Source organism: Holdemania filiformis, assembly GCF_003459085.1.
Taxonomy (GTDB): Bacteria; Bacillota_I; Bacilli_A; order Erysipelotrichales; family Erysipelotrichaceae; genus Holdemania; species Holdemania filiformis.
This window is the reverse complement of sequence record NZ_QRUP01000009.1, coordinates 1-57,671: the sequence shown is the minus strand read 5'-3', so window position 1 is coordinate 57,671 and position 57,671 is coordinate 1. Positions and strand designations below refer to the sequence as shown.

Annotated in this window: 54 protein-coding genes and 2 tRNA genes (1 of these 56 running past the window's edge); 29 read left to right on the top strand and 27 right to left on the bottom strand. The window is 51.4% G+C overall.

Annotated elements, in window-relative coordinates:
• The 12 genes from DWY25_RS08685 to dcd all read left to right on the top strand — a co-directional run.
• Positions 1-950, top strand: partial view of an iron-containing alcohol dehydrogenase gene (locus DWY25_RS08685; RefSeq protein WP_117894905.1) — the 3' portion only. Its footprint begins 202 nt before the window's first position; the window shows 950 of its 1,152 coding nt (coding positions 203-1,152); the start codon falls outside the window, past its left edge; its stop codon occupies positions 948-950.
• A 98-nt stretch (positions 951-1,048) separates the two neighbouring features.
• The gene (locus DWY25_RS08680; RefSeq protein ID WP_117894904.1) at positions 1,049-2,008 is read left to right on the top strand and encodes an aldo/keto reductase; all 960 of its coding nucleotides are present in this window, start codon (positions 1,049-1,051) and stop codon (positions 2,006-2,008) included.
• 419 nt (positions 2,009-2,427) lie between these two features.
• Entirely contained in the window at positions 2,428-2,775 is a 348-nt protein-coding gene (locus DWY25_RS08675) for a hypothetical protein (protein ID WP_117894903.1), read from the top strand.
• A 288-nt stretch (positions 2,776-3,063) separates the two neighbouring features.
• Entirely contained in the window at positions 3,064-4,854 is a 1,791-nt protein-coding gene (locus DWY25_RS08670; protein WP_117894902.1) for a flavocytochrome c, read from the top strand.
• A 148-nt stretch (positions 4,855-5,002) separates the two neighbouring features.
• Positions 5,003-6,463 carry an FAD-binding protein gene (locus tag DWY25_RS08665; RefSeq protein ID WP_117894901.1) on the top strand — a complete coding sequence of 487 codons (1,461 nt, stop codon included), beginning with the start codon at positions 5,003-5,005 and terminating at the stop codon, positions 6,461-6,463.
• 69 nt (positions 6,464-6,532) lie between these two features.
• Entirely contained in the window at positions 6,533-6,901 is a 369-nt protein-coding gene (locus tag DWY25_RS08660; RefSeq protein WP_117894900.1) for a VOC family protein, read from the top strand.
• A 1,208-nt stretch (positions 6,902-8,109) separates the two neighbouring features.
• Positions 8,110-9,543, top strand: a complete 1,434-nt coding sequence (locus tag DWY25_RS08650) for a tagaturonate reductase (RefSeq protein ID WP_181981761.1) — start codon at positions 8,110-8,112, stop codon at positions 9,541-9,543.
• Positions 9,540-11,015 carry a UxaA family hydrolase gene (locus DWY25_RS08645; RefSeq protein ID WP_117894897.1) on the top strand — a complete coding sequence of 492 codons (1,476 nt, stop codon included), beginning with the start codon at positions 9,540-9,542 and terminating at the stop codon, positions 11,013-11,015. Before DWY25_RS08650 ends, DWY25_RS08645 begins: the two co-directional genes overlap by 4 nt.
• Positions 11,016-11,630: a hypothetical protein gene (locus DWY25_RS08640; RefSeq protein ID WP_117894896.1), complete on the top strand. Its 615-nt coding sequence runs from the start codon at positions 11,016-11,018 to the stop codon at positions 11,628-11,630. It abuts the gene before it with no gap.
• 170 nt (positions 11,631-11,800) lie between these two features.
• Positions 11,801-11,980 (top strand): hypothetical protein, encoded by a 180-nt coding sequence (locus tag DWY25_RS08635; protein ID WP_039864190.1) that lies wholly within the window; start codon positions 11,801-11,803, stop codon positions 11,978-11,980.
• 139 nt (positions 11,981-12,119) lie between these two features.
• A complete protein-coding gene (locus DWY25_RS08630) occupies positions 12,120-13,469 on the top strand; it encodes a hemolysin family protein (protein ID WP_220412929.1) in 1,350 nt (449 codons plus the stop codon).
• A gap of 124 nt (positions 13,470-13,593) precedes the next feature.
• A complete protein-coding gene (gene dcd, locus DWY25_RS08625; RefSeq protein ID WP_338067138.1) occupies positions 13,594-14,181 on the top strand; it encodes a dCTP deaminase in 588 nt (195 codons plus the stop codon).
• 99 nt (positions 14,182-14,280) lie between these two features.
• Here dcd and DWY25_RS08620 read toward each other — a convergent pair whose 3' ends face one another.
• The gene (locus DWY25_RS08620) at positions 14,281-15,639 is read right to left on the bottom strand and encodes a four-carbon acid sugar kinase family protein (protein ID WP_117894894.1); all 1,359 of its coding nucleotides are present in this window, start codon (positions 15,637-15,639) and stop codon (positions 14,281-14,283) included.
• Complete coding sequence (locus tag DWY25_RS08615) at positions 15,636-16,298, bottom strand: aspartate/glutamate racemase family protein (protein WP_181981759.1); 663 nt, start codon at positions 16,296-16,298, stop codon at positions 15,636-15,638. The genes DWY25_RS08620 and DWY25_RS08615 overlap by 4 nt, the downstream gene beginning before the upstream one ends.
• 360 nt (positions 16,299-16,658) lie before the next feature.
• Here DWY25_RS08615 and DWY25_RS08610 point away from each other — a divergent pair, with 360 nt between their 5' ends.
• From DWY25_RS08610 to DWY25_RS08580, 6 genes are all read left to right on the top strand, one after another.
• Complete coding sequence (locus DWY25_RS08610) at positions 16,659-17,345, top strand: TM2 domain-containing protein (RefSeq protein WP_220412928.1); 687 nt, start codon at positions 16,659-16,661, stop codon at positions 17,343-17,345.
• Between the two features lie 101 nt (positions 17,346-17,446).
• Positions 17,447-17,536: transfer RNA gene (locus DWY25_RS08605), tRNA-Ser, on the top strand.
• Between the two features lie 135 nt (positions 17,537-17,671).
• Positions 17,672-18,202: a phosphatase PAP2 family protein gene (locus DWY25_RS08600; protein ID WP_244925953.1), complete on the top strand. Its 531-nt coding sequence runs from the start codon at positions 17,672-17,674 to the stop codon at positions 18,200-18,202.
• Positions 18,203-18,255: 53 nt separating this feature from the next.
• Positions 18,256-18,342, top strand: a tRNA-Leu gene (locus tag DWY25_RS08595).
• A gap of 214 nt (positions 18,343-18,556) precedes the next feature.
• The gene (locus DWY25_RS08590; protein WP_117894891.1) at positions 18,557-19,297 is read left to right on the top strand and encodes a hypothetical protein; all 741 of its coding nucleotides are present in this window, start codon (positions 18,557-18,559) and stop codon (positions 19,295-19,297) included.
• 363 nt (positions 19,298-19,660) lie between these two features.
• Positions 19,661-20,155 (top strand): CarD family transcriptional regulator, encoded by a 495-nt coding sequence (locus tag DWY25_RS08580; protein WP_117894889.1) that lies wholly within the window; start codon positions 19,661-19,663, stop codon positions 20,153-20,155.
• A 1-nt stretch (position 20,156) separates the two neighbouring features.
• Here DWY25_RS08580 and DWY25_RS08575 read toward each other — a convergent pair whose 3' ends face one another.
• From DWY25_RS08575 to DWY25_RS08520, 12 genes are all read right to left on the bottom strand, one after another.
• Complete coding sequence (locus tag DWY25_RS08575; RefSeq protein ID WP_117894888.1) at positions 20,157-20,483, bottom strand: helix-turn-helix domain-containing protein; 327 nt, start codon at positions 20,481-20,483, stop codon at positions 20,157-20,159.
• A gap of 216 nt (positions 20,484-20,699) precedes the next feature.
• Positions 20,700-21,923: a phosphopentomutase gene (locus DWY25_RS08570; RefSeq protein WP_117894887.1), complete on the bottom strand. Its 1,224-nt coding sequence runs from the start codon at positions 21,921-21,923 to the stop codon at positions 20,700-20,702.
• A gap of 17 nt (positions 21,924-21,940) precedes the next feature.
• Positions 21,941-23,041 (bottom strand): aminotransferase class V-fold PLP-dependent enzyme, encoded by a 1,101-nt coding sequence (locus DWY25_RS08565; protein WP_117894886.1) that lies wholly within the window; start codon positions 23,039-23,041, stop codon positions 21,941-21,943.
• A gap of 9 nt (positions 23,042-23,050) precedes the next feature.
• On the bottom strand, positions 23,051-24,019 hold the full coding sequence (locus DWY25_RS08560) for an amidase (RefSeq protein WP_117894885.1): 969 nt from the start codon (positions 24,017-24,019) through the stop codon (positions 23,051-23,053).
• A 6-nt stretch (positions 24,020-24,025) separates the two neighbouring features.
• Entirely contained in the window at positions 24,026-25,195 is a 1,170-nt protein-coding gene (locus DWY25_RS08555) for an alanine racemase (protein WP_117894884.1), read from the bottom strand.
• Positions 25,196-25,198: 3 nt separating this feature from the next.
• Positions 25,199-26,110: a phosphotriesterase family protein gene (locus DWY25_RS08550; RefSeq protein WP_117894883.1), complete on the bottom strand. Its 912-nt coding sequence runs from the start codon at positions 26,108-26,110 to the stop codon at positions 25,199-25,201.
• Between the two features lie 61 nt (positions 26,111-26,171).
• A complete protein-coding gene (locus DWY25_RS08545; RefSeq protein WP_006058655.1) occupies positions 26,172-26,552 on the bottom strand; it encodes a DUF2620 family protein in 381 nt (126 codons plus the stop codon).
• 24 nt (positions 26,553-26,576) lie between these two features.
• Positions 26,577-27,890 carry a YhfT family protein gene (locus tag DWY25_RS08540; RefSeq protein WP_117894882.1) on the bottom strand — a complete coding sequence of 438 codons (1,314 nt, stop codon included), beginning with the start codon at positions 27,888-27,890 and terminating at the stop codon, positions 26,577-26,579.
• Between the two features lie 35 nt (positions 27,891-27,925).
• Positions 27,926-28,300, bottom strand: coding sequence for a hypothetical protein (locus tag DWY25_RS08535; RefSeq protein WP_006058653.1), 375 nt, complete (start codon positions 28,298-28,300; stop codon positions 27,926-27,928).
• Between the two features lie 4 nt (positions 28,301-28,304).
• Complete coding sequence (locus DWY25_RS08530) at positions 28,305-28,673, bottom strand: hypothetical protein (protein ID WP_117894881.1); 369 nt, start codon at positions 28,671-28,673, stop codon at positions 28,305-28,307.
• Positions 28,674-28,950: 277 nt separating this feature from the next.
• Entirely contained in the window at positions 28,951-29,874 is a 924-nt protein-coding gene (yhfZ, locus tag DWY25_RS08525) for a GntR family transcriptional regulator YhfZ (protein ID WP_006058650.1), read from the bottom strand.
• Between the two features lie 261 nt (positions 29,875-30,135).
• Complete coding sequence (locus DWY25_RS08520) at positions 30,136-31,629, bottom strand: PucR family transcriptional regulator (protein WP_117894880.1); 1,494 nt, start codon at positions 31,627-31,629, stop codon at positions 30,136-30,138.
• Positions 31,630-31,788: 159 nt separating this feature from the next.
• On the opposite strand from DWY25_RS08520, the gene DWY25_RS08515 reads away from it, so the two are divergent.
• Positions 31,789-34,005, top strand: a complete 2,217-nt coding sequence (locus DWY25_RS08515; RefSeq protein ID WP_117894879.1) for an oxidoreductase — start codon at positions 31,789-31,791, stop codon at positions 34,003-34,005.
• A 230-nt stretch (positions 34,006-34,235) separates the two neighbouring features.
• Here DWY25_RS08515 and DWY25_RS08510 read toward each other — a convergent pair whose 3' ends face one another.
• The 4 genes from DWY25_RS08510 to DWY25_RS08495 form a co-directional block, all read right to left on the bottom strand.
• Entirely contained in the window at positions 34,236-35,339 is a 1,104-nt protein-coding gene (locus DWY25_RS08510) for a DNA alkylation repair protein (RefSeq protein WP_117894878.1), read from the bottom strand.
• A 42-nt stretch (positions 35,340-35,381) separates the two neighbouring features.
• On the bottom strand, positions 35,382-37,049 hold the full coding sequence (locus tag DWY25_RS08505; protein ID WP_117894877.1) for a M14 family metallopeptidase: 1,668 nt from the start codon (positions 37,047-37,049) through the stop codon (positions 35,382-35,384).
• A gap of 125 nt (positions 37,050-37,174) precedes the next feature.
• On the bottom strand, positions 37,175-38,101 hold the full coding sequence (locus tag DWY25_RS08500) for a CPBP family intramembrane glutamic endopeptidase (protein WP_117894876.1): 927 nt from the start codon (positions 38,099-38,101) through the stop codon (positions 37,175-37,177).
• The gene (locus tag DWY25_RS08495) at positions 38,098-38,457 is read right to left on the bottom strand and encodes a VOC family protein (RefSeq protein WP_181981758.1); all 360 of its coding nucleotides are present in this window, start codon (positions 38,455-38,457) and stop codon (positions 38,098-38,100) included. The genes DWY25_RS08500 and DWY25_RS08495 overlap by 4 nt, the downstream gene beginning before the upstream one ends.
• Before the next feature lie 315 nt (positions 38,458-38,772).
• Here DWY25_RS08495 and DWY25_RS08490 point away from each other — a divergent pair, with 315 nt between their 5' ends.
• From DWY25_RS08490 to DWY25_RS08480, 3 genes are read left to right on the top strand one after another with little or no spacing between them, the layout of a single operon-like run.
• Complete coding sequence (locus DWY25_RS08490; protein ID WP_117894874.1) at positions 38,773-40,551, top strand: MutS family DNA mismatch repair protein; 1,779 nt, start codon at positions 38,773-38,775, stop codon at positions 40,549-40,551.
• A gap of 51 nt (positions 40,552-40,602) precedes the next feature.
• Entirely contained in the window at positions 40,603-41,766 is a 1,164-nt protein-coding gene (locus tag DWY25_RS08485) for an amidohydrolase (RefSeq protein WP_117894873.1), read from the top strand.
• A complete protein-coding gene (locus DWY25_RS08480) occupies positions 41,763-42,926 on the top strand; it encodes an amidohydrolase (protein WP_117894872.1) in 1,164 nt (387 codons plus the stop codon). Before DWY25_RS08485 ends, DWY25_RS08480 begins: the two co-directional genes overlap by 4 nt.
• Before the next feature lie 268 nt (positions 42,927-43,194).
• Here DWY25_RS08480 and DWY25_RS08475 read toward each other — a convergent pair whose 3' ends face one another.
• Positions 43,195-45,336: an InlB B-repeat-containing protein gene (locus DWY25_RS08475; protein WP_117894871.1), complete on the bottom strand. Its 2,142-nt coding sequence runs from the start codon at positions 45,334-45,336 to the stop codon at positions 43,195-43,197.
• A 47-nt stretch (positions 45,337-45,383) separates the two neighbouring features.
• Positions 45,384-45,746: a hypothetical protein gene (locus DWY25_RS08470; RefSeq protein ID WP_181981757.1), complete on the bottom strand. Its 363-nt coding sequence runs from the start codon at positions 45,744-45,746 to the stop codon at positions 45,384-45,386.
• 202 nt (positions 45,747-45,948) lie between these two features.
• Here DWY25_RS08470 and DWY25_RS08465 point away from each other — a divergent pair, with 202 nt between their 5' ends.
• The gene (locus DWY25_RS08465) at positions 45,949-46,674 is read left to right on the top strand and encodes a LytR/AlgR family response regulator transcription factor (RefSeq protein ID WP_117894870.1); all 726 of its coding nucleotides are present in this window, start codon (positions 45,949-45,951) and stop codon (positions 46,672-46,674) included.
• On the top strand, positions 46,671-48,014 hold the full coding sequence (locus DWY25_RS08460) for a GHKL domain-containing protein (RefSeq protein ID WP_117894869.1): 1,344 nt from the start codon (positions 46,671-46,673) through the stop codon (positions 48,012-48,014). Before DWY25_RS08465 ends, DWY25_RS08460 begins: the two co-directional genes overlap by 4 nt.
• 221 nt (positions 48,015-48,235) lie before the next feature.
• On the opposite strand, the gene DWY25_RS08455 is transcribed toward DWY25_RS08460, so the two are convergent.
• The 5 genes from DWY25_RS08455 to DWY25_RS08435 form a co-directional block, all read right to left on the bottom strand.
• Positions 48,236-48,601, bottom strand: a complete 366-nt coding sequence (locus DWY25_RS08455) for a metal-dependent transcriptional regulator (protein ID WP_181981756.1) — start codon at positions 48,599-48,601, stop codon at positions 48,236-48,238.
• On the bottom strand, positions 48,598-49,212 hold the full coding sequence (locus DWY25_RS08450; RefSeq protein ID WP_117894867.1) for a class I SAM-dependent methyltransferase: 615 nt from the start codon (positions 49,210-49,212) through the stop codon (positions 48,598-48,600). The genes DWY25_RS08455 and DWY25_RS08450 overlap by 4 nt, the downstream gene beginning before the upstream one ends.
• Positions 49,213-49,302: 90 nt before the next feature.
• Complete coding sequence (locus DWY25_RS08445; protein WP_117894866.1) at positions 49,303-49,884, bottom strand: TetR/AcrR family transcriptional regulator; 582 nt, start codon at positions 49,882-49,884, stop codon at positions 49,303-49,305.
• Between the two features lie 132 nt (positions 49,885-50,016).
• Positions 50,017-50,841 carry an RsiV family protein gene (locus DWY25_RS08440; protein ID WP_117894865.1) on the bottom strand — a complete coding sequence of 275 codons (825 nt, stop codon included), beginning with the start codon at positions 50,839-50,841 and terminating at the stop codon, positions 50,017-50,019.
• Positions 50,834-51,316 carry an RNA polymerase sigma factor gene (locus DWY25_RS08435; RefSeq protein ID WP_181981755.1) on the bottom strand — a complete coding sequence of 161 codons (483 nt, stop codon included), beginning with the start codon at positions 51,314-51,316 and terminating at the stop codon, positions 50,834-50,836. Before DWY25_RS08435 ends, DWY25_RS08440 begins: the two co-directional genes overlap by 8 nt.
• 511 nt (positions 51,317-51,827) lie before the next feature.
• Between DWY25_RS08435 and DWY25_RS08430 the strand changes: the two genes are divergently transcribed.
• The 4 genes from DWY25_RS08430 to DWY25_RS08415 are packed head-to-tail and all read left to right on the top strand — an operon-like array spanning position 51,828 to position 53,866.
• Entirely contained in the window at positions 51,828-52,145 is a 318-nt protein-coding gene (locus tag DWY25_RS08430; RefSeq protein ID WP_117894863.1) for a PadR family transcriptional regulator, read from the top strand.
• The gene (locus tag DWY25_RS08425; protein ID WP_117894862.1) at positions 52,138-52,728 is read left to right on the top strand and encodes an HAAS signaling domain-containing protein; all 591 of its coding nucleotides are present in this window, start codon (positions 52,138-52,140) and stop codon (positions 52,726-52,728) included. The genes DWY25_RS08430 and DWY25_RS08425 overlap by 8 nt, the downstream gene beginning before the upstream one ends.
• The gene (locus DWY25_RS08420; RefSeq protein WP_006059278.1) at positions 52,722-52,940 is read left to right on the top strand and encodes a hypothetical protein; all 219 of its coding nucleotides are present in this window, start codon (positions 52,722-52,724) and stop codon (positions 52,938-52,940) included. Before DWY25_RS08425 ends, DWY25_RS08420 begins: the two co-directional genes overlap by 7 nt.
• Before the next feature lie 20 nt (positions 52,941-52,960).
• The gene (locus DWY25_RS08415) at positions 52,961-53,866 is read left to right on the top strand and encodes a CPBP family intramembrane glutamic endopeptidase (protein WP_117894861.1); all 906 of its coding nucleotides are present in this window, start codon (positions 52,961-52,963) and stop codon (positions 53,864-53,866) included.
• Between the two features lie 164 nt (positions 53,867-54,030).
• On the opposite strand, the gene DWY25_RS08410 is transcribed toward DWY25_RS08415, so the two are convergent.
• Together DWY25_RS08410 and DWY25_RS08405 are read right to left on the bottom strand one after the other, a co-directional pair.
• Positions 54,031-54,228 (bottom strand): hypothetical protein, encoded by a 198-nt coding sequence (locus tag DWY25_RS08410; RefSeq protein WP_117894860.1) that lies wholly within the window; start codon positions 54,226-54,228, stop codon positions 54,031-54,033.
• A 75-nt stretch (positions 54,229-54,303) separates the two neighbouring features.
• A complete protein-coding gene (locus tag DWY25_RS08405) occupies positions 54,304-55,548 on the bottom strand; it encodes an AraC family transcriptional regulator (protein WP_117894859.1) in 1,245 nt (414 codons plus the stop codon).
• A 130-nt stretch (positions 55,549-55,678) separates the two neighbouring features.
• Here DWY25_RS08405 and DWY25_RS17945 point away from each other — a divergent pair, with 130 nt between their 5' ends.
• A complete protein-coding gene (locus DWY25_RS17945; RefSeq protein WP_181981754.1) occupies positions 55,679-57,592 on the top strand; it encodes an FAD-dependent oxidoreductase in 1,914 nt (637 codons plus the stop codon).
• Positions 57,593-57,671 lie beyond the last annotated feature (79 nt).

Sequence of the window (57,671 nt, the reverse complement as noted above, 5' to 3'; positions counted from 1 at the left end):
GCGAGCCGTGCGATACGATGATCGTTCATGGTTTGAAACAGTATCAGGCGGAACACTGCGATTTCTTGATCGCTCTGGGCGGAGGTTCGCCGATCGATTCGATGAAGGCGATCGCGATGATGAGCGCCGACCCGGACCGGCCGTTAAATTCCTACATGGGCCAGCCGGTCGAAACACCGCTGCCGAAGAAGGTCGCGATCCCGACGACTGCCGGCACGGGTTCGGAAGCAACCCAGTTCACGATCATCACCGACACGGAAAACGACGTGAAAATGCTTTTAAAAGGCGGCAATCTGATTCCGGATCTGGCGATCATCGATCCGCAGTTCACCATGACCGCGCCGAAAGGCGTCACCAGCGCGACCGGCATCGACGCCCTGTGCCATGCGATCGAAGCTTACACCTCGCGTTTAGCCCAGCCGCTTTCCGACACCTTCGCGCTCAGCGCCGTCAAACGCATCTTCAACAACCTGACGGAAGCCTATGAGCACGGCGACAATGAGGAAGCGCGGATCCAGATGTCGCTGGCGGCGCTGGAAGCCGGGATCGCCTTCAACAATTCCTCGGTGACGATCGTCCATGGCATGAGCCGTCCGATCGGCGCGCTGTTCCACATTGCGCATGGCTTAAGCAACGCCGTGCTGCTGGAAGTATGCATGAACTACATTAAGGACGGCGCGCTTGACCGGTTCGCGGATCTGGCGCGGTATTGCGGCATGACCCAGAATGAGAATGACGAACAGGCGGCCGATCTGTTTCTTGACAACCTGTCCGCCCTGTTAGCCCGGCTGAACGTTCCGAGTCTGGCCCAGCTGAATATCGACCGCGATCAGTTCTTCAATTCGCTGGAAAAAATGGCCCGCGACGCCGCCGTTTCCGGCTCGCCGGCCAACACCCGCAAAGTTATAACGGAAGAAGCGATGATCGCGCTGTACAAGCAGCTCTGGTAACTCTCTCGTGACTATCCAGACCCGGATTTACTCCCTTTTCCGGGTCTTCTGTTACTATTCCTTATACAATTTACTGATGATGAAAGGATGATAAAACGATGCGCATGACTCATTTTAAAAACGCCAACGTCGACGTCAGTCAGCTGGCCGTCGGCACCTGGGGGCTGGACAGCCTGCGCTGGAACGGCGCGATGAGCGAAGAGGAAGCGATTGCGGCAATCCGCGCGATGATCCAGGGCGGCGTCAACCTGATCGACACTGCGCCCAACTACGGCAATCACAGTTCAGAACAGATTGTCGGCAAAGCGATCCAGGGCCTGAACCGGTCTGAGATTTACATTTCCACGAAGTTCGGCACTCACAACGATTTATTCACCGGCGGCGTATTCCGCGACGCCCGCTTCGGCACCGTCATGGAGGAAATGGCCAGCTCGCTGCGCAACCTTCAAACGGATTATGTCGATTTCTACTTCCTGCATTGGCCGGATACGCACACGCCGATTGCGGAAACGATGTGCGCCCTGAACTTCTTAAAGCAGCAGGGCAAAATCCGCTATATCGGCTTGTCCAACTGCGATCAGACGTTATTGGAGGAAGCGATGAAATACGGCCAAGTCGACGTCATCCAGCCGCCCTTCTCGATGATCGACCAGCGGTCTAAGGCGTTGATGCAATGGTGTGCCCAGCACAGCATCGACACGATGACCTATGGTTCCTTAAGCGGCGGAATTTTGACAGGCCGGTTCCGCGAGGTTCCCGACTGGCCGGCCAACGATGTCCGGCTGTCCTTCTATAAAGGCTTTAGACCGGAATTTTTCCCGCGCGTCATGGAGCTGATGACAACCCTGGATGAGATCGCTCAGACACATCAGGTTCCAGTCAGTCAGGTCGCGATCAACTGGTCGACGCAAAAGGATTTCGTTTCGACGGCTTTAGTCGGCGTGCGCAGCGTCCGTCATGTCGCGGAAAATCTGAATACCTTCACCTGGCAGCTCAGCGCAGCGGAAATGCAGAAAATCGACGCGGAAATCACACGGCTAGGTCTGGACCAGCTCTGATTTCTCCCCTTTTGATAAGTTTCTTCTCCCTTCCTCATAACATACGAAACTGACCCCCGTACCCAAAGCGCCGTGATCTTCATCCGGCGCTTTTTAAACTCAAAAGAGTTGTATATTTATCATTTCTGAGTTATACTGATTATGGAAAGCCGGGACACTCTTTCTTTTCAGAAGAACGGTTTAACGTCGACTGAAAGTTCCTATCGCTCGAGATTCTTCCAATTCTCTGCCCTTAGACAGAAGATTCTGTCCCGCGTCTTTCCACCCCTTGAAAAGACGACCCTTCCGCGAAATAAGCGCTCTGGAAAAGTGAACTATACTTCCTCAAATTTGACAAGCTGGATTCAACGTCATAAACTAAAAGAAACCTGAGCGAACCTTCATCCCGCTAAATTAAAGGCTTAAGGAAAGGGGCAGTTATGATCAAAGCTGAATTTGGCATGATTGATGAAATAGATCCCAAAAAAGATTATAGTGCTTATGAACCGCAGAATTATCATTGCATTGCGATTGACGATGATCTCTATCTCAATGACTGGTGGCCTAAGCTCCTGTTGATGCAAACCTATTTTCATTCCCTCGATCATCCTTCCCAGGCTTTAGCCCGGCACGGCGTCACACTGATCCCACCGCAGTCGCTTCCTGCATTCCAGGAAATCGTGCTCAGCGACCGGCGGATAAATCAGGGTGATCAACTGGTTGATCTGGCGCTTAAAATCCAGGCTGCGATTGACAGCCAAAAGTTTATGATCCACTATGGCGTATAAAGACCAAACACGTTCGTTTTGCGATTGTCAGGCTTCGCAGACGGATGTTTTTTTACTTTTAAAGGTATTGATATTGATCTTATGCTCCGGGAAGCAGGCAAGGAATGACCGGATTTGAGATTGCCAAGCATGAGAACAGTCGCCTTTTCTGATTTACTGAATCCGAGAATTTCATTCAAATTATCCGTTTTTGTGCACAAATGGACAATATTACAAAAAATGCAGAAGATAATCCATTCAAACCCTTCGGCCGGTTCTATAAAATAAGAACCAGGAGGAAGGAAAATTATGAAGAAAATCGTTAAACTGATGCTTTCCGTCATGATGATCGCTTCGATGGCTGCGTGCAGCTCAGCACCGAAGAATGATCAAGGCGGCGAAGGCAAATTCAAAGCAGGAACTTACACAGGGACGGCCCAGGGAAATAACGGCGACGTGACAGTCGAAGTTACCTTGAGCGCTGACAAAATTGAAAAGGTCGAGGTCACGGAACACAAGGAATCCGCCGGTATCTCCGATGCGGCAATCGCCGACATCCCGGCGTCGATCGTTGAATCCCAGTCGCTGAATGTCGACACGGTATCCGGCGCAACGCACACATCCGACGCGATTCTGGACGCTGTCAAAGCGGCGTTGACAGAAGCCGGCGCGGACGTTGAAGCGCTGATGAGCGGGGAAGGCGCTGCGAAAACCACCGTTACTTTAGAAGATAAGACCTATGACGTCGTTGTCTTAGGCGCCGGCGGAGCGGGCTTATCCGCAGCGATCGAAGCGCAGGCAGCGGGCGCGAATGTCGTTGTCATTGAAAAAATGCCGTATGTCGGCGGCAACACAATTCTGTCCTATGCCGAACTGGCCTGCCCGAACAACTGGCTGCAGGAAGAACAGGGCATTGAAGACAGCCCGGAACTGATGGCGAAGGAAATGTGGGAAGGCGGCGGAAAGGTCGCGAAGAAAGAAATGGTCGATATCGTTGCGAACAACGCGACGGCGGCCGCGGAATGGCTGCGCGATGAAATCGGCGTCAAATATCAGGATTACCTCGTCTGGGAAGGCGGCCACAGCGTAGCGCGTGCCGTTGAGCCGATTGATTTAGGTCCAGGCATGATCAATCCGTTAAAGGAATACGCTGAAGGTCACGGCGTAGAAATCATGCTGAACACGAAAGCAGAAGAACTGATTCAGGATGAAACCGGCAAGGTTGTCGGTGTTAAGGTCTCCCAGGGTGATCAGACGGCGACGATCTCCGCGAACCGCAGCGTCGTTCTGGCTACCGGCGGCTTCGGCGCGAACGTCGAAATGCGCGAACACTACAACACACGTTGGGAAACACTGGACGAATCGGTTAAAACGACAAACTCCCCGGCCATTGTCGGCGACGGCATCGTCATGGCTGAAAAGATCGGCGCTAATCTGATCAATATGGAACACATCCAGCTCTATCCGTTCAACAATCCGATCACCGGCGTCTTCTACGGCATTGAAGCGCCAAGCTGGTCGGGCGAAGGTCTGATCTATGTCAACAAAGACGGCAAGCGTTTCGTCAACGAAGTCGCGATGCGCGATGTCCGCGCCGAAGGCATTCTGGCTCAGGGCGGCTTAGTCTACGCGATCTACAACCAGGAAGTCGCTGACCGGCTGAATCTGGAAGAAAAGTTCGCCGACGAATATGCCCGGTGTCTGGAAGACGGCGTCTTCTTCAAAGCTGATACGCTGGAAGAAGTAGCGGAACACTACGGCATCAATGCTGAAAACCTTGTGGAAACGATGGATAAGTACAACGAAGGCATCGAAAACAACACCGATGAATTCGGCCGTACCACAAGCATGGTTACGATGAAGGAAGGCCCTTGGTTCATTCTGGAAGGCGTTGTTTCTGTCCACCACACGATGGGCGGCGTTGAAATCAACGAAAACGCTGAAGTTCTGGATACCGAAGGCAGCGTTATGCCAGGTCTGTTCGCCGCGGGTGAAGTCACCGGCAGCGTTCATGGCAACAACCGCGTCGGCACCTGCGCGATCGCCGATATCACCGTCTTCGGACGGATTGCCGGCCGCAACGCAGCCGCTGCGGAATAAATTAAGCTTTCCCTCCAAAGAATCCCAGTCTGACGGCTGGGGTTCTTTTTTACTCGTCCTTGAATGCCGGCGAAATCTAATACCTGGTTGAAAAAGGTTTACAAACGTAGACTCCGGTAGTAAACTGAAATCACAGAGGTGATCTTCCATGCGTTTTTCTTTCACAAAACACGGTTTTCGCTGCGCCCTGTTTTGTTTCGTCCTGCTCTTTACGGGCTGTCAGCCGACCTCCCTTCCCTGCGATTCAGAATTGAATTCACAGTATGATTGGGAAAACGACCTGGTCATTGTCGGCGATGCGATTCCCAGCCTGATCGCCGCGATTGAAGCGCATGATCAGGGGGTTGAGGATATTCTTGTCATCGTGTCTTCGCTCAAGCCGGACTACACTTCATTTCACAGCGCCGATCTGCCCCATTCCGTCGAAATTTTGACGGAGGAAACCGATCGCTATGCGGCGTTAGGCGCCGCAGCTCAGCGGGCTGACCAAAGTCAGCGGCGCTGGACGCTAACCGAAATTAAACAATTTTATACAGATTATTTTTCGGAACTCACGTTGAGTGCCGATTCTTCTCTTTTCCGAACGACCGTTGAACATTCCGGAGCGGACGTCGACTGGCTGATCGAACGCTGCGGCGTACCGTTCGCCGAACCGGTACCGGGTTTACTGCCGGATTATAAATTAATGATGACCCCGGATGATGGACAGACTGAAGGACACCCTGTCGTTCTATCCGCCTTGACCCAGATCGCTGCCGATCTGGGGATCGCCTTCATGGAAAATTCACGCCTGACTCAGATTCTACTGAACGAAGCCCAAGATGGTGTAGAAGGCGTCAAAGTTGTGCAATCCTTCAGCGATGAAGAAACAGGCCAACCTCTGAATTATTCGCCTAAAATTAAAACAAAGGCGTTAATCGTCGCGGATCAGTTTCTTTCGAAAGACGTTTTCCTTCGCGGACATTTAATCTCCGATTTCACACCGCTTCAATTAGAGGATTGGAAATCGGCGGCTTCACTGCAGGAAGACTACGATTACTTTACCCTGCCCAATATCATTTTTTTAAATTCTGACGGCCGCCGGTTCTTTAATGAAAAGGATCCGAAGATGAACTATCAGGATCAGCTGATTTGGATTGCCAAACAGGAACCCGTCTATGGAATCAGCGATCTCGATCACGTTCAAGCGGCCGGAATTTCACCGCAAACCTTTTATTTCGAAGTGGATGGGCTTAATCTCCTCGCTAACATGATCAATCCGGAATACCCCGGAATTGTAAAAAAAACGATCACGGATTACAATCAGTACGCCCGGACCGGCCTTGACTTAGAATTTCAGCGTGAGGGAACGACAATGAGTGAGCTGATACCGCCTTATGTACTCGTGGAATTTCATACTTCCCCATCCCGCCCGACTCTCAACAAATCACTTTTGCCGGTGTCCTTTAAAGGGGAAGTTCTGAGCTACGCCTCAGACACTAATAAATTCGACGGCCTGTACTCTGTTTATGGAGAAGATACGAAATGTCCGGGATGGGAATTGACATCCGGGCTGGTCTGGGCGCGAATCACCGCTCAAAGTGCTGCCGATCAGCTGCTGAAAAAATAATCGGTAAGCTTGCTTAAATAGAAGAAACCGTTTACAATGAAACCAAAAATAAGAAAGAGAGGTCATTTTATGTCTAATGAAATTCGTCTGGCCGATCTGGTCGTCGACTGTCCTGACGCTATAAAGTTGAGTCAGTTCTATCATGAACTGCTGGGCTGGAAAACTACGGAACTGTTCGGCAATCCCGCGGTTGTCAGCGAAAACGGCGTGATGCTGGTCTTCGTGCAGGAAGACGATTATGTCCCGCCGGTCTGGCCGGAGGTTGAAGGCCGGCAACAGAAACAAGTCCATTTTGATTTTCTCGTTTCCGACCTGAATACAATGATCACGAAAGCGGAAGCCTTGGGCGCGCGGAAGGCTGACACACAGTTTGGCGGTTCTCAGTTTGTAACCCTGTTTGATCCGGCAGGGCATCCATTCTGCCTCGTTCAGGCTTAAACTTTCCTATGTTAAAAAGATATCTCAGAAATACGGGATATCTTTTTTTCTCTGAACGACGTTGAACGATTCATTGACAGGTTCATCGACGCCTGAAAATAAGCGTTCTTATTTTTCCCATCGACCACAGGGATTCCCTTGACATACTCACAAACTGAGATTTTTCCACCTGCCAACTGGAATTGATAAATCTAAGTTACCACGGAAAAATAGAAAAAAATACCAATGAGCTGATTATGACGGAAATTAGATAAAGTCCTTTGCTCCTTACTCTCCTGTAAAACATAAAAAGAAAAACGATTGCCCCAATAATGTCCATCAACAACTGAAACAAAAATGTATGATGTTCCAGAAAATAAATGGAAACTGTTATTGCTTCTGCAACTAAAGCCCCTACCGGCAAGGAATATAGTACCGAATTGAAAACATGTTCTTTATTCCAATAATATAGAATAAACGCCGCTATCGCGCAAGGGATTGAAAGAACGGTGAACAGTACAAATAGCGAAAAGCGAAATTCACCAGAAAACAAGGGTATAAACATTCCTAATATTGCTTGTAAGGCATAAAAGCTAAATGTCATTCCAAACATATATAAGAACGAACTAATTCCTGCACAAATATTTGAGGTGCTTAACAGAACAATGATAGTATTCGTAATCATCCAAAATCCTAACAACGTTTGAATTGATGAAAAACTCCATAGCGTATCTGCTGGAAAATAATCCAACAACCTACAGATACACCCTACTAATATACCGATTATAAATATCGCAGTATAGGACTTGAATGTATTTCTTAATTTTATATTTGACATAATCGTGCTCTCCAATAAATTACAATTTATTTAGTTCTTTAGTCTACATATTTTAGCACCTGCCTGTTAGATTTTCAATTTAATGTTTCTCCTATGAACTACGTTACCAATTGCCCTTGACAACGGTCAAGATGAGGACTTTGCCGGCCGCCCGCAAGTGCGGCCGCCTTTGTTTGTAAGGCAGGCAAGAAAACGAAAACAACGAGCGCTTTCGCTCTCGCATATGTTGATGTTCATTCATAATGCTCCTTCAATATAAAAACAGAAAGAAAGCAAAAGAAGCTTCGTTAAAATGAAAACTTAAAAAATTACCGGAATAAACTGCCTGCTTGCCTGCCGTGGACGATCGCTAAACATGGTAAAATGTAGAAAAAGAATGGAGTAATCAATGATGAAATCCTTAAATCGTCAAAATCATCCCCGGCCGCAGCGGCCGGTGCGCATTCTTCAGTTCGGCGAAGGAAACTTCCTGCGGGCCTTTGTCGATGATTTCATTTCCCAGTTAAACGAGAAAACTGATTTCAACGGCAGCGTCTGCGTCGTTCAGCCAAGACCGCATGGGCGAGTCAAAAGTTTAATGGAACAGGACGGGTTATACACGCTGCTTTTAGAAGGAAAAAAAGAAGGACGGGCCACGCGGGAAATGCGAATCATCGACGTGATCGAACAGGGCATCGATCCCTACACCGATTACCCAGCGCTTTTACAGCGCGCGGCGGATCCGCAATGCCGTGTGATTATCTCGAATACCACCGAAGCGGGAATCGCCTACACGGACGAACTCGTGACCCTCGACGTCTGTCCGCAAAGCTTCCCCGGCAAGGTTCTGGCCGTATTAAAACATCGCTTCCAGACGTTCAACGGCACGCTGGAAAGCGGTATGGATCTCGTCTGCTGCGAGCTGATTGAACGCAACGGCGACACCCTGAAAGAAATCGTCTGCCGCAAAGCCCGCGAACAAGGCGAACCGCAGGCTTTCCTGAACTGGATCGAGAACGCCAACCGGTTCTACAATACGCTGGTCGACCGCATCGTGCCGGGCTATCCGAAAGCTCAGGCAGCCGCACTGGAAGACCAGCTTGGCTGTCACGATGCCTATCTGGTGAAAGGCGAAATCTATCACAGCTGGGTGATTCAGGGCGATCCCGCGCTGCGCTCCGTGCTGCCGCTGGATCAGTTAAATCAAAACATTATCTTTACCGACGATCTGACGCCTTACCGCGACCGCAAAGTCGCGATCCTCAACGGCACGCATACCGCGATGGTTCCCTTAGGCTTGCTTGGGGGATTGGAAACTGTAAAGGAGACCGTCGAGGATCCGCAGATTCGCCGCTTTCTCGAAGCCTTTTTAAAGGAAGAAGTCTGGCCTTCGCTCAATTTCAGTGAAAGCGAGTTAGTGACCTTTACTCACGATGTCTTTGAACGCTTTGAAAACCCGGATATCCGCCACGAGCTCATGAGCATTTCGCTGAACTCGATCGCCAAGTTCAATACCCGCGATCTGCCGGCAATGCGGCATTATTACGATACTCATAAAGCGCTGGCTCCCCGCGCCTGTTTCTCGCTTGCCGCGCTGATCGTCCTTCTGGGCCAGCGGAAATCAGACGGCACGCCGTTGATCAGCGAAAGTCCGGAAGTTTTGGCCTGTTGGCAGGATTGGGATGAAAATCAGCCGCAGGCGACGGTTGACGCGCTGATCCAGCTGCCTCTTTGGGAAGGTCAGCTGGCATCAATGGACAACCTCGCGGAACGCCTGGTTCAAATTATCCATTCAATCGCAACGCTCGGTCTTCGCGATGCGTTAAAAAAGGAGGAAAACGCATGAAAAAAACGCTGCACATCCAGCCGAACGACAATGTGATCGTCGCGCTGGAACCGTTATCCGCCGGAGAAATCATCAACGGAATCACCCTGCTGGACGACATCCCATCCGGTCATAAATTCGCCTGTGCAATGATTCCAGACGGTCAGCCGGTCATCAAATACGGCCAGCCGATCGGTCAGGCCGCCGGTGACATTGAAGCCGGACGCTGGGTCCATAGCCACAACCTGAAAACCCGGCTGTCCGGAACGCTTGATTACCAATATGATCCGGTCTGTGACCCGATTGTCAAACGTCCCCAGGGGCGTTCCGTCATGGCCTACCGCCGCGCCAACGGCAAAGTCGGAATCCGCAACGAGCTGTGGGTGATCGTGACGGTCGGCTGCATCGGCGATACCGCCCGCAACATTGTCAACGCCTTCCGCCAGCGTCATCCGTTGGATGATATCGACGGGATCTTCACGTTTAATCATCCGTTCGGCTGTTCACAGATGGGACAGGATCATCGCAACACCGTCAAAATTTTACAGGACATCGTCACCCATCCCAATGCCGGGGGCGTGCTCGTGCTTGGTTTAGGCTGTGAAAACAATCAGCTGAAACCCTTCTACGACACGCTGGAACAGATCGATCCGGAGCGCATCCGCTGTCTGAACTGCCAGGACGTTGAGAATGAGGTTCACAGCGCCGTGGAGCTGCTCGAGCAGATTTATCAGGTCATGCGCCATGATCAACGCGAAGCCTGCGATCTCAGCGAATTCTCCTTCGGTTTGAAATGCGGCGGTTCCGACGGCTATTCCGGAATCACTGCCAATCCGCTGCTGGGGCGGTTCTCCGATCTTCTGTCCAGCTACGGCGCGAATATCGTGCTCAGCGAAGTCCCGGAAATGTTCGGGGCGGAGCAGCTGTTGATGAATCGGGCCGCTGACCGGGAAACGTTTGATAAGCTCGTCGCGATGATCAACCGCTTCAAGGACTATTTCCTATCCAATCATCAGGTTGTTTATGAAAATCCATCTCCGGGCAACAAGGCCGGCGGCATCACAACGCTGGAAGAAAAGAGTCTGGGCTGCATCCAGAAAGCGGGAACCGCGCTGATCAACGATGTGCTCGACTATGGCGAGCCGATTCAGAAAAAAGGCGTCAGCCTCGTTTACGGCCCGGGCAACGATCTCGTGTCCACTACCGCACTGGGGGCCTGCGGCTGCCAGATCGTACTGTTCACGACCGGCCGGGGTACGCCGTTCGGCGGATTTATTCCTACCTACAAAGTAGCCACCAATTCAGAGCTGGCGATGAAAAAACCACATTGGATCGATTTCAACGCCGGTCTTCTGACGGAAGGCGTACCGCTCGACGAAGCGGCCAGCCGGCTGGTCGAAGATCTGATCGCTGTGCTGGAAGGAAAGAAAACACGCAACGAAATCAGCGACCTGCGCAGCATCGCAATCTTCAAACAGGGGGTTATCTGTTAAATGGACGTCATTCTTTACGGCCTGGTTACCGTTCTGTTGGCAATGGCCGTGTTCCAGGCGTTCCGCCTACACAGACATTATACCGGCACGCTGTATCCGGCGCTGTTCGCCAATTATCTCGAATACTTCTGGCGCTATCAATTCCGCCAGAATCTCTCCGTCAGCAGCTGGCTGAAACAGGAGCTGGGCTTTCACCGGCTGTTGTACAATTCCGTTGTGGATCAGGACGGACACGTCGCCCAAACATACGTCACCCTGTTGTGTACGCGCGGCGGCTTCGTTATCCGCGATTTGCGCAGTGAGGGACAGCTCAGCGGCAAACCGAACGACAAGCACTGGATCCTCCGCCGGCCGCAGGCGGAAGCGGCGAAGAGCTTCCGGATCCCCAATCCGGCGGCGGGTCTGCGGCAGCATTGCCAGTATCAGCGGCAGGCGTTAGGCGGTCTGAACTGCACCGGTCTGTGCGCGCTTCCTGACACCTCGGATCTGACACAGGCCAAAAGCGAGTTTGCGCTGCTGCACTACAAGGAGGTCGTCCCCTGGATTCAGAACCAGCCGGAATGTCTGAGTGAGCAACAGATTTTAACCGCTTTTGAGAAAGTATCGAAGAAATAAAAAATCAGACGCTTACGGGTTTCTATTTCAGACGAATCCCAGACCCGTGTTGTTCGGGGAGTTAAGCCCGCTCGGCCTTCCTGTATTCCCTTGTCAGCTTCTGTCGCGGGCTTCATTGCGCCGGCGGCTTCGCTGACAATCACCCCGAGTTTAAAAGGAGAAATTTAACGATGGCATTTATTTTATTAGGCGTCGGACTGGCGCTGGTGATCGCATCCAAAATTTTTTACAACCAGCGCTGCGCCGCCGGCCAGGGGATTCCCTATAATCAAAAAGAAAAGCTGATGCTTTACGGCGGCTATGTCTTGTTGGGGATTGCTTTTACGTTGGCTGTGTTCAATTTAGCGTAACATTTCTGAATTTTCCGGACGTCGGACTAAACGAAGCTGGCGTCCGGTTTTTTCTGTTCAATTTAGACAAACATGCCCCGCTGTATTTGCGGTTTAGCGTTAATTCTGATATACTGGCTATCAGTTTAGGAGGATGATTATGGCATCAGATCCCGGCGGTAACGCCATCGCCATGCAGCTGTTGCTGCTGGTACTTCTTACGTTAGTCAACGCTTTCTTCGCAGGAGCAGAAATGGCTATCGTTTCCGTGAACAAAAACAAAATTAAAATGCTGGCTGAGAAAGGTAACAAAAAAGCCCGGCTGATCGAAGGACTGTTCGACGACTCGACTAAATTCCTGTCGACGATCCAGGTTGCGATCACCTTTGCGGGTTTCTTCTCCAGCGCCTCGGCCGCCACCGGTATTTCGCAGGTGCTGGGCGGATGGATGGCACAGTACGGCATCCCGTACAGCTCCACGATCGCGGTCGTGCTGGTTACGATTATTCTGTCCTACTGCACGTTAGTCTTCGGCGAGCTTGTGCCCAAACGGATCGCGCTGCAGAAAGCAGAGCAGTTCAGTTTGATGTGCGTCCAGCCGATCCTGGTCATTTCGCGCGTACTCTCGCCGTTTATCAAGCTGCTTTCCTTGTCAACCAACGGCTTCTTGCGGTTGTTGGGGATGAAGACGGAGAACCTCGAGGAAGAAGTCAGTGAGGAGGAAATCCGTTCGCTCGTGCACAGCGGCCGCGCCAGCGGCGTGTTTAACGATACACAGACGGAAATGATCGACTCGGTCTTCACCTTTGATGATAAAACTGCGCGCGACGTCATGGTTCCGCGGCAGGAAGTCGTGATGCTCGATATGGACGAGCCGATTCGTCCGCAGTTAAAAGAACTGCTGGGCACCCGCCTGAGCCGGTTTCCGGTTTATCGGGATACCAGCGACAACATCATCGGCATTTTAAATATAAAAGATTTGATGATCGCGATCTCCGAGGGAGAAACTGATCAGTTAAAGCTGGAATCGCTGCTGCAGAAACCTTATTTTGTTCCTGACAGCAAGCCGACGGCCGAGCTGTTCCGGGAAATGCAGAAAACGCAGAACCGGATGGCGATCCTGATCGATGAATTCGGCGGTTTCAGCGGGATTACGACCACGGAAGATCTCGTCGAGGAAATCGTCGGCGATCTGCACGACGAATACGAACAGGAAGAACCAGAGCTGATTCAGTTAACGTCCAACGAATATCAGATCGACGGATTGATGAATCTGGATGAACTGAATGAAGAACTGGGCTTAAATCTGGAAACGGAGTATTACGATACTGTTTCAGGTTATCTGATCGAGCAGCTGGGACAGATCCCGCAGCCGGACGAGCATCCGGAAGTTCAAATCGGCATGCTGCACTTCACGGTACAGTCAATGGAAGGCAAGCGGATCGGCAAGATTCATCTGACGATCCAGAATTCCCCGGAGCCGGAAGAAACTGAATCCCATCCGCAATAAGAAGTTCGCTGGAAAACAGCGGGCTTTTTTATTATTCTCAATCCTTTTTTATTGAAAGCCTAAAACAAACTCCTTCAAAAAAATTGAGGAACTGGACTATTCCCTGTGCTATGATAAAGGCAGTCTGAAAATCAGGATTCAGATCCGACACCGTAAAGAAAGAGGGTTACACATAATTCTATCCGATAAAACATTGCAAGCAATGCTGAGCGCCGGGACGTTGACGATCACGCCGCTGATTGAAGACCAGATTCAGCCGGCCAGCGTCGATATCCGCCTGGGAAACACCTTCAGCGTTGTGGAGGATTCCCCTTCCGGGATGATCAACATGGAAAACGAAATTCGTTATAAAACGATCACCTCCGAGAGCTATATTCTGCTGCCTAATCAATTCGTCCTGGCAACGACGATGGAATATTTTGATCTGCCGGACGATCTCACCGCCTTTGTCGAAGGCCGCAGTTCATTAGGCAGAATGGGCCTGTTCATTCAAAATGCCGGCTGGGTGGATCCGGGGTTCAAGGGTGAAATCACGTTAGAACTGTATAACGCCAACCGCTGTGCGATTGAATTAAAAGCGGGCAGACGCATCGGCCAGCTTGTCTTTGCGAAGAAGGATGCACCGACGCTGCATCCGTATAATGGAAAATATCAGGGACAGAAAGGTGCAACGGGCTCCCGGGTGTTTCTGGATAACGAAAATCAACGCTAAGTCACATAAAAAAACGAGAAGCAGGACGCGGATCAAGAATCCTTCCGTCATTAATTCTCGTTTTTTATTTCATTCAAACAGCGGTGAAGAAACAATGGATCAAAGCCCCATGACGGGACACCCTTCCAGCTCTGAAACAATTTTCGCAAGCGTATTCTCATCCCCGACATTGCCGGGAAAGATGACGACGGGCAGATCTGGAAAGCGGCTGGCGGAATCACAGCGAACTACTCCGATGCCGGGCTCAATCTGGCCTAGCACCCATTCCCGCCGAACCCGAAGCCCCCGCGTCAGACAATCGCTGGACGTGATCCCGCCCTTGGTTATCATAAACCGCGGCGAGACCGTCAGCTGTTCAACGATCCGGATAAACTGATCGTTAATCGCCTGCGTCAGCCGCAGTTGATCTTCCGCGCTTCCCTGCGCCAAATCCACACGTTCCCGCCGGGTCTGCAGCACAACTGTGATCCCGGCTGCCAGCTTTTGATTGACAAGCCTGGCACAGCGCTCACTTTCCTCAGCCAGCGTTCCTTGCAGGATCTGGTGCTGGTCAAAGATAATCGTTTCCAGGCAGGAATTCCGGCGAAGCACTTCCAGCTGACGCGTCGTTTTCTGAACATGCGAACCGGCGACGATCAGCCCGCCGTTCTGATTCTTCCGCTGTACGCAAACCTGCGGATCCAGCAGCGGTTTTTCTGACTGATCCGCAAAGATCTTGCAGAAAGAGGCCGCGGTTCTAAACAGGAATGTCTTTTCTTTCAGTACGGTCTTTAACGGCGGCATCAGTCCCCGCAGATCATCATCTGTTTCCGCATTGATTATGATTTTCTGAAAGTCATGGGCCTGCCGCAGAATTCTGGTGATCGCAGCTTCATCCTGCGACCGCAAAATTTCCAGGGAAATAGACAGACAGGACGCAGCCGGATAGCGGCCTTGGGTCTTTTCCTCGACATACGCCTTCAGATCGCTGGCGTGAAATCCGAATGTTTTATCCCGGGCAAATTCACTTTCGCCAACCGGCAGCCAACGATCTTCCTGCTTCAAATAATGGAGATCATTCCGCGTAATCCGCATTCCCTGCAAATAGGGGCACAGGATCTCCCCGGCAACCTCAATTTCCTGCTCCTGCAGCACTTCGCGAACTGTTTCCGATTCCAGCGGATAATGCCCCCGCAGCGTCGAATCCGAGCGCAGCACAAGCCAGAACGGAACCCCCGTCTGTTTTGACGCCGCCATCAGATTCTGCGTGCATTCCCGCAGCAGACGGCGCGCCGCTTCCGGCTTCAATGCCCGGGTGTTGGTCAGGATGAAAACCATCGTTTCCTCTTCCCGTAAAAGATTTTCGCAGTCGGCTTCTTCCCACGAGGTATAGACCGCAACATCATGAACCATTTGAATCCCGGTCGGATCGTCGTCAAGCACAACGATCTTCGGTTCTCTGCCAGCGGAAAAACTCATGCCTGCTGCGCAAGCATCTGCTTAACGCGTTCCACCGCTCTGCGCGGACTGGTCAAAACTGGCTTGGAAATCCCCTCCAAATAAGGAAGCATCACCGTCATACTGCCCTGGGCCAGCACAATCACATCGCATTCCTGCTCAGCCTTCTTAATTTCTTTCAGCACGAGCTCATTATGTTTTTCCTGATTCTTTTCCTTCATCAGAATATCCAGTGCCCCGGCAACGAGATATTCCTTTATTTCAACCACTTTCCCCGCCTGTTCCGCCTTTGTGCGGATCAGATTGCAGCTCGGCTTCATCGTGGAACCGACTGTGGCGATCACACCGATCCGGCTTCCCAGCCGTACCGCTTCCTCCGCCATCGGTTCATCAATCTTCAGCAGCGGACAGGTTACCGTCTGTTTCACAAGATCCGCGCTTTCGCCGACAGACGAACATTGATTTAAGATCAGATCCACCCCCATCGACTGCGCCGCCTGCCCATACAGGCACATTCTTCCAATGATCCCCGGCGTGATTCCATTGTTGCGCTTAACTTCCTCCAATAAACTATCGTCGATGATGTTGATCATTTCCACCTCCGGCAAAAGCTCGGCAAACAGCGCTTTCAATTCGTTCAAGGAAACCGGACTGGTATGAATAACCGCGACTTTCTGCATAATGTTCTCCTCCTTTATGCTTTGCTTTCATTGTACAAGAAAGCCGGATATCCGGAGTAAAACAAGCGGTCAGAATAATCCTTGCATTTTTCACTTGTTTTGGACTTTGTTTTTGTTTATCGTCAAAGCTCGTTCTGATCGTCTTCTTTTTTTAGATTATCAGCTTTTCAATTCATTGATCATCATTTCGTTCTTTGACATCCTGGGTCTGCTTTTTTCTTACTCTTATGGAATATCTTTGAGTTCCTGCCGAATCGTAATTTTCTTACGAAATTCTTCATAAGTTTTTCCGATAGTTTTTAAATAAATCTGATATACTGTATTTACAAACGCAAATATGCTGCACAGGAGGTTTACTTTATGAATGATCATGAAGAATATGATCCGATACTAATGTTTTTTATCACCTTCTTTTTCGGAGGTTTCGGCGTCCATCATTTCATCCGCAGACACTACGGATTGGGCGTCTTGTATTTCTTTACGTTCGGCGTCATGGGGATCGGCTGGCTGATCGATACGATCCGGGCCTTTGTCGCGATGTTCAAGACCAGCAGCGAACCGCAGACCGGAGGACACCGCTGTCGCCAATGCGGACGCCGCATCGAGCCTAACCGTGATTCCTCTTTATGCCGGCATTGCGAGGAACAGATGGAACAGGACTACCTGCAGATCTCCAAGCATTTCACCCGCGTCATCGATGAAGTTGAAAAAGGGCAGCCGCATTTAGAGGACTATCTGCGCCGCTTTGACATTCTGAACAAAGACGTTGAACAGATGTGGGATTTAGCTCAGGACATCGACGTGGAACCTCCATTCCACCAAAGTGATCTGCGGAAAGCGATGGATCGCAAATTCGCCGAAGCCGTCAGCACGCGGATTTCGATGGCACTGGAAAAATCTCAGATTACGATGGATACGCTCAAACTGAAACAGGAATTAATGGCATTGACCGAAGAACTGATCGACTGCAAATATCATTTTCCGAAATACGCTGAACTGATTGCGCCGATGATTGAAAAAACAAAAGAAACGTTGAACAAAATCTAAAATTCACACAGGAAGGACGACAAGGAAGTCGTCTTTTTCTCTAGAATTTCGCTAAAACCTTTGACATCCGGAGATGGATCCGCTATAATATAAAAGCACTTGGAGAATTGGCCGAGTGGTTTAAGGCACCATCTTGGAAAGGTGGCGAAGTGGCAACGCTTCCGTGAGTTCGAATCTCATGTTCTCCGCCATGTGTAAATAAAGGCTTAACCAAGCCTTTTTTCTTTATTTTCTCAGGTATTTTTTATCAATCCTTAAGAATTGACACACCGCTTTTGTGCTATGCTAAAGATAGTTTCTAAAAGGAGGAATTGGCATTGGATTTTATGATAATGCAGTGGATCACGCAGGTCTTTCAATCCCCGGTGATGACGGCGGTTATGCGCTTTATTACCGGCTGGGGAAATTTAGGCGCGCTGTGGATCTGTTTCGCATTTTATTTTTACTTTATCAAAAAGGATCGCCGAACGGCAGCGTTTCTGCTTCTGGCCGTTATCCTGACCTGGTCGCTGAATGATTTAGTGATCAAACAGCTGGTCGACCGCCCACGGCCGTTTATGACGCATGCCGAACTCCCGGCGTTAATCACGATGCCGACGTCCAGCTCGTTTCCTTCCGGCCATACCGCCACCTCGTTTGCGGCGATGATGATTTTATTCGCTTATGGCGGGTCCTATAGATGGATGGGATTAGGCAGTGCGGTTTTGATCGCCTTCTCGCGGATTTATCTGCATGTTCATTATCCATCCGACGTTCTGGCAGGCTGTCTTGTCGGGATCTGCATCGGCGCTTTGCTTGTTCGTCTGATGAAACAGCGCGGCGGCAAACTTGCATCGGCAACCGGGGAAAAGTGCTAATTTCCCCTTGATTTCACTCTGGGGATCAGATATAATAAATAAGCACATGAATTCCCCAGGTGGCGAAATTGGTAGACGCAAACGACTCAAAATCGTTCGGTAGTGATACCATGCCGGTTCGAGTCCGGCCCCGGGGACCATTAAAAAGACAATCAGACGCAAGTCTGATTTTTTTGTATCTGAGCTTGTATTGATGCCAGCTTTGTCCATTTAGTCATCGCCGTCTATTCTTAAGTTATTTCTTCTTGTTAAACCTTCTATTTTATTTTTCTTAACATTTCATGACGCCGGATCTCTTCGGACCTCGTTTCTGATATACTTAGTTTACAATAAGGAATTCTGCGGAGGTGTCCCATGAAGCAATTTTATTCTATTGTATTCTGTGTTTTGTTTACTGCAGCCTGCGGCCCTAATGACAAACCGGATACCGCCTCTCTGGGATTGTCTGCCGCTCCCGCTCCTTCTGCCAGTGTTCTCGCTTGTTCTTATACCGATGCCTATGCACAGCTGGATCCTGATTCGATTCGGGTGCAGAATCAGCTTTTAGAATTCTCTCCCGGTGCTTTTGAACATGAAACGCTGCTGTCAGCCAGTACCGATGTCGTTATAGCGACAGTCTGTTCGATCGAAGGCGGGAGTACCTACAATGAAAGTAAACAAACTACAATAGCGCCTTATACCTATGGAACGCTGACGATTCTCGAAAGCGTGAAAGGTGATCTATCTTCGGGGCAAACTATTCATTTCACCCGCAGCGGAGGGATTGTCCCGGTTGATGACTATCTCCGGAGTTTAGAGACCGCTCAACGAGAAGCCTTTGCTTCTGCCGCTGAAAAGCCGGCTTATATCAAACAAAAGGTGGATGGAGATATCGACATCGAAGTTGGAAAAACCTATTCAATCTATCTGTCTGATGACGAGGTCTATCAAACTCAATCCAGTTCTTACGCAATCCTCGGCCATCAGGGTGGTTTGCGTGAGATCCGTAACAGCGAGAATCTACCAGTGACTCCGGAAACTTCGTTTTCGAATCTTGAAGCTTATCAATTGACAACTGACAGCTGGGAATCTTTGAATCTTCTCTTCAGCGATTAACACCGCCCGTGGAATAAGAAAGGAATTGATATCTTTCAATGATGAAAAAAATCAGATTCTGGATCTGCGCGATCTTTGCTTATTGTCTGTTTTTCCGTCTGACCCTAATTCTTTGCGCCATGACGCTCGAAAAAGTAATTGTCGATCTTTTCTTGCTTAATACCCTGGTTATGCTTATTCTCGTCAGTCTGCCGTTCATGTTTACAGGGCTAGCGATGTGGTGCCTGCGCCGCTATTTTCCCGGCTTATTTTAACAACGGTTACTCCGTGTACATCGGTCAGAAACGAATTTGCTTACGAAAAGCCCTTAAAAATGGTAAAATAGAGATAGAGATTCACCTTTTGAAAGGGGGAACGAGCTTCATGTTTAAAGAAAAGGATTATGTACGATATGGTTCGCGGGGAATATTTCAGGTTGAACAGATTATTAAAAAAGAGCTGAAACCGCGTCATCCTGAAACGTGCTATGTGCTCAGTTCCGTTTATGGCATTCACACGCAAATAGTAACACCGGCCTCCAATCCGCAGCTGCGGCGAGTCATGAACCGCGAAGAAATCGATCGGATGATCGATGAAATGCCGTTGTTGGAATCCGACTGGATTGACGATAAGCGCAAACGGGAGGAAACCTACCGCGCTATTTTAGAAGAAGGCAACGGGCGGAAATTGGCACAGCTGATCGTCTCCATTTATTCCCAGAAGCAGGATAAGCTGAAAGACCGAAAATCGTTGTCACGCACGGATGCGGAAATGTTGGAACGGGCAGAAGATCTGCTTCATGAGGAAATTTCCCTGTCGTACAAAATAAAAAAAGAAGAGGTTGCCGATTACCTCCTCAGCCGGCTCAAAGACAAATAAGCTAACAATCACGGAAAACAGTATCCGACGCTGAATTTTCCGTTTTTTTATGAACTTTGACCCCCGTGTGCGCTGATTCTTCTTCCTCGTCGTCAAACACATAATCATTGAGCTCCGGAAAGTCCAGAAATTCAGTCAATGTCATGTTGAAACCCAAGGCAATATGATGCAGCGTGCTGACGCGCGGATCCTTCGTATTGCCGCGAATGATATTGTCCAGCGTGGACTGACGTAAAGAGGACATCTTTGCCAGCCGGTGGATCGTAATTCCACCTCGCTGACGACATAGATCTTTAATACGGTTGATAAGCATCTCAGAATATTCCATGATCCGGTCCCCTTTCCCTTTTTAATCGCGGTCTTCCTCAATTATAAAAAGCCTCGGTCCTTATCATAACAAGTAAATGTCCAGTTTATACCCGAATATGGTTAATCATTCCCTTTCAGGATTAAAAAAGAATTTCCGTTTTTGAAAATTTTTCTGTAAACTTCTCTTGATCAGTCAAAAAAAGCGTACAGCTTCCGCGATACGCTCCTCTTCTTTTTATGATGTAGACCGTTTAAACAAATCCAGATACGAAACACCGTTTTCCGGTGCTGTGACGCCAAAGAAATCGCAGCATGTCGCGCCGTTGTCGGACATTGTGCGGCGTGTGCCAATTTTAACGCCTTCCAGTCCTTTGCGGTAAATCAGCAGCGGAACGCATTCGCGGGTATGCCGGCTGTTGCCGATATTGGGATCATTCCCATGATCGGCCTGAACGATCAAGATATCGTCTTCCGTCAGCCACGGCAGAATTTCCGCCAGTCCTGCATCTGCCTGTTCCAGAATCCGCCTGTATTCCGCACTGTCCTGCGAATGTCCCGCCAGATCGGTTTCCTGAACGTTCGTGCAGATAAAACCAGTGTCGGTATTTTTTACAGCGTCCAGCGTCAGCCGCATACATTCCGGCGTCGGGACACAGGAAATACTGGTGCCCAGATCGTTGGCGACGATATCCGCAACCTTGCCGATCAGCACGCAGGGAATCCCGGCCTTAGTCAGGATCGTCGGAACCTGGACATGTTGATTCACGCCATAGCCTAAATGGCGGCATTGATAACCCTGTTCATAAGATTTGGATTTTGCCGAAGCGATGCCGATGAACTGGCCGTTTTTAATTTCCTCGGCTGCATATAAATCCTGCATGGTATTCCCGGTTCCACCAAACACAATCACCCGGCCAACCGTTACCACCTCGCGCACCTGTTCCGCGATTTCTACTTCTTTTTCAAAAGAAATCAGATCCAGCGGAGCGGTCACATTGTAACACATGCCCAGATCCGCTTCCAGATTGTCCGCAACGGTGACGAAATCATCGCAAACCACATACCGCAGCCCCTGGCGTTCAATGATCTCGACATGATGGCCATTCGCTTTCAAATGCCGGGCAACAATGTCGACCTTCTGTTGGAACGGATGGACTTCCGGCCGCTTCGGCAGAGTCCCCATTATCTCCTGATGGCCCATAAACGTATCCGCGCCGAAATGCATCAGTTCACTTTTACCAAAATTGGCCTGAGGATTAAATTTCATCTGTGCGCTTTCACTTCCATACGCATTCATCAGTCCCAGTTTTTCCAGCGTTGGAAGCTTCAGATCCGGATGATCACGCAGGATACTGCGCAGCGTGTTCGCTTTTTCATCGCCCGGCCTGACAGTGGCAGCGTCGGCCATTGCCCCGATGCCGAAGCCGTCCAGCACCACGATAATAAATCGTTTACTCATCCGCTTCACCCCCGCGTTCAGGCTTCATTGGCTTCCTGAATGCTTTCTGCCAGGATTCTTAACACGGTATCCGCGCCGGAACGATTCGGATTAATGCGGATCATCGTGTCGCCATACCGCGGATCGGATTTCAGGAATGTCCCGGAGACGCGGTAAAACATCGGCGCCAGTTCGTACTTGGATTCCGCACCGACGGGATTCGGCAAAGCGCCGCGTTTTTCCGCCGCCGCCAGCACTTTTTTCGCGATCGGGGTATCCAATTCGACGAGCAGCACCTTCGACTGAGCGTTGGCAATGTAGGCGTTCTTAATGCCCTTGACCTCGCCTGCCTGAATCCGCCGGAGAGCGTCCTTGACCGCTGCGTCCGTCAGCGCCAGCATCACCGGCGCGTAAGTCAGGCCGCGCAGCACTTCCAACGCTTCCCAGCCCTGCGTCTGACAGCCGCCGGAATAGTGCATCTTGCGGATCCGGTCTACAATCGCTTTCCTGCCGACGACGCAGCCGATCCCTTCCGGCCCCTGAAGCTTAAACGTCGAGAAGCAGGAAACGTCCGCGCCGCATTCGCAGCCAATTTTATCAACCTTCATAACGCCGTAGTTATCATCAATTAAAACTGGAATGTCCGCCGTATGCTTGATTGTCTTAATCACGTCCGCCAGAGAATAACCATCATCAATCTTCTGCCGGCTGTGCTGAACCAGCGCCCCGCGGATATCCGGATTTTCCCGCAGCGTTTGCACAATCGCCGCGTTGTCGTTGAAATCAGCCTGAACAGGAATCAGACCGAACATTTCAAAACTGGTCTGCGTCGTTGAATACGCCGGAGCCTTGTGAATCAGAATCTTCTGACCGCATTCGATCATTGCGCTTAAGCCGTAGCGGATCGCGCCGGTACCGCTGCCGCGGACTAAGATGCAGTCCTCCGCGCCGAAGAATTCCGCAATTGTCTGTTCCGCTTTTCGCGTCGTTTCCGGCTGGTTGCCTGGCTGATGCACGCCCAGATCGCCGCGCGTCAGACTTTCCGCACCGCGGAAATGGTGCGTGATGCAGTCAACCAACTTAAACTGCTTCTGCATCGCCTGTTCTAAGGTCATATTTTCTAATGGATATACGTTCATACTACCCTCCTAAATTTCATAGCCGTCTATAAAATAGTTGTTCAGATCCAGAAAATACCGTTCGATCAGTTCGTCGTGCGCTTCCTCAATCCGCTCGCCCAGACAGAGCAGCCGCGCGATTTTATCCGGTTTGCTTTCACACATCAAGAGTGTCGCGGTGCCCAGCGCTGACTGAGGCAGCGACAAGGCCGTAGCGCCGGCCAGATTGCATACCCGGACATACCCCTTGCCCGCCGCCCGCTGAAGACTGCGGGTACGTTCGTCGAAATGGCCGAACAGCGAATCGCCGAAGCCTTCCAGATCGATTGGTCCCTCGGTGATCATAAAGACGTCGCAGCGGCTCAGAACTTCCTGCAAAAAATCCGTCAGTTCAGCGCGTGGTGCGGCCGGATCCTTGATCGCAATGACCTGTGCGTCAATTCCGGGATATTCCCGATCCGCGAAAACGAGGCCTGCCGACGCCGCGGGCGTGATGCCGATCGCCGCCTTGATCGCCCGGTATAATATCTTTTTGTCCCGGGCCATAAACCCGATCGAATTGCCAACCGTGATGTTGTCGGTGTTCGGCTTGAGATGCTGCGGACGATCCGCTTCAATCCGCTTAGAGATAAAACTTATGATATTCAGACTGATCGCGGGCGCCAGGACGCTGCCCCCGCCGTCGTTGCCGATGCCCAAATCATTGATCCCCGCGAACACATTGATCGCCGTACCGGACGAAGAACCGGACATGTACCGGCCGCTGATCGGATTGATCAGCTGAGTATCGACGGCGCGGCCCGCCAGCTGCGACTTCTTGTCGATCGTATGCAGCGTGAAGCCCGCAGGTTCCAATTTGTGCATCAATGTATTCGGGATGGAACGGACATTCTTAATTCCGACCAGAAGCTTATCCGGATCTCCATCCAGCACCTGGACGATTGATCCGTAAGGATTCAATAACGCCGTTTTATGCTGCAGCAAATAGTTCTCTTTCATTTTGATCTACTCCCAATTCACCGGAATTTCCCGGCCCTGACTGTCAAAAATCCCGCTGATGCGCGGATGCCCCTGACCGAGCCCCTCAACGATCGCGACATGGCTGCGGGTCGTGAAAATCTGAGCCCGGAAACACATCAGCGCGGTATCGGAAACCGTGCAGTTGTGATCGATTTCAAAATGATAGTCGATGGAATCATCGTCCGGCGCCTGAATGTTGAATTGCTGCGCGTGCGCGAGATCGCGGCCGACCAGGACATGCGCCATATGCCCGCGCCGGTAATGACCGCCGCCAAAGCAGTACGCCTTGTCCTTATAATTGTGCGAAATTTCCGAAACATAAAGATAACCGATGTTCTCCGGCTCGCGGCTGGCTTTGTGCAGCGGCGTCGTTCCGGTCAGCCCGTGGCCGGGTTCGCCGTTGTTGCCGCCGAGCTGACGGATCGTGGGAATCGAGGCGCAGCAGGTCGCGCTGGGAATGTTGATCAGCAGCTCACCGGGTACTTTATCCTTGAGATACGCAATGGCCCGAAGCAGACCGTTGACATTGCTTGTGGGTTCAATGGTTTGGGTTTTTTCACTGTAAAGCAGCGCCGGGAACACGGTCACCCCGCCGATCCGCACATGCTTGAGCGTTCTGACTTTCTCCAGGATTTCCGGCAGCTGCCGGCTGGAGAAACCGGCAACCTGGCCGGAATACAGACTGGCGTCATCGTCCGTAATCCGGATCATGAGCGGCTGGACGCAGTTCAGCTCGGCCGCAGCCCGGTTGATCTCCTCCATCTTTTCCAGACTGTAAACCGTCATCACCTCCGGATGCGCCGCAATGATTTTCTTCAGTGCGGCCTTCGGCGTCTGAACCAGATGGCCGACATTGCCCAAGCGGATTCCATTTTCAATCATCACCAGTGCTTCCTTGTAATCGACCGCGACGCACCCGGCGAACCCCAGCTCCATCAAGCGCCGGGCAACAACCGGATTGCGGCCCAGCTGTTTCAGCATGAAGAACAATTTTACTTCGTTCTGCCGGGCGACATTTAACATTCGCTTTCCATTTTCAGTAATCGTATCGAGATCCAACAGATAGGTATCGGGAAGAATCAGACCCTGCTGATGCGCGTGGAAGGCGAATTCGATCAGTTTTGAATTATTCTGCAGGCATTGATTCAAAAACATACTCTACCTCCACTCGTTATCTAAAATGCGCGCCGGATTGTCCACCAGACAGCGCTGAATCTGCCGGTCTGAAGCGCCGATCTGTTTCAGAAGCGGAATCACCCATTTCATGACGCTTAAATAACCATCGCCGCCCTGGCTTGTAAAATAAGTCCGGCGGGAGATATCGTTGCTGAAAAGCAGATGGTCGCCATAGCCGGCTTCCATGATCGCCAGCGCATTGCGGGCCCGCGTTTCATCCGGCATATAGGCTTTTTTGCCGCAGGTATCAAACGCGATGTTCACGCCGTACTTCAACAACTGGACATGATACTTCGTGTCGTCAATCAAATCCTGATGTCCGACGATGATCTTATCCGGATCCATGCCTTCCGCCAGCAGTGTTTCAATCGTTTCCACGGCGGTCGCCCGGCCGGTGTGAGTCGATACGGCCGCACCGGTCTGCCGGGACGCGATGCCCGCAGCCTTGAGAATCTTCTTTTCTTCCCCCTCAAAGCGTTCCGGGGACGAAGCGATCTCAGCGATGATGCCGGCTTTGATTCCGGTATCGTCGATCCCTTCCGTCAGTTCCCTGACATACACTTCCGCGATCGCCGCGGCGCTGGCCGACGCCAGCCATTCCGGATGATACTGGGTTAAATAAAACCCCGTGGACGCCACGATCGTCAATCCGGTGTCCAGACTGATCTGTTTTAATTTGCGGACGTCGCGGCCTAAATCAATCGTGCTGACCTCCACAGCCGCCTGAACGCCCAAGGCCATCATCTTTCTGATTTCCGGTTCAACTTCCTCCGGCGTTTCAATCATGCTGATGCCGTCATGCCGAACCCGGTCTAAATCCACGATGAAGTGTTCATGACACAAAGTGACGCCCAGCTTTTCTTTTTCAATATCATTTAATACTGTACGGATCATTGAATACCCTCCTTGTATAAAAAGAAAGAGGCATCCGAAGATGCCCCTAAATCAATGCCTCCTATTCAGGTTTTCCTTCAGATTTATCAATCAGAGCCTGTACCAATGCTGGAACTACTTGTTCAGTATGAGTTTTAACATAGCCAAACGCCTTATGATTTCCTGAATAAATGAGATGACGAATTTGTTTTTCATTCGGACAATTGCCTTGTTTGGAAACCGTCAGACAGTTTCCGTAACCCAATACCATGATCGCCGTCGCAATCGATCCGCCGCCCCCGGTCATACAGCTTCCTAAGTAAAAATCCACATCGCCGCTTTTAACTTTGCGCGCCGCGATCATATCCGGATCCAGGGAAGTTTCAACAAGGCCCGGGAATTTCTTCTCAATAATCTGTTTTGTTTGTAAAGCGGTCAAGCCGCAGCATTCAATTTTTAACATAAGCAATTCTCCTCTTCTATTCCATTACAATACGACTAGGCCAAGAAAGATCATGATGTTGAACAGAATGCCGACCGCAACCGCCGCTAACGGGCCGACCGCCGACTTCGGAATCCGCTGTCCGGTGACGTCGTTGAGAACGAAGAATCCGCCGACGATCATGATGCCGACCGCGCCCCATGTCGCGTTCGCCGCCAGGAAGGAACCGGCAACCAGCGCCAGACCGATACAGGAAACCATCGCGTCGCGGATATAGTCGCCGCATTTGGAGAGTTCCGGGAATTTCGACAAGCCTTTGCCCAGCAAGCCCAACAGCTGAATTTCAACAAATTCCGCAGCGAAGCCGAAGATCGGAGCCAGCCACCAGGTTGGCGCCAGACAGCCGACCAGCATGACGGAGGTCAACCCGACTGCCTGATAAACACCGGTAGCCAGAGCCGTCGATACGATCAAAGGGATAAACGCGATAATGACACCGATCATGGCCAGTTCAAACGTCCCCATATTTCCCGCTAAAACGGCCGAGGACAAAACGTACGGCTGGTAAGCCTGAGCCAGAACATGAATGCCTAATGCGTTCAGTGCGCCCTGGATGCACAGATAAACCCAGTTGCTCTTGATCCGATTGGCGTTCTTCGTAAACAGGTTTTCGGTTTCCGAATCGTTTTCCACGCTTTCTGAATTCTTGCTTCCGTTGATGGAATAAACAAGCAGACAGATCATACCGGCCAGCATCGCGAAGGTGTACGGATACAGGCTGACGGAGATCGAGCCGATTTTTACAGCGCCGACAACCGTACAGAAAATATAGACGACCGCTTCGATCACGCCGGTTGTAATTCCCTTTTTAGCCCCGAACTGGCTTGCGATCGCAACCGCTGGGAACATACAGAACACCGGCAGCGCCGGGGTGCTGATCTGCGTCAGGTCGTTTAAGAAGTTATACGGCAGAGCTGTGAATGCAGAATTGATGAAACTGGTGCCGAAAGCGCACAGCGCGCCATACGCACCGCCGATGATTAACGCGACCCACTTATTCGGCGACCAGGCGCCCAGGCAGTCGGTGGCGATTAAGGTCAGATGGCAGGCGATCAGCCCCGTGCCCAGCCACTGGCTGAAGCCGGCCAGAACCCAGCCGAAGCCCATGCCGGTTACGACGACCGCGAACTCAGCCCGCGTCATCCGGCCTTCCATTAATTCTGGAAAAACCGGACGTGCCCCATCGTTGAAGTTGGAAATACATTTGTGCGAAAGCAAGCTGGCCCAGGCACAGATCGCAATCAGAACGATCGCACGAAACGGCAGTGAAAATTCAAAATTAGTAATGATTCCTTCCATGTTTACCTCCTCTTACTAACATGATTCCCCTCAATTTAATTGCCGCAGCCTTCTGCCAGCCGGGCGATTAAATTATTTATGTGAAGCAGCGCGTAATCTTGTTCGGTTGGGTTTAAGCGATTGCGCGTTGCCGCCATAACATCCTTGAGCATCTGCAGCGATTGCGGATAACTGTCAAGACCTTCCAGTTCCGCCTTGACTTCCGGTGGCAGCGGTTCGACTTCCTCCCCGGTCGCACTCCGCCCGAAGGCTGCGCACAAATGCGCGATAAACGTATCGGCGTTTTCTTCCTGAAGCACGATATGATATTTCTGGTCAAACATCGTGATGATCGCCTGCACGTCCGCGACGTCATCCGGCTGGATCATGCCGCCCTCCAGATACAGATTCAGTCTTTCCGTAAAATCCATTTTTTCAGTTTCCTTTCTTCTTATTTTTCACCGGCTGACTTTTACCTTTTTGCACCGGCATATACCGAAGTCCGAATAATTTGTCCGTCAGCGCCAGACAGAGCTGATCGGAAAACTGCGTGATCACGATCGCAAGCGAACAGGTGACGATCAAAGCGACATAACTGGTCACCGTTCCCAGCCGGCTGCAGCCGTACATCAGCAGACTGACGACAACCGCCACGAATAACATGCGGACATACTTCAATTTTCGCTGAGTAGGCAAATCCAGCACCATCACGGCGTGACAATGCGGGCATTCCCATGATTTCCGCAGCTTCATTTCCTTAACGGTTTCGGTCTTTCCACATCGGTAGCATTTCATTTCCTTCATCTTATCCCACCCAATATACATTATTCTGTATTTACAAATTCAGTATAGCCCTGACAAGTGAGAAAGTCAACAAGCAAAATACATTTTTATGTATTTTGAAGTTCGATCTAATTTTCTTACCTGCCGCGCCGTTCTCACGCCGTTTACCATTTTGGTTTATTTTCTCATTGGCGCTGAATTCTTCACTTGTTTCCTTCGCGCCAGCGGCCAGTGGGAAAACAAAAAAAGAGCCGGTTTTCACCGGTCCTTAAACAGCTGACGGACTATCGAAGCCGGGTTAGTAGCTCGGCGTTATTTTTTCTTCCAGAACCAGGCGCTGGATATTCAGCACCGTTTCCACATCGACCAATTCTTTGATCAACGTTGAAATTTCATTTTCCTTCGCGACAACCAGTACCGCTTCGGTATTGTCCTTGTTGACCTGCGGGATTGATTTTGTATGGATTTTAACATGCTTATCGTTCGCTTCGTCGATGTTCATGACCGTCGCGTCGATATCGCCGGAAATCACGCGCTCAATGATCCGCGAATATTCGATCTCGATGAATTCGACATTTTTACCCTGGCAGACGAATTTCGTCAGTTCTTTCTGGTCAATTGAGGCAGAGTCGATGCCGATCTTCATGCCGTCCTGGATTTCCTTGATATTGGGATTATGGAACATGATCACGTGGTTGCTTAAATAGGAGCCCGCGCCGAAGCCGACGACGATCTCAATCTTATCGGGATATTTTTCAAGGAAATGATGAGCGGCATATCGGGAAACAACCGCGAAGTCATAGCGCTTCTGCAGGACCATGCTGATGCGGTTAACCGATCCGCGCATGTAGGCCAGGTTGATCGGCAGGTCGTAATTATTTTCCATCGACGCGATCAAACCGGAAGCCAGGCCCTCGTAGCGCCGGCTGTACGGCAGCGGCATCGTGCCCAGCAGCATCCGCACTCCCGCAAATTTAAGCAGCACGCGCATATTTTTCTTCATCAGGTAAGATCCCAAATGTCCCTTGGATTCAATCCGCACCGCTTCATGATCCACCAGCGTCTTGATCGCGTTTTGTACTGTGCCTCTTGCCAGGCTTAATGAATCCACGAATTCGCTGACGGTCGGAATCCGCTCTCCGACGGAATATTTCAGCAATTCCTTGGACACTTTAATCGTTGCGATCGCATTTTTTCCCATTAAATCTTCATAGTACATCATAGTTTATCTCCGTTTATTGAACGATCTTCATGCCGGAACTGACCGGCCTGCTCTTTCTTGTTATTTTATCATCAAACCCGGCAAATTCAAAGGCAGGTTGGCACGCCGGCTGAAATTCCTGTCATTGAGTGAATTGATCTGAAATTTTGCGGATCCTTCCCTTTTTATTAATATAAGGATAGACGCCGGCCTTCAGACAAGGTTGCCTGCGGATAATTTTTCCATTATTTTTAGTCCAGTCGCCGATAAAGTAAGCCTGACTTAAGTTCCGAGGTACTCGTCAATCTGGATCGACAGCAGGAAATTGTGACAGTCCGCTGGATCCTCGCTGGAAAATCCGCTAATCTGACGGGCTTTCTGAATCCGGTATGCCAGAGAATTGCGGTGCAGATGCAGCGCGGCAGCCGTGTTTGTCGGACTGCACTGGCATTGCAGATATGTTTTAAGCGTCGCAAGGAAATCCGTCTGATGTGCTTGATCAAATTCTTTTAAGCGTTGAATTCCGGGATGGATAAAATCGTGCAGCGTCAGTGAGCTGCGGCTAGACAAGGTATGCAGCAAAGTCTTGAAATAAAGGCTGCGGAAAGCGAACAGCCCCTTCGCCGCGCCGGTCACGCACAGACCGCCCTGCAGCATCGCCACGATCACCGGGCAGTGAATCAGGTTGTCCAGCGGATCGCTGAGAATCATCAGCGTATCGGATTGCAGCGCCAGCGTGTTCAGCGCGCCTTGACGATAAGACTTATTCTCCGGCGGTTCAATGAGAAAGTACAGGTCATTTTGATATTGGAAACGTTCAATCACCTGAACACAGCGGTTGATTTCCTCATGATAATATTTCAGCGTGCAGGTTTTGCTTTTCGGGATCTGACTTAACAAAAGACAAAAGCGCCGGTTCTGCAAGTGCGGAAACGCCTGCAGCCGCATCCGGAGTATTTCCGGGTGAAGGAAGCGGCCGTGCAGAATATCCTGGATCAGCAGTTCAAATTGCGTATCGGCCTTCTCCGCCGCGTTGTTTGCTTTAAACAGCTCGATCTGTAAAAGCAGCGCGAGCTGATCGATCAGCCGCACGTCGTTCTGAGTAAACGGTCGGTTCAGCTGAAGCACCTCGATTCCGCCCAACAGATGCGGCAAGGCGCCGATTGAACAGCTGATCAGCTTGAGTTGTTCCCGATTGTAATCGATCAGCTGGGCACAGCGGATGTGATGCCGGCTGAACCGCATGATCGCCGTTTCAACATGATGAAGATATTCCGGCTGCGGTTCCTTATGGATCAGGAAATAATCATAAACCGGGTTGCCGCAAGGTTCCTCCGGACAGGCGCAGATCAAAGAAAACGTTTTATCCATCACGTGGATTGGATTCTGTATGAACTGACAGGCAGTTTTCACCAGAGCGGCCAGACCCTGGCCTGAATTCGCCGTCCGCTGCAGCGCGGACAGCGCCTGCGCATACGCCTCGGTATCGGTCAGCAGCAGCGAGATCGACTGATACAAATCCAGCGCGCTGCCGGTGTGATAAACGACGGCGTTGGCGGCCTGGCTCTCACATTGCGTCAATAGGAAAAAGCTTTGCGGATAGGCCGCCGGATCCAGTGCAAACGGTTCGGCCTGAATATACAATGTCGCGCAGCTCAGCACAGCCGGCTGTTCAAAAATCAGCTGGCAGCAGTGTATCGGCATTTCGCCCAAATTCCGCGGAATCGTCAGGGAATACTCCTGTGCGACAGCCGCGATGATCGCCTGACTTTGCATTAACCTATCGCCCCTTTCTGCGGTGACTCCGCTTTTTCCTCATTTCCTTTACTTTTCGGCATTCTGCACGAAATACTCTGTGAATAATCTAGCAATTGGATGATGAACACGGTTCCAATCTCTTGTTAAAATTATAGCATAAGAGGAGGATCAATACCTATGGTTAAAATTTCAAGACGCGACTTCTTAAAAGGAAGCGGCGCCACCGCTTTAACCCTCATGGCGGCCGGCTTAGTCGGCTGTTCCGCTGAAAACACAAAGACTCCGCAGACCACGGCGCCGGCCGAGGTTCCGGAAAATGACAAAATCGCCGCGGCTTATCTCAATCCGCAGCGTGAAGATTACCGCACGAACACCAAAGAATTAAAGACGTTGTTCTCGCCGCTGACCGTCGGTTCGCTTCAGCTCAGTCACCGGATGGTTAAATCGGCGGCTGGATCCGCAACTTATTTAGCCGGCTTAACCGATGAACTGCTTCAATATTACGTCAATTTTGCCAAAGGCGGCGTAGAGATGATTTATGTCGAAGGCATTGCCGCCTTAGAAATTCCGGCAGACGGCAGCGGTTATGACGCTGAAACCTTGGCATTCGGCCAGAAGCTGGTCGCGGAATGTGCGAAATACGGCGCGAGCCTGGGTTATCAGTGGGCCCAGTTCGGCGCGGGTGAAAATGAAATGACCGTCGAGCAGATCCAGGCGATCGAAGACCGCGGCGCGCAGATTGCCAAGGGGATGCAGCAGCTGGGCTTCAAGGCGTTTGAAATCAACGCCGCCGGCTTCAACATGGGCGAGCATTTCCTGTCCCGTTTCTACAACGTGCGCACTGACGAATACGGCTGCACAAGCCTGGAAAACCGCGCCCGGTTCGTCACGGAGTGCATTACCAAGATCAAGGAAGCCTGCGGATCGGATTTCAACGTTCAGATCTTAATCGACGCGATCGAAGAAAACGACAACGTCGCCAACAACCCGACGCTGATGACACTGGACAACGCGGTTACCACGCCGCGCACGAAAATTACGACAGTCGAGGAAGGCATCGCCCTTGCGAAGCTGTTTGAGGCCGCCGGCGCGGATTCCATGCACCTGCGCTTAGGTCCGCTGGGCCATCACGTCGCGCAGTTCGGCAGCGATCTGTATTTCATCCTGAACGGTATTGAAGGCGCGTCCGGCTTCGGTACGCAGTACGATTTTAAAAAGCACTGGCAGGGCCAGCTGATCGGCGATACTCAGGGCGCGGGTATGCTTCTCAATGTCGCGGCCCGCTACAAAGCGGCCCTCAGCATCCCATGCGGCGTCGTCACCTACATGGACCCGGCACACGCTCCGGATTTCTTCGAACAGGCCTTGGAAGACGGCAAAGCGGACTTCTTCCTGATGACCCGTCCGTTAACCGTCGATACCGAATATGTCAATAAGCTGCGCGAGGGACGGATCGACGAGATCGCACCGTGCACCCGCTGCCTGCACTGCCATATCGGCAGCAATGAAGCCAACGCGATGGCCGGCTACTGCCGCGTCAACGCGATGACCCAGCGCGTCATGCGTGAAGGCGGCCCGGCCTCGTATGATCTGACACCTGCTGAAAAAGCGAAAAAAGTCATGGTCATCGGCGGCGGCCCAGCCGGCATGGAAGCGGCCCGGATTGCGGCTGCCCGCGGTCATGAAGTAACACTGTACGAAAAGAAAGGCACGCTCGGCGGCCTGCTGGATTTCGCGCATACCGTCAAGGGACCGCATGAAAACTTGCAGGATTTCAAGAACTATCTGATCCGCCAGCTGGAAATCACCGGTGTCAAAGTCGAAACCGGCGTGGAAGTCGACGCTGCCAAGATCAACGCGGAAGCACCGGACGCAGTCATCCTGGCTGCCGGTGGCCTGCGCGACACCTTGAAGGTGGACGGCGACGGCAGCGCTCCGGTCATCGAGATGGAATCGTTCATGTTCACTGAGATGGGCGAAAACGTCCTCATCTACGGCTCCAACGCTCAGGCCTTCGACGCCGCACTGTGGCTGACAGTCCATAAAAAGCACGTGACGATGATCACGCCGAACGCCGCTGAGGAAATGGATATGCAGCAGTCCCAGCACGCGATGCGGATGATGACCACAGCCTTGTATTCACTGGGCTTCAGCGCCTGGCCGAAAGCTTCCTTGAAATCGGTGAACCAAAACAAAGCCGTGATCATGACGGAAGCCGGAGTTGAGATGGAAATCGCCTGCGACGCGATCGTCAACGCCGCCGACATGCTGCCGAACACAAGTCTGCTGGAAGGATTATCCGTTGCGGAAACCTATGCCGTCGGCGACTGCGCCAACCCGTTCAACATCGCCAAAGCGATTCATGCGGGCAACGACGCCGGCCGCGCGGTCTAACCGCCTACCGCTGCCGGATCTGAGTCCGGATTAAGCTTTACCAGCGCTTAACCCCGGACAAACAGGATTTTCAAATCAACTTCAACGTAAAAGAAAGCAAACTAAAAACAGGAATCAAGCAAAAGGAATGCCGTTCAGGCTCCCTTAAGCTTGTTCCTGTTTTTCTCTTTCCTATTCCGGCAGCTTTTCCTGTGGATCGGTCATGAAATCCGACGAGATGAAGTTCTTCCTCATTCCATCGCCCTGACCTCAAACCCCTGCGTTCCCTGCGGAATACCATTGACGATCAGCGTGACCGCATGGCGGCCCGGATAATGTTTTCTGACGCTGGTATCGGCGAAGCGTTGTTTTCTCACATACGTTCGTTTCTCGCCGGCCTTTAAGGTCAGCTCGGATATTTTATAATTTTTCCGGCTGCGTTTTCCCTTGGCTTTCACATAGTCAACCGCATATTCCAGCCTGACCTGAGCCTCGTTCTCAGCGGCAACCGCGAAGGAGAAAACCAATTCCTCCCCAATCCGCACAACCGGCGTCATCACCATAAATTCCGTTGTTTTCACATGATCGTTCTCCGCCACTCCGAACAGCGCCAGTGCTTCCGGATTTCCCTTCTTCAACAAGGTCCGGCAGCCGTGTTTGAGGATCCAGTCCGTGACCGGATTCTGGCCCTGCCAGCGGCGCGCTGTTTCCAGCACCAGCTCGGGATGGGTTTTGGAGATATCGTTCAGGTTGTTCGCCACGCTTTTCTGGACATACGGCGACGGATCGGCTTTCAGCAGTTCGAGAATCCGCAATACCGGCGCGGGATCCTGCTTAAAGCTCGCCAGCGCCTGTCCCCAGGGCAGCTGAGGACGGCAGCCCTCGCTGGCCAGCCGGCGGACATGCTCGCTTTTGTGCTCTGCCCAGACAGCCATCTGCGCCATCATCCGCTTTTCATCCCGGAGAATAAACGCGCGGACGGCGAATTCCGCCGAAGCCAGCGAGGTGATTTGTTCCAGCGCCGCCATGGATGCTTCCCAATCCGCTTCCGCCTGGCCGAATAGCTCGACATAATCAGGCAGGCACATCAACATTAACCCGTCGCTGCCCGCTGGATAATCCGCCGCGGTCTGCCGCAGAATCGTCACCGCCTGCGAATAGTCCGCAGGCAGAGTTTTGCCCAAGGCCAGCGCCGTCTTCCGGATCCGGGCTTTCAGTTCCAATGAATCCCAGTCCGCGTCCAGAATCTCGCTCACAAAGGCTTCGCTCTCAAACGCAGGATGGTTTTTTTTGATTCTGCGCGCCAGTTCGCCGAGCGAGTCAGCGTTGATTCTTGCTTTCATTAGTTCCGCCATTCATTTCTCCTTTATCGGATTATCCGCACAGATTTCAAGGTTTCAATCAATCACACAGCTTGCCGAAGCCTGTCCGGCCTGAGCGCAGCGAATGTTTAACTGCACACGTGTTCCCGCAGGCGCCCGGACAACCCATTCTAATTTCCGGCGCAGCGCCGCGGTCTGACCATAGACGCCGGAAAAAGACAGCTCGGTCTGATCCTGTCCATAACCTTCCAGCGCTTCAATTTCACCCTGAGCCTGTCCCTGGAGGATCTCAGCGCCTGTCAATTCAATCTGAACCGGTTCCGTCAGCTTCATCGCCTGACGCTGCCGGCTGATCCACGTCGGCAGATAGCCGCGGTTGACGATCTCCGCCGTCACCTTCACGAAATTATGTCCTAACGGTTGGGCCTGGAAACGCATGATCGCCAGCCTTGGCAGCAGACAGACCTGACGCAGCGCGAACCGCGTCGCTTTTTCACATTCTTCCCGCAGGTATGCCGGCGGACAATTCTGAATCGTAAACTTATAATCAAGCCCGCCGATCTCCACCTGGCCCAGCTGCGGATGCTCCAGCGGCGTCCACGGCTTCCAGGCCTGCGGACAATGCGCATCGATCCAGGCCAGCGTCAATTTCTGCTGGCGCAGACGTTCAGCGTCGCTAAGTTCCGGTTCCAGCTGTTCCTCCACACTGATTCCAGCCCGGCTCTGCAAATCCCACAACTCCGCCGTCACCGCGAAGATCCCGCGATTCAGATAGGCCCAGTCGTCGCCTGCGCCGGCCGCGTAGTCACTTTCCGTGCAATGAAAGCCATCGTACAGATTCAATAACGGATAGCCCATTTCCTCGGTGGCCAGCGCTCCGATCGCATGGTAGATGCTGCGGTCCAGCGGATCCTGTTCCGCCTCGGAGAACGGACCCGGCGGATTCAGAATCATCCCGCCGCTGGTATGATGAGTAACCATCACACCGACATTCGGATGTGCGATCAAAAACTCCGCTACCGCGCGGGTTTCCGGATTATCGAGCGGATAGTCGCCCGCGCCCGGCTGTTCCGGCCGCCACCAGCAGGGATAATTGCGGTTGAAATCCAACCCCCAGCGCGCCGGGGCCGCTTTCAGAAGATCCCCAGACTCTCCCTGAAGCAGTCCTTCCGGCATCACGGTGTAGAACACGCCGTCGGTTTCATCCGGCCGCCGCCGGCGTAAAAGCCGCGGTTCTTCCGCATCCGCGGTCCATGCCCCGGTTTCATCAGGAATCCGCATCCACCGGATTACACCGTCCTGATCCAGATCCTGCCGGACGACGCCGGACTGGGCTTTGCCTGAAGGGCGGTTAACCGAGCGCAGCGTATCCGGCGTTTTCAGATAGACTTCCGCTCCATCCGGAGAAATCCGCGGAATAAACGTAAACGTATACGCTTGAAGCAGCCGGGCAATCCGCGGTTCTTCACAGCCGGTTAAAAGCACGTCCAGCTGATGCAGCGCCGCCATTGAGCCGGTCACTTCCCCGGCATGCGTATTCCCGTCGATATGCTGCGCCGGTTTTTCATCGAAATCCCCGCAGCGCAAATCCGTCACTTCCATCGCCCACAGGTCGCGGCCCTCCGGTGTCTTTCCCAGACTTGTCAAACGGGTGTAATTCGGATAATGTTCGCTAAAATAGACCATCCGCGTCGTCAGCTCGGCATAGTCCGCGTAATGATCATAAGTAAACGTCGTTTTCATTAAATCAGCTCCCTTCCCTGATAAAAACAGTGTAGCACCGATCCGCAGACGCCGCAAAACAAATCGGATTCCAAGCCGTTTTTTCAACTTGGAAAAAAAGAAAAACCGGATTTCCCGGTTTAACCTTACATCTTAATTGTCAGAATATTCAGCACGCCGTAGACCGCCAGCGTGATCACAATCGCCCACGACAGGAAGAACTGCTGGATTAAAATCCAGGGATTCGCTTCCTTACGCACAATGATTCGTTTATGCCGTCCGCGGATCAAGGCGACCAGCGCCAGCGCATAGATAACGACGCAGCTCAATCCGATGATCCACGAATACTGCACCGGCACCTGCTGCAAAGCCACCGTCTGCAGGTTGATCGCGATGTGGATCAGCAGCGGCGGAAGGATGGAATTAAACCGCATCGTCACCACCGCCAGGAAGACTCCCAGACAAAACGACGGCAGGATATTGATCAGGTTGCCGTGCATGAAGGAAAACAACAGCGAGCTGGCAAATATTGCGAAATAATTGCCCATCCGGCCAAAGCTGCGCAGACAGACGCCGCGGAAAATAAATTCCTCGCAAAACGGAGAGATCACAACGATGTAAATCAGGCTCAGAATCACCGCCGGAAGCTTTCCCTGCAGAATGAGTTCCGAGGACGTAAACTGAATGTTGGACCAGCTGAGCACCAGCGCCAGAATCCCGACAATAAAGGTCAGAAGCAGATTCAGCGCCAGTCCGATCAGCACCAGTCCGAGAATATCGCGCCATTCGCCTTGACAATGACCGAAAAAACGGCCTGTCTTCATCTTTTTTAAAGCCGCATAGATCTGAAACGGAAGAAGCATGACGAGCAGCGTGACGACGATCCGAATTCCCATTTCCGCCGCCTGCCGGTCCACCGTCTGATAGTACGGCTCCAAAAGCGGAGTCAGCCATTGATAACCAAAGGCCGCGCCGACAGCCAATCCGAAAACGATCAGAAACGTCAAGCCGATGCCGTTAAATTCCCGGCGCAGCTGACGTGGCGTAACCGTCTGAACAGTCCGTTCGCTCATTGTTCTCCCTCCTTCACTATCTTTTGAAATTCGACGGTATATCCGTCAGGATCCTGAATAAAAAAGGAATAGACCGCAAACTGCGGATGCCGCCGGGGAGCGGTGATCCCCTTCATTCCTTTGAATTTTTCATACAGCCGGTCAACCTCAGCGCAGTCCGTGCAGTTAAACGAAATGCACGAATAAGCAGGAAGCTCAAAGTCCGCCGCTTCCACAAACCCCAGATAGCCGTAACCGCTGTCGTAAATATGACAGCCCGGCTGGGTATGCCACAGCGTCAGACCCAGCTGCTGAATATAAAAAGCATCGGTCGCCGCCAAACTGCGGCAACGATGAAAGATGACCATGGATTCCATCATTAATCGCTCCTGTTCTTTGCTTCAGAACTCTATCAGTCTTAAACACGATATCGCCCCGACTCCGGCTCGCTCATCAGCGGAGGAAGCCGGGAAGGAATTGCTTGTTGAATTGAATGCGTTTTTATTATCGCATATTTTTTTAAGAATGGAAATAGCGACCCATCCCGCTTTCCGTGCAGATTAAGGAATTCTGCGGTGCTTTGATAACAATCCAATGTTTACCTGATATCCGCGCAAGGCTTTCCCGCTTTGATTTTCAGGGACATCTGGCTTATACTAAAGCTGTTGCAATCAATCAAAAGGAGGAATCCGATGCAGAAACAACAATGGGAAGCGCAGCTGGCCCAGACTCAGAACCAAAGCGTTCAGCTCCGCCGTAAAAACTCGCAGATTGCCGGAGTTCGCTTCGGTTTGTTTTTAATCGCAGCGTGGTCTTTTTTTCAAATCGTCGACGGCCGGATGGGCTATCGATTTATCTTTATCCTAAGCCTGGCCGGATTTTGTCTGGCAATGCTGGCGCATCAGAAAAACAACCGGCTCTATCTTGAAGCCCAGGCGCGAAGCGAAGTGCTTAGGCGATGTCTGTCGCGGTTTGACAGTCGTTGGCAGCAGGCGTCGGAAACCGGCGCGGAATTTTTAACCGATGATCAACCCGCGCTGGCCGATCTCGACGTCTTTGGCCCGCGTTCGTTATATCAGTTCTGCTGCATGGCGGTCCTGCCGCAGGGGAAGACGGCGCTGGCTTCCTATTTTAAAGAACCAGCCGCAGTCAAAATCATCCGCGAACGTCAGGAAACCGTGACCGTTCTGGCACAGAATCCGGATTTCATGCTTGCGGACTGGACCTGCACGCACGGGCTGACGCCGCAGACGGCCGCCGCGATGGCTTCCGAAAAGCTGAATGAGCTTGTCCAGCCGGTCACGCTGCCGATTCCCGCTTGGTTTATCCGCTGGATGCCGGCGGTGACGCTGACGTTATTGGGGCTGACGCTGCTGCGCTGGATCTCGCCGCTGTGCTTCATCCTGATCTTTTTTGTCCAGGCGGCGCTCGCCCTGTTTTCCCTTGGGTATGTCCACAGCCGCCTGCAGGCTGTCGCGAAGGTCCGGCAGGGACTGCAAAACTGCCTGATCCGTTGTCAGAAGCTGGATCAGTCGGCGCTGTCCAGCCCTTTGATCGACGCGCTGAAAACTCAGATCCGTCAGCCGCAGGGACTGCTTCAGGGCGTAAAGCAGCTCGACGGGCTGTTAAACCGGCTGTCGCTACAGGCTAATCCGTTTCTCTACCTGCCGGCACAGCTGTTGCTGCTGTGGGATCTGCAATGCGTGCAGGCCTGGAACCAATGGCAGGCTCAGGCCGGGCAGACGTGGATCGCCGTGATGGAACAGCTGGGGCAGCTGGAAGCGATGGAATCACTGGCGCTGATCGCGCTGACGCATCCGCAGACCTGCATGCCGAAGCTGCATGAGGAAACGGTTCCGGTCTTGGCGTTTACGCAGCTGACTCACCCGCTGCTGGATCCGGTTCAGGCGATCGGCAACGATTTCACCCTCGATCATTCGCTGACGGTGGTCACCGGCTCCAACATGTCCGGCAAGACGACGTTCATGCGCACGATCGGTCTGAATCAAATTCTGGCGGCGGCCGGCGGTCCCGTCTGCGCGCAAAGCATGGATACTTCCGGCTTTACCGTTTTAACCTCAATGCGGATCCGCGACGACGTCAACGAGGGGATCTCCACCTTTTATGGTGAGCTGTTAAGAATCCGCAGGATCATCGACGCTGTATCCCTGAAAACCCCGCTGCTGGTGCTGATCGATGAAATCTTCAAGGGCACCAACTCCCTCGACCGGATCGACGGCAGCGCCCAGGTGCTTCGCCATCTGAACCACCCGTGGATCCGCGCGATGATCACGACGCACGACTTTGAGCTGTGCGCCCTGGAGGAACAGGCCGGACTTTCCTTAGTCAACGTTCATTTTGAGGAACATTACCAGGATCAGAAGATTTTCTTTGATTACAAGCTCAAGCCGGGACGCTGTACGCAGCGCAACGCCCGATATTTAATGAAAATGATTGGGATCACGGATTGATTTTCACTGGTTTTACGATACAATGAGTTCATATAGATTGGGGGACATACAATGATAGCTATTACACACGGCAAGCTGCTGACCGTCGCCAACGGTACGATTGAAGACGGCACGCTGCTCATCGACAACGGCAAGATCACAGCGATCGGCAAGGATATTGCGATCCCGCAGGGGGCCGAGATCCTCGACGCTTCCGGAAAATGGGTGACTCCGGGCCTGATCGACGCGCACACGCACATTTCGACCTTTAACGAACCGCACTGGATGCCGCATATCGGCGACGGCAACGAGGTCACCTCGCCGGTTACTGCTCAGATCCGCGGCATCGACGCGCTGAATCCGTTCGACATGGCGATCGGCGCGGCACGGTCAGCCGGCTTTACGACCTGCTACACCGGGCCGGGCAGCGCCAACGTCATCGGCGGCACCGGCTTGAGCTTCAAGCTGAAAAACGCGGCGACCGTTCAGGAAATCGCGATCGAAGGCTCGGAAATGATGAAAATGGCGCTGGGCGAAAACCCGAAGCGCTGCTATGGCTCTGAAAAGAAAATGCCGATGACCCGGATGGGCACCGGTGCCGTCCTGCGCAAAGCGTTATTCGACGCCAAGCAGTACAGCGACGCGCTGGCTGCAGGCAAGGACGTCAAGCGTGACTTTGATCTGGAAGCGCTGGTTCCGGTCGTCCGCGGCGAAATGCGCTGCCGGATTCATTGCCACCGCGCCGACGACATCGTCACGGCGATCCGGATTGCCGAGGAATTCAGCCTCGATTACACGATTGAGCACTGCACCGAAGGTTATAAGATTCTGGATTTCTTAAAGGCGAAAAAAGCCAAGGTCGTCATCGGTCCGCTGTTAATGGGACCGCAGAAGTTTGAGATCTGGGGCTGCCGTCAGGATACCCCGGCGGTCTTTGAAAAAGCCGGGATTGAGGATTTCTGCCTGATGGCGGATGATTCGTCAGCGACCAAATGGCTGCCGGTGCACGTCGGCATCGCCATGCGAAATGGACTCAGCTTTGAACAGGCGTTAAAATGCGTGACGATCAATCCAGCCAAGCTCTTGAAGCTGGACGATCGGATCGGATCGTTGGAGGTGGGCAAAGACGCAGATATTGCGATCTTTAACGGCATGCCGTTCTCCAATCTGACCTTATGCGAACAGGTCATCATCGACGGAAAACCGGAATTTGTCCGCCAGGAGGGTGATTTATGATCGCCATCGTTCACGGGAAGCTGCAGACTGTGACTCAGGGCGTCGTGGAAGACGGCACATTACTGATCAATAACGGCAAAATTACAGCCATGGGCACCGACATTCCCGTTCCGGAGGGCGCAGAGATTCTTGACGCTGCCGGCAAATGGGTGACGCCGGGACTGATCGACGCTCACAGCCATCTGTCAGGCTTAAACGAACCGGCCTGGATGCCTTCGACGATGGACGCCAACGAAATTACCGATCCCGTCACCGCGCAGGTGCGGATGCTGGATGCGTTCAATCCGTTTGACGAAGCGATCCCGAAGGTCAGAAACGCCGGCTTTACGACCTGCTGCACACTGCCGGGCAGTGCCAACGTCATCGGCGGCACCGGCTTCTCATTTAAGCTGAAACAGGCTTCCACCGTTCAGGACATGATGATTCCGGGCACCGAGGTCATGAAAATGGCGCTGGGCGAGAACCCGAAGCGCTGTTATGGGCCGGACAAGAAAATGCCGATGACCCGCATGGGGACCGGCGCTGTGCTGCGGGAAACGTTGTTCAACGCCAAGGTTTACTCCGATAAGCTGAAAAAAGCGGAAACGGATCCGACGGTTCACGTAGAACCTAACTTCCGGTTGGACCCGTTGGTACCGGTTGTCCGCGGTGAGCGCCGCTGCCGGATTCACTGCCACCAGGCAGACGACATCGTCACGGCGATCCGTATTGCCGAGGAATTCCATCTGAAATATGCGATTGAACACTGCACGGAAGGGTATAAGATCAAGGAATTCTTAAAAGAGAAGGACATCACAGCCGTCGTCGGGCCGTTGAAGATGGGACCAATGAAATTTGAGATCTGGGGCTGCCGTCAGGACACCCCGGCGGTCTTTGAGAAGACCGGCATCAACTTCTGCCTGACTGCGGACGGCGCTTCCGATACCGTCTGGCTGCCGAGCGACATCGGTATCGCGATGCGCTATGGCCTGAGCTTCCAGACGGCGCTGGAAGCTGTGACGATCCGTCCGGCCCGGCTGCTGGGTCTGGAAAACCGCGTCGGTTCGTTAGAAGTCGGCAAGGATGCGGACATCGCAATTTTTGACGGCATGCCGTTTGAGAATCTGACCTCCTGCCTGGCAACGATCATCGACGGTAAGATCGAGCATTGCATCCTGTAATCAATACCATTCTCTTTCAAGAATACAAATAGCTTTTCTTTTATCATTCTTCACCGATGAATCTTAAAAAGGACAAAGCCGCGAGGGGTTCTTACTCGGTTTCGGGTAGACATAGAATATCCATCAAAGAAGCAGGCAGGGTAAAGCGTTAAATGAAGCTTTATCCTGCCTGACCTTTTTTTTTGCCCAATTTCGAGTAAAAACCCCGCGAAGCCCTGTCCTTTTTCATACTTTAAACCTGGAGAAACTAGTTATATAGAAACCGTTTTTATTTCGATCTGCGTTTCAGAAAGAGGACGGCGCCGATCACAGCCACAACAGGAATCGCCGCGGCCGGCGTCCACCATGGCCATCCGCCTTTCTTTATCTCATTTTGAGCCGGAGTTGCGCTCGGCGGCGGAGTCCCTGGCTTTTCAGCGGGTTTTGGAGTTACTGCCGGCGTGCTGGTCGGTTCAGGAGTCGCCGTCGCTTTCACTTCCGGCTTGGGCTTTTTGATTATCCGCGGAGCCTGTGAGGAGGGAACGTTCACGTTCTGCGTGGGGTTTTCCGATTCTGACGGCTTCGGGGTCGCAGTCGGCGTTGGTGTTGGAGCTGGTGTTGGTTTTGGCTCGGTGATCGAAAAGACGGCGGACAGACTTTCCGTTTCCGCTGGCTCCCAGCTCCAGTTATTATAGATTTCTTTCTGAAATTCAACGATCAGTTCATGATTTCCAGCCGAAAGTCCGCTCAGAGAAGCCTGCTGATCCTCCCCGGAGCTGAAGGTTCCCTGAATAGAATCCGCATTCTGTTTGTCGATTGCCCAGCGGACCGGGACCCAGCGCCAGTCTTCCCATAACGGCTCTTGGTTATCAAGACCCGATCCCTTAGCGGTAAAGGAAAGCGATGAATCCAATTCATACGATCCTTTTACGCCGCTGATCGTATTCTCAGTGAATGCCGGCTGAATAAATGCCCGGTCAATCACCTGGACACTAAGATTTTTACTGAAACGCTCTACATAAAGATCAAACTGTTCACTGCCTGTTTCCTTCCCTTTTAAGAAGAACGCGTTAGGGTTATCCGGATCCTTCCGGAGATCAAACTTACCAAGATCTATTACAACGAAAGTCACTTCTTTATTCGGCGCATTCTCCGGCAGCACAGTCGGGATGATATGCAATTCTTGTCCTACGGCCACTACGATTTTATTCGGCGGCAGCAAAATTTGAAGCGGAATCTTAAAGTTAGCCTGGACTGTTGTATTGGAATTCACCCACTCCAGAACGGTTGTTGATTTGACGTAAATCGAATTGCCTATTTTCCACCCTGCAAATTGATAATCCGCTGCGGGGAAGGCTTTGAGGGTATAGGTCGGCGTGGAAGTGACAGAGCCGTTGAAGCTTTGAATATAGGCGGCATTCCCGGCTTGCTTATCCTCATCGCTTATATTGACAGAGAGTGAACGATACTGAATCCCTGCATTGACTATTTCCAGACTATCCATTGGATTGCCTTCACAGTTCAAAACAGTGAACCAAGAAATCCTTAACGTTTGGAGCTGATTCTGACGACAGTCAAGGGTGTTTATACGCTCTTCGTTAATAAATAATTCAGTTAAGCTGTTATTCGCGCAGGATAAAGTCTTTAAATAAGATAAATATCGAACATCCAAACTTCCCTGCAGTCCTCTGCCGGATAAATCCAGAGCTATGATTCCTAACATATTATTTCCAATAGTGTCCCATGTCACAAAGTCCCATTGTTCAGGCTGATCGATTAAATCCTGATTAAAGGCTTCGGGATGCGCCTGGATCACCTCGTTTATCAAAGTCACATCCGTTTGATCATAATTCGGAATCAATTCAAACTCAAGATCCAGCAGGACCTCCTCCTCCGGCATAGTAAAGACATACTTGTTGACCTGATCTTCCGTGAACTTGATTGCAGGCGTCGTTTTGTTCTCTAATGATCCTGCTTTATATCGATAACCGGGGTCCGGATACATCGTCACACTGTATATGGCGCCGGACTCACATTTAGTCTCATTATACAGATCACTGCCCGAAGTGTCTCTGAGATTTATAGACCCGTGGTCAAAGGTTCCCCATCTGACAGGATACCCATTTAAAACCGGAGTCACATCGGAATTGAAATCCTGAAGGAACGAGGAGCCAGAGCTTTCCATCTTCGCAGGCTCCTGTGAGGACTTTGGTGCATCGACATCCGGGAGTTCATCATCAAAACCGGAACTCGTGTTCCGTTCGGTATGGATAGCCGGTTCTTTCGTTTCTTCCTGCGGATAATCCTGGGCGGCACTTGGAGTTTCTGTTGAAGGCGGTTCGGTTCCCTCTTCGGCATAGACGATTCCCGAGGTGGGAATCATCAGCAGAGCCGCAATCAATAAAATCGTTTTCATTCCCTTTCTTACCATACTCTTTTCCTCCTGTTTCTTTTCATGATGCTGAAACGGACCGGCGGTCACCGGCCGTCTTCACGGCAGCGGTCTAAAGCGCGCTCCACCTTAAGCCCGGTTACCGGCTTCATCGCAAAATACGAAACGCATAAACGATAAGCCTGAAGCGCAAAATCAAGGTCTGAAAACCAGATGATTCTGTCCAGCAGAGGCCGGGCGCTGGTAATCAGATCCAGTCCCTTGACCCCCTCTTGAGAAACGATAACTAAATCATAGCCGCCTTGTTTCAGTTTGTCCGCCAATTCCGGCCAGCCGCGGCAGAACTCGATCAAAGCGGGCTGACTTCTTTCATCGCACCAGCGCCGGACATCTTGAATTATCTGATCTCGTTCCCGGTCCAGCTCATCGCAGATCATGATCTTCAGCATAGGCCATCCCCTCTTTCCATCTTGCTGCTTTATTATTTTAACCATAATAAAATATTGATTAAACTACAAGAGCTTGGCGTCAAAATGCAGTTTTTGGCGTTAAGACGCAGTTTTTAGTAAAAAATTCAATTGTTGTCCGGCCTGTTCCACGTTAAAATATTCTTAGCGACAAAGAACTGTACGGTTTAAGAGGGGGATGGACATGAAGATCGCCGTCGTCGATGACCGGGAACCTTGCCGGGTAGAAATAAAAAATTATTTCAGCCGCTATCTGACAGAACAGTGCGGCGGTGAAAAAATACAGGCGGAGGATTTTATATCCGGAGAGGATTTTTTATACCGCTTCATTCCGAACAGCTATGACATCATCTTTATCGATCAGTTCATGTCCGGCATGACAGGAATCGAAACGGCCCGGGAAATCCGGAAGCGGGATGCGCTGGTTTCTTTGATTTTTGTCACGACCAGCCGGGATTTCGCAATCGACAGCTATGGCGTGCAGGCCTGCGGCTATCTGGTAAAGCCCTATACCTATCAGGATTTCATCAATACATTAAACGCCGCCCGGATTGAAAAAATCCGCAGAGCCCGGTTTATCCGGATCGAACAGGATTCCGTGCTTCTGCGGGAAATTCTCTGGTGCGATTCCGACGGCCATTACAGCCGGATACATTCAGACCGGAAAGGCCTGATCCGCTATCGGCTGACTTTCGCTGAACTCGCTGAAAAACTTTCAGCTTACCCGCAGTTTTTAACCTGTTATAAAGGCTGCATCATTAATCTTGAGCGCACCGACCGCATGGACGATCAGAATTTTGTACTGGATGACGGAACGCCAATTCCATTTGCCAAGCGGGAAAGAAAGAAGCTGGCGGCGGCCTATCATCAATATTTGTTTCAGCGGGAAAGAGAGGATGATCTATTATGAAGACTGTGGATACGCTGATGATTTTGCTGTTTCCCTTTTTAGATTCGCTGCCGTTTACCCTGCCCAGGTACTGGATGTTTAAAGATAAGCTGAGAATTTCATTTCGTTATGTCGTTCTTCTGCAGCTGCTTCTGGCCTCCGCCAACAGCGCAGCCTTTTATTACATCAATCTGGGCGGATATGCGGCGGCCGCACAATGGACAACGCTTCTTCGCTATACGTTCATGCTGATCTATATGATCTTGGGATTTTCACTGATTAAGGATACTTTCCCGAAGCTGATGTTTACTTACCTTCTGCTTCTGGCCTGGTCCTTCTTTGTCTACGGCAACGCCAATTATATCGAGAGCCGGTTTTTCTGGGATTTTTCCGGAATCCATCCCTATTTAATTTATAATCTCGCCCGCATTGTGATTTATCTGATCACCTGTCCGTTTCTGTTCCGTTTCTTCCGCCACACGATCGCTGACGCCCTGGCTATTAATGATCATGACATGTGGCGGTATTTATGGATTATTCCGCTGTTCTCCACTCTGTTTGGCATGCTGTACTGTACGACGGAGGATGTCTATGCCTATGCTTCCTGGCAGTTTCTCGTTTCCCGCTATCTGATGCTTTTCGGCGCCTGCTACGTTTCTTATTTAGCTCTTAAAATCCTGCAGAATTCCCGGCGGCGGATTCAGCTGGAGGAAGCGCTGAAATATGCCAACCGAAATCTGACGGCGCAGAAAAAACAATACGAAGGACTGACCTCGCATGTTGAAGAAATGAAAAAAGCCCGTCATGATCTGCGCCAGCACCTAGCAGCCGTGCAGTCGTATATTGAACGGGACGATCGAACCGGTCTGAAGGAATATATCGATCTCTATAAAAGTGAGCTGCCTCCGGATACCCTGGAGCTCTTCTGCCGCGATAATGTCGTCAATGCCCTGGTATCTTATTATGCGGCACAGGCCCGGGCGGATAAAATTCAGTTTGAAGCGCGCATCGATTATCCTGACCCTTGTCCGGTTGCTTCTACCGATATGACGGTGCTGCTGGGCAATCTGCTGGAAAATGCGGTGGAAGCGTGCCGACGGGACAGTTCCAGATCTAAATGGATAAAACTGCGCATCAAACAGGAAGGCAGTTCCGCGCTGCTGATTCTGATCGATAATACCTGCGTTCTTCCAGTTACCTTCCAAGACGGAACGCCGCTTTCCTCTAAACGGGAGGGACCGGGAATCGGCACAGCTTCAGTTCAGGAAATAGCGCAGCGGTATCAGGGCGAGGTGCAGTTTGAGCAGCAGGCCGGGATCTTCCGCGTTTCCGTCTTCCTTCAGCTCCTGCAGCAAAGATAAAGTATGTCTGTCTCTGCAGCCCTATCCGCTGAGCTGAACTAAGCTGACCGGATGTTTTTGAGCCTGTGAATGAACGGGCTTTTTTTATGCAAACCGGAGCCTCATGCCTGGTGCTGGCGGCCTGATCCGGTAACTGAAAAGTCAGCGGTTGATCGGTTTAGAAGCTCTCCAACAAGCCTGTGATTTCTACGTGCATTTGAATTCCTTCTTATTCATTCCTTTCATGAGGAAAGCGACAAGCGTTCACATAATGCCGAAATCAGACAGTCCTGATAAAAGCTGTCAGGGCTCTCCAGGATAGCATGGGCCTGTTCCCCGGTGATGCCTAACCGAGCAAGTCCTGCCAACAGCACCTTTTTAGCCTCCCGCTGCTGCTTTACCGCCGCTTCGCCGGTTTCATTGAGGAACAACAACCCGGCTTCCTTATTAATCAATCCCAGCGCTTCCAGACGGCTGACAGCCCGAAACACGCTTGGACGGCTGACCTGCAGCCGCTTTGCCAGATCGCACTGACGCACCCATTTCTGTTCTTCTAAAAGCTGTGCCAGCGTGAGCAAATAGATCCGTTCTGAGGAACTGAGCTTCATTTCCGGACAGTTCCCTGCAGAATATAGCTGGACGGGGAAATCCGCCGCCATTGCACATCCTGGAAATAATCCGATAACAGCGCCCGCATTTCTTTCTGAGAATACAGCCGGACATCGCCCTCCGAGCTGAATCGGAAAGTAAAATTCATCAGCTGACGCAGCAGCGGCGGCATCGTCGTATCGCCGATCAGCAGCCGTCCGCCAGGTTTCAGACAACGATGAAGCTGACGTGCAGCCGCCTCGGGATTGGGATAATGGTGAAATGAGTCGCAGCATACGATCAGATCAAAAGCACAATCCGCATAAGGCAGCGCTTCGCTGTCACCCTGAATCAGCTCCGCTTTGTCTTGGAGCTGTTTTTCAGCGACCGCCAGCATCGCTGCCGAAAGATCCAGCCCCGATAAGCGGGCAGTAGGACAAAGTCGCGCAATTTCCGCCAATAAGGCCCCGGTACCGCAGCCCAGATCCAAAACGTCGGTCGGCTGAAGCTTCTCAATTTGTCTAAGCAAACGCGGATACAAAGCGCGCGGATGGCGGCTGTAACAGGTCGTGTCATAGCGGCTGGCCTGACGGTCAAAGGCCGTCTGGGATTGTTCTTTTTTGTTTTCCATACATATTTTCCTTTCTCGTCCATTCCCTGTTCGGGAAATTAAATTCGATTGAACATCGTTCACTCGTGTTTCAAAAATAACCGCCTGATGTTATTCAGGCGTTAATGACTGTTCGATGAGCGCATAAACCAAACGTTTCAGCTCATCCAATTCCGCATCTGATGGTTTGACGGATCGCGACAGCGGAGCGATCTGCCCGTATGTGATCAGATCCACCGTTACAGAGGGAAATTTCAATGTCTTTCCACGAGCTTGAGCATAGCGGTTTAGTTCCTGAATCAGATGGGGTTTTAATTTTTCGCATAGCCGCATCGCCAGCTGCCGGTGGAAATCTTCGTTTTCCGGTTTATGAAAAAACTCCTCATAACGCAGGGCTAAGCCCTCCTGCTTGATCGACTCGAACATCCAGTCCAACTTTTCTTCCAGCGAAAGTCCTGGATCATGGAGAACCCGGATAAAGCTGGCGCAGCATTCTTCCGCATAGGTATCCATCGCTTCCTCAAACAGCTTTTGTTTGGAATCAAAATAGCGATAACACAATCCCTGGACGACATTCATTTCCCGGGCGATATCCCGCATTGACGTGTTTTCATAACCTTGCTGCGTAAATAAGCGCATCGCCGTCCGCAGAATCTCCTGTTTTCTTTCTTCCGGCGCTTTGGATACCCGCATCAATTCACCTTCTCTGTTAATCCCAATTGTAATGGATGAATGAACTTGTGTCAATGAACTTTGTTCATTCGATTCATTTCTTTTTCCGATCCCCTTGATGGCAGTCCACTTCTGATGTTTTCCGTTTTTTACCTAGTTCAGGCTTTCCAAATCAAGCGTAAAGGATTGAGGTCCGGCAGCACCGGCGGCGATCTCATATTTTTCAAATTCTACAATCAGATTGCCGTCAGGATCGAGATGGAATGGCCGATCAGGCCCGATCATTGATTTTAAATCCAGATCTTCATCATAAACAGCCTGTTCCGCTTCCGGTTTCGCGTCGATCTGACGCTGAATTTCCCGGGCAATCCGTTCCGCATAATCTTCGCCGGCCAATGCTTCCAGCGTCAGCGTCCGTCCGGTTCCGGCTTCCACGTTATAACAATCGACCGTCTGGCTGGACTGCGCGCGCACATAGGTGGAAATAATCGCGAACGATAAGGTTTGATCATTGTTGCAGTAGAGCTGATAATTAATAGAAATTCGGGCCGGAATATATTCCTCGGCTTTTCCGCCGGTTTCAATAAACGCCTGATATTCATCTGCCGCCTGCTGCTTCATCGCGATGGCATGCGCCTCGATCTGTTCACGGATCGCTGCGTTTAAAGATTGTGCCTGATCGTTGTTTTCCAATTGCGGGACCTTGATCTCCGCAATATAAGCCGCTTCTTCGCTTGTGGATTCAGAGTCCAGGAAAAGATGCGCAATCTGGCTGACAAGCGGCAGGTCCAATACGGTCTTCGCAAACACCGTATTGGTATTAAAAAAGAAAAGGAACGCGCAGCAGCCTGCCGCAGCGCTTAAACCGATCGTTTTGTTGCGGCGGCAGCGTTGTTTCCGCTGAATCAATCCCTGTTGAATGCTTTTTTCAATGATTTCGTGCAGATCCTCTGGAATCTTAACATCTTTATCAGACATGATTTTCACCCTCCCATTGTGTTTTCAATAATTCCATTCCCTTGTAATACCGTGATTTTACTGTACCGTTGCGCACCCCCAGAATTCTTGATATCTCTTTAAACTCAAAGCCCTGGAAATATTTCAGATAAATAATATCCCGGTACTGAGGTTTTAAGCTTTCCAGACAATGATCGACGGCAATTTTCAAGTTTTGATCGTGGACCGCAGGATCTTCGATCCAGTTTATATCCAATTCTTCCCGGCGCGGAAATTTTTTCAACATATTTTTGCATTCGTTGATCAGAATCCGGTAAAACCAGGTTTTCATATACTTTTCATTGCGCAGCTGGCTGTAATGCACCATCGCTTTAATAATCGCCTCCTGCAGCGCATCTTTGGCCAATTCTGAATTTTGGGTGTAATGATACGCCACGCGGTAACAGTATTCCTGATTCTCTTCAAAATACTGACTTAACTTTTCTATCCCTTCCATTTTTATCTCCTTCCACATATTAGACAGCCAGCCTCAGCCATAAGCCCAAATTTAAAGAAAATATTTTGGGGAATCCGAATTTTTACGTTCCTTGCGATCTGTCCGTTGATCAAAAGCAATTTGATGAAACTGAACGCGGCGATAAAACCGAACTTTTATCCGACAGCGTCCTAGATTTTTACAACGAAGATCTGCGATATCCTCTATATCATAACAAAGTGATTTTTAAATATCCATCGAAAGCGACCTCTCACAATTTTCTAAAAACAAGAATACCTTTTCGTTATCCCCTTTGATCTCTTATCCGGTTATAAATAAGAAACGAGCGCCTCCCTTTAATTCAACGGCTGGTTATACGCTTCCTGAGCGGGGCTTCCGTCTGACTCAACTTCACTATCGTGGCTTTAAAAGAAATCCAGACAGAAAGGAGAATGATCAAACAGAAATACTTAAAATACTGCTTGACGCATTATACTATGTGATATATAGTATAACACGTAAGGAGGTAATCATGGATAGTCAACTAAAAAAAGGTTTGTTAGAAATCTGCGTGCTGGCGGCGCTGGCAAAGCAGGATTCCTATGGTTATCAAATCATCAAAGACGTGTCTCAGGTCATTGAGATTTCTGAATCCACCTTGTATCCAATTCTTAAACGCCTGGAAGCCAGCCACGATCTGGAAACCTATTCCGTCGAGCACAACAGCCGGCTGCGGAAGTATTACCGGCTGACGGACAGCGGCCGCCGGCACATCGCCGATTTTCTGGACGACTGGAAATCAGTGATGGCCGTGATCGATTTTATTAAAGGAGAAGTTCACCATGACTGAAAAAGAATATCTGGACGCTTTAAATAAAGCGTTGAAATGGCTGCCGAAGCCGGAAAAAGAAATTTGTTTCAACTACGCCCGTGAGATGATCGAGGACCGGATTGAAAACGGGCTGACGGAAACCGAAGCTGTCGCCCAATTGGAAACACCGCAACAGATGGCAAAAGCCTTCCTCGAAGACCGCGGCAGTCTGAAATTTAAGTTTTCCCTGCCTATAAACAGCGTCATGACCGTGATCTTGCTGATTCTGGGTTTCCCGCTGTGGGGCGCCTTGCTGTTAGCGGGTTTAATGATCTTGCTGGCCGGTTTTCTGCTCGCCGGCTGCGTGCCGTTTATCTGCGTTGCCATGACGGTCAGCCTGTTGTTCGTCGCGCTGGTCAGCGTCAGCGCCAGTCCGTTTGTCATGGTCTCCGTGTCGTTAATCGCCGGCGTAATTCAGCTGGGTGTCGGAGTCATGGCGCTGGGCGGGTTAATTCTGGCGGCGTTAGGCGCCTCGCTCACGATTCCGTGGTTTAAGGCTGCGGTGATGAAAACCGCGCAGTTTCTGCGTTCCCTGTTTTTCCAGGAGGTAAGCAAATGGTAATCCGAAATTTTAGAAAAAAGGCGTTGATCGCCGGCTTGATCTTCGTGCTGACCGGTTCGCTGATCGTGGGAGCGGGTTTAGCGGCCGGAGGTCAAAAAGCGTTGATCGCGGGCTCGTCGAAGCCGTGGTATCAAACGATCTGGATCGAGGATGGGAAAGTCGTCGTCAGTCTGGATTTCCTGAATGGTTCGTTGTTTCACATCAGCTTTTAAACAGAAAGGACACTCTTCTCATGACGCAATTCACGGCCTATCAAAAGAAACAGCTCGCCCTGTTCGCTCTGCTGACCCTCGCATTTCTCAGTCTGTTTACCGTTTTATATGCCCGCAGCCGCGATACCACGCTGCTTTCGCTCTTGATGCTCACACCGGCCCTCAGCGTGCTGATCGTTAACCGGCTGACGCATGAGCGCCGTTCCTTGTTTCTGCGGCCGAAATTCAAGCGTAACCTTTCCCGTTACGCGCTGAGCTGGCTGCTTCCGCCTCTGCTGGCTATAGCCGGCGCGGGAATTTATTTCCTGCTTTTCCCAGCGCAGTTTCAACCGCTGGCCTCGCGCTTTGCGGCCAATAACAGCATAACTGAGCTGAACGCATACTGGACGCAGCTGATTCCTGTCATTTTGCTTGCGGTTCTGATCAATCCCTTCGGCGGACTGATCCCGGCGCTGGGCGAGGAGCTGGCATGGCGGGGCTGGCTGCTTCCCCGACTGCGTGATGTTCTGGGCACGCGGAAATCTATCATTGCCACCGCTTTGATCTGGGGGTTATGGCATGCCCCGATCATTCTACTGGGCTACAATTATGGAACCGATTATCCGCTGCTCGGCGTTCTGATGCAGCTGTGGCTGTGTTTGATCCAGGGGATAATCCTGGCCTGGCTGCAATTTAAGAGTGAGTCCGTGTGGACCTGTGCTCTGTGGCATGCCTCCTTAAACGGAATCGACCGCTATACCGCGTCCGCCCTGCTGAGCGCGGGCAGCGTCATGCCGTTAATCGGTCCGGATCTGACCGGGTTGATCGGCGGGCTGGGGTTTGTCCTGGCAGCCGTCCTCTGTTGGCGCGGGATTTGCCGGATGCCGGAATGTTCCGCTAACATTAAGCCGGCGGATTTGCCAGATTGCGATTTATTGACTGAATAACATTTCGCTCACTCAAAAAAGCCCGGCGCAGGAACGAATCATCGCTGCGCCGGGCAATCCTGAATGAAGAAGAAACCAACGTCTTCCAGATCCGTCCGGAAGCGTTTTTATTTTACCGGAATCGTCCGTTTTTTCCATTGAAGCCAATCTTTGTCCAGCACCGTTCAGTATGAGCGAGGCATGATCGTCTGGCATGGGAAACGCCCGCATTCCCCGCAGGCCATCAACTGATGAAGCACACCGTCGCGGGTAAAACAATTCCCCGGCTTATGCGCCGGCACCCAGCCGGGACAGATTCCCTGGATGTAAGTCGGACAGCTGCCGCAGTCATAGCCGCGCTTTCCCAACAATCGCTCATCCATTACCAAGCCTCCATTTTTTCCACGATTTCAATTTAGGCCTTCGCTTGTGCTGACCGGAATGGATTGAATCATCTCTCACTTATTCTCGGATGACTCGCTTTTCTCCAAATTCAGCTGCGCGCGGTACTGAAGCGGCGTTTTCCCGCAGTGTTTCTTAAAGATCTCCGTGAAATACCGTTCGCTGCCGAAGCCCACCTCGCGGCTGATCTGAGCGATCGTCAGCGTGGAATTTTCCAGATAAGAACGCGCTTTTTCAATTCGCAGACCCGCAATAAAATCAGGCAGGGAACTGCCAGTCTGACGATTGAATTCACTGCTTAAATGACTGACATTGGTATTGGTGTACTCCGCGACCAGCTTCAGCGAAATATCTTTCTGATAATTCTCATGGATAAAGCCCATCGCCAGCAGTACCTCCGGCGTGTACCAGCGGCCGTTCGCCCCCGACTGACAGAGTCTTCGGATCTGATTTTCCAGATGAGCCTGATATTCGCTGAGTGAGAAAAAGTCCTGCGGTCCGAAGTTCAGATCCAGCGCCACGCCGTACACCTTGACGAACAGGCTCAGCGTCGCGATCACAAACGTGTGCGCCGCCTGGCAGCAGTTCATATCAAGCGAGCTGCGGACCAGGTGATCGAACACATAATTGACCTGTTCCAAAACTGCCGGCAGATTCCCGGTACACAGCTCATTGCGTAACCGACGGCCGTTTTCATAGATCGCCAGCACGCCCGGATCGATCCGCCGCTGCAGCACCTGTTCGGTAATTACCGGGCACGCCACCTCGAAGAAACGCAGATCGTTCAGCTGGCGGGCTTTTAGATAAGCCGGATGCATGCCTTCATAGCCTTGGTAGGGTCCCGCCAGCGATGTCGCGATAAAGCGATGATTCCCCGGCGCATAGGGCGGACGCTCTAAAAAATGCCGGTGAATCTGTTCGCATACCTGCTCGGCGCTGATCCTGCATTCCGCGTCCCGGCTGAATAAAACCGCCATCTGCTTAGAATTGTCAACCTTGATCAGGAAACAATTGCCCCGGCAATGATTCGCGTTCAGCAGCGCTTCCATCTCCTCATAAATCGCATAGGTCGTTTCCACCTGACGCTGAAAAATTGCGGAATCGTCGATCAGGTTGTATTTTTTATCAATCCCCGTAATACAGAAATAATAGTCCTCCAGATCAAACCGCAGCGGAATCCGGTTGTTTTTAACGAAGCTTTCGATCAACAGTTCATTGTCGTCCCACAGACAATAGTTGATCAGCATGTTGTCGCGGACAAAATCCGTCGACGCTTTTTCCAACAAACATTTTTCTTCCATGGTGTAATCGTACCATGATTTTGCCAATTACAGAAGAGACAAGCAGAAATTTTTGCCAACGCAAAATTTTTCGCAGGTCATGTTCAATTTTTATCATGCTAAAATGTTAACATCAAGGGAGGAAAATGAAATGAAAAAGCTGTTAGCACTCGCAACGGCGGCCTTTTGCGTTTTAAGCTTAGGCGCCTGCGCAACCAACAACGGCGGCACGTCAGCCCCGGCATCCGGCGGATATACCTTTGCGGATACCGTGAAATGGGATGCGGAATATGACGTCGTCGTCGCCGGCTTCGGCGCGTCCGGAGCGGTGACCGCCAAGACGGCCGCGGAAAACGGCGCGTCTGTTCTGATCGTCGAGAAATGCACCGAAGGGGAAGCCGGGGGCAACTCCAAGGTCGCCGGCCAGCTGTTTGCCTATGGCAACGGCAACGTGGAAGAAACGAAGAAATATTACCAGGCGCTGGCCGGGGATACGGAAGTTCCGGAAGCCTCGCTGGACGTCATCGTCAACGGCGTCGCCAACATGGCGGAAATTCTCGTCAATGATTTCGGCTTAAACAAAGACGACTTTGTTGACTGGACGGGATTCCCGGTTATCGGCGTCATGTCGCCGGAATATCCGGAATTTGAGGGTTCGGATACCGTCGGACTGTGGACGACGCACATGGGCACCAGCGATTCTCATCTGTATCAAATTCTGAAAGAACACGTTGTTAAAAACGCGGACAAGATTGACGTCTGGTTTGAAACGCCGGCAACCGAACTGATTCAGGATCCGATGTCCGGCGCAATCATCGGTGTGAAGGTAACCCGCGGCGGGCAGGAAAGCCATATCCGCGCGCTCAACGGCGTCGTCTTATGCACCGGCGGCTTTGAGGACAACAAGGAAATGGTTCAGCATTATATCGGTCTGACCGACTATGCCCCAATCGGCGGTCTGTACAACACCGGCGATGGCATCCGCATGGCGCAGGCTGTCGGCGCTGATCTGTGGCACATGACGGTTTACGAAGGCGGCTTCGGCTTAGGCGGCGTTTCCTTCAATGTCGAAGAAGGCCAGCGTGCATCGCAGATTCAGGTCTTAAGCCAGGGTCCGCTGAATACTGGCGCACTGGTGTTGCTCGGCATGGACGGCGACCGGTTCGTCAACGAATCCGTTCCGGTCCGGCATGGTCATGTTTATATGAACGGCACATGGCATAACCCGACGTATCCGGATAAAATGTGGACGGTTTACGATCAGACGCAGGCCGATCTGATTGCGGAAGCGGAAGCCATTCCGGAACAGTTCCGTTCTCAGGTTGTCGAAGCGTCCACGTTGGAAGAACTGGCGGAAAAGACTGGCATGAAGGCCGATCAGTTGAAAGCGACAATCGCAAATTTCAACGATTACGCAAAACAGGGCACGGATGAACAGTATCATCGCGATGGCGAAACGATGCGTCCGTTTGACGGCGCAAAATATTACGCCTTCCCTGTCAAAGCGGAAATTCTGAACACCCAGGGCGGTCCGAAGCGCAATGAAAACGCCGAGATCCTGGACGTCAAGGGCAATCCGATTCCGCATCTGTATTCCGCGGGCGAAATGGGCGGCATCACCTCTGAACACTATCAGGGCGGCACCAACCTGGCGGAATGCATCATCTTCGGTCAGATCGCAGGCAAGAACGCCGCGGCAGCCAAGGATCCACTGCCGGAATACACGCTGGCTCCGAAGGTGGAATCCACACCGACCAAGCTGGGCGAAGTCACCGATCTGAACAAAGAAACCAACTATGAAACCCAGGATAACGAATACATCGGCGAAGGGACCGGCATGGGCGGCAAACTCGTCGTCAAGGTTACGATGGACGGCGATAAGATCGCTAACGTTGAAATCTTAGAACATTCCGAATCCGAGAATATTTCTGATCCGGCCATCGAACAGCTGCCGAAGGCGATCGTTGAAGCCAACGGAACAGAAGTCGATACGATCTCCGGCGCGACGGTCACTTCCAAAGCGATCATCGAAGCGGTCAACAACGCTTTAGCTCAGGTAAAATAAGCCTCAGCTTCTGATCTTCATGGATCAAGGGGCTGTGACAAATCAGGAAAATAAGAAGAAGCGATAAGCTCACAGCCAT

Excerpts from the sequence above, each read along its gene's own strand:
- DWY25_RS08680 (WP_117894904.1), top strand. The coding sequence starts at position 1,049 with ATGCGCATGACTCATTTTAAAAACGCCAACGTCGACGTCAGTCAGCTG.
- DWY25_RS08675 (WP_117894903.1), top strand. The coding sequence starts at position 2,428 with ATGATCAAAGCTGAATTTGGCATGATTGATGAAATAGATCCCAAAAAA.
- DWY25_RS08670 (WP_117894902.1), top strand. The coding sequence starts at position 3,064 with ATGAAGAAAATCGTTAAACTGATGCTTTCCGTCATGATGATCGCTTCG.
- DWY25_RS08665 (WP_117894901.1), top strand. The coding sequence starts at position 5,003 with ATGCGTTTTTCTTTCACAAAACACGGTTTTCGCTGCGCCCTGTTTTGT.
- DWY25_RS08660 (WP_117894900.1), top strand. The coding sequence starts at position 6,533 with ATGTCTAATGAAATTCGTCTGGCCGATCTGGTCGTCGACTGTCCTGAC.
- DWY25_RS08650 (WP_181981761.1), top strand. The coding sequence starts at position 8,110 with ATGAAATCCTTAAATCGTCAAAATCATCCCCGGCCGCAGCGGCCGGTG.
- DWY25_RS08645 (WP_117894897.1), top strand. The coding sequence starts at position 9,540 with ATGAAAAAAACGCTGCACATCCAGCCGAACGACAATGTGATCGTCGCG.
- DWY25_RS08640 (WP_117894896.1), top strand. The coding sequence starts at position 11,016 with ATGGACGTCATTCTTTACGGCCTGGTTACCGTTCTGTTGGCAATGGCC.
- DWY25_RS08635 (WP_039864190.1), top strand. The coding sequence starts at position 11,801 with ATGGCATTTATTTTATTAGGCGTCGGACTGGCGCTGGTGATCGCATCC.
- DWY25_RS08630 (WP_220412929.1), top strand. The coding sequence starts at position 12,120 with ATGGCATCAGATCCCGGCGGTAACGCCATCGCCATGCAGCTGTTGCTG.
- DWY25_RS08620 (WP_117894894.1), bottom strand. The coding sequence starts at position 15,639 with ATGAGTTTTTCCGCTGGCAGAGAACCGAAGATCGTTGTGCTTGACGAC.
- DWY25_RS08615 (WP_181981759.1), bottom strand. The coding sequence starts at position 16,298 with ATGCAGAAAGTCGCGGTTATTCATACCAGTCCGGTTTCCTTGAACGAA.
- DWY25_RS08610 (WP_220412928.1), top strand. The coding sequence starts at position 16,659 with ATGAATGATCATGAAGAATATGATCCGATACTAATGTTTTTTATCACC.
- DWY25_RS08600 (WP_244925953.1), top strand. The coding sequence starts at position 17,672 with ATGATAATGCAGTGGATCACGCAGGTCTTTCAATCCCCGGTGATGACG.
- DWY25_RS08590 (WP_117894891.1), top strand. The coding sequence starts at position 18,557 with ATGAAGCAATTTTATTCTATTGTATTCTGTGTTTTGTTTACTGCAGCC.
- DWY25_RS08580 (WP_117894889.1), top strand. The coding sequence starts at position 19,661 with ATGTTTAAAGAAAAGGATTATGTACGATATGGTTCGCGGGGAATATTT.
- DWY25_RS08575 (WP_117894888.1), bottom strand. The coding sequence starts at position 20,483 with ATGGAATATTCTGAGATGCTTATCAACCGTATTAAAGATCTATGTCGT.
- DWY25_RS08570 (WP_117894887.1), bottom strand. The coding sequence starts at position 21,923 with ATGAGTAAACGATTTATTATCGTGGTGCTGGACGGCTTCGGCATCGGG.
- DWY25_RS08565 (WP_117894886.1), bottom strand. The coding sequence starts at position 23,041 with ATGAACGTATATCCATTAGAAAATATGACCTTAGAACAGGCGATGCAG.
- DWY25_RS08560 (WP_117894885.1), bottom strand. The coding sequence starts at position 24,019 with ATGAAAGAGAACTATTTGCTGCAGCATAAAACGGCGTTATTGAATCCT.
- DWY25_RS08555 (WP_117894884.1), bottom strand. The coding sequence starts at position 25,195 with ATGTTTTTGAATCAATGCCTGCAGAATAATTCAAAACTGATCGAATTC.
- DWY25_RS08550 (WP_117894883.1), bottom strand. The coding sequence starts at position 26,110 with ATGATCCGTACAGTATTAAATGATATTGAAAAAGAAAAGCTGGGCGTC.
- DWY25_RS08545 (WP_006058655.1), bottom strand. The coding sequence starts at position 26,552 with ATGTTAAAAATTGAATGCTGCGGCTTGACCGCTTTACAAACAAAACAG.
- DWY25_RS08540 (WP_117894882.1), bottom strand. The coding sequence starts at position 27,890 with ATGGAAGGAATCATTACTAATTTTGAATTTTCACTGCCGTTTCGTGCG.
- DWY25_RS08535 (WP_006058653.1), bottom strand. The coding sequence starts at position 28,300 with ATGGATTTTACGGAAAGACTGAATCTGTATCTGGAGGGCGGCATGATC.
- DWY25_RS08530 (WP_117894881.1), bottom strand. The coding sequence starts at position 28,673 with ATGAAGGAAATGAAATGCTACCGATGTGGAAAGACCGAAACCGTTAAG.
- yhfZ (WP_006058650.1), bottom strand. The coding sequence starts at position 29,874 with ATGATGTACTATGAAGATTTAATGGGAAAAAATGCGATCGCAACGATT.
- DWY25_RS08520 (WP_117894880.1), bottom strand. The coding sequence starts at position 31,629 with ATGCAAAGTCAGGCGATCATCGCGGCTGTCGCACAGGAGTATTCCCTG.
- DWY25_RS08515 (WP_117894879.1), top strand. The coding sequence starts at position 31,789 with ATGGTTAAAATTTCAAGACGCGACTTCTTAAAAGGAAGCGGCGCCACC.
- DWY25_RS08510 (WP_117894878.1), bottom strand. The coding sequence starts at position 35,339 with ATGGCGGAACTAATGAAAGCAAGAATCAACGCTGACTCGCTCGGCGAA.
- DWY25_RS08505 (WP_117894877.1), bottom strand. The coding sequence starts at position 37,049 with ATGAAAACGACGTTTACTTATGATCATTACGCGGACTATGCCGAGCTG.
- DWY25_RS08500 (WP_117894876.1), bottom strand. The coding sequence starts at position 38,101 with ATGAGCGAACGGACTGTTCAGACGGTTACGCCACGTCAGCTGCGCCGG.
- DWY25_RS08495 (WP_181981758.1), bottom strand. The coding sequence starts at position 38,457 with ATGGAATCCATGGTCATCTTTCATCGTTGCCGCAGTTTGGCGGCGACC.
- DWY25_RS08490 (WP_117894874.1), top strand. The coding sequence starts at position 38,773 with ATGCAGAAACAACAATGGGAAGCGCAGCTGGCCCAGACTCAGAACCAA.
- DWY25_RS08485 (WP_117894873.1), top strand. The coding sequence starts at position 40,603 with ATGATAGCTATTACACACGGCAAGCTGCTGACCGTCGCCAACGGTACG.
- DWY25_RS08480 (WP_117894872.1), top strand. The coding sequence starts at position 41,763 with ATGATCGCCATCGTTCACGGGAAGCTGCAGACTGTGACTCAGGGCGTC.
- DWY25_RS08475 (WP_117894871.1), bottom strand. The coding sequence starts at position 45,336 with ATGGTAAGAAAGGGAATGAAAACGATTTTATTGATTGCGGCTCTGCTG.
- DWY25_RS08470 (WP_181981757.1), bottom strand. The coding sequence starts at position 45,746 with ATGCTGAAGATCATGATCTGCGATGAGCTGGACCGGGAACGAGATCAG.
- DWY25_RS08465 (WP_117894870.1), top strand. The coding sequence starts at position 45,949 with ATGAAGATCGCCGTCGTCGATGACCGGGAACCTTGCCGGGTAGAAATA.
- DWY25_RS08460 (WP_117894869.1), top strand. The coding sequence starts at position 46,671 with ATGAAGACTGTGGATACGCTGATGATTTTGCTGTTTCCCTTTTTAGAT.
- DWY25_RS08455 (WP_181981756.1), bottom strand. The coding sequence starts at position 48,601 with ATGAAGCTCAGTTCCTCAGAACGGATCTATTTGCTCACGCTGGCACAG.
- DWY25_RS08450 (WP_117894867.1), bottom strand. The coding sequence starts at position 49,212 with ATGGAAAACAAAAAAGAACAATCCCAGACGGCCTTTGACCGTCAGGCC.
- DWY25_RS08445 (WP_117894866.1), bottom strand. The coding sequence starts at position 49,884 with ATGCGGGTATCCAAAGCGCCGGAAGAAAGAAAACAGGAGATTCTGCGG.
- DWY25_RS08440 (WP_117894865.1), bottom strand. The coding sequence starts at position 50,841 with ATGTCTGATAAAGATGTTAAGATTCCAGAGGATCTGCACGAAATCATT.
- DWY25_RS08435 (WP_181981755.1), bottom strand. The coding sequence starts at position 51,316 with ATGGAAGGGATAGAAAAGTTAAGTCAGTATTTTGAAGAGAATCAGGAA.
- DWY25_RS08430 (WP_117894863.1), top strand. The coding sequence starts at position 51,828 with ATGGATAGTCAACTAAAAAAAGGTTTGTTAGAAATCTGCGTGCTGGCG.
- DWY25_RS08425 (WP_117894862.1), top strand. The coding sequence starts at position 52,138 with ATGACTGAAAAAGAATATCTGGACGCTTTAAATAAAGCGTTGAAATGG.
- DWY25_RS08420 (WP_006059278.1), top strand. The coding sequence starts at position 52,722 with ATGGTAATCCGAAATTTTAGAAAAAAGGCGTTGATCGCCGGCTTGATC.
- DWY25_RS08415 (WP_117894861.1), top strand. The coding sequence starts at position 52,961 with ATGACGCAATTCACGGCCTATCAAAAGAAACAGCTCGCCCTGTTCGCT.
- DWY25_RS08410 (WP_117894860.1), bottom strand. The coding sequence starts at position 54,228 with ATGGATGAGCGATTGTTGGGAAAGCGCGGCTATGACTGCGGCAGCTGT.
- DWY25_RS08405 (WP_117894859.1), bottom strand. The coding sequence starts at position 55,548 with ATGGAAGAAAAATGTTTGTTGGAAAAAGCGTCGACGGATTTTGTCCGC.
- DWY25_RS17945 (WP_181981754.1), top strand. The coding sequence starts at position 55,679 with ATGAAAAAGCTGTTAGCACTCGCAACGGCGGCCTTTTGCGTTTTAAGC.